Raw genomic sequence first — 57238 nt, 5'->3', positions numbered from 1 at the left:
TTTGCGCCGCATCGCTTTGCGTGGATAACGAGGTTTGACGTTCCGGCGAGCTGAAGGCGGCACAATGTTGCGTTTAACCGTCGTTATGGTTTTTGGGGGCTGCGGGGCGGGGCGCGTAATGGGCGGCGGGGCCGCAGGTCTGGGGCCGCCCGCTAGCTGCGTATCCGGAACAGTCACAGGAATAGGGCTTTTTAAATCCTTAAGCTTACGGCTTGGAATGTTCGCGCTATCTTCCATTTGCATCAGGTCTTTGCGAAGGGCGCTGATGTCATCATCACGTCCCCCTAAAAGTGCACCGCCCCATTTGGCCTCAAAATTATCTAAAGCGGTTATTTTTTCATCTTGGGAGATGCGGGGCGCAAAGACGATATCATTAACCTCCTGCCAACGCTGCGTTTCATGCAAGTTAATGACGTCGAGCTGTGCTTCGACAGCCCGCTTATAATGACTCTCTGGATATGTTGTTAAAAAATCCTGTAATCGCGCACGGCGCATAGGCGCGGCCAATTCAGAAACGGCTCTGCGGTAAGTTGTTTGTTCAGCGCGTAAAAAGCTATCATCCTCAGTTTTGGTCTCAGGGCCAGAATTCGTCCAATATATCAGCGCGCCAATAAGTGCTAAGCAGGTGACCGCTACGGCCCAAATAACCATACGCTTATCGCCGCGCTCCAGCGCGTCTAGCTCATCTTGTGGATCGTCAATTGACTGATACACTTGTGGTTAGCCCTCCCGAATGTTGGATATATCTATTTTAAAGACTTTAAAGAGAGATTTATACGGCAAAATTAGGGCCGCCTATTGAATAAAGGCAGCCACAGGGTCAAAAAGGCGAAACACTGAGGATTCTTCATGTCTGTTACGGCTCCTGTCGATAAAAATTCCCACGTCGTCTTGGTTGACGGCTCCGGCTATATTTTTCGTGCTTATCATGCTCTGCCGCCATTGACGCGCAAAAGTGATGGCCTGCCAATTGGCGCAGTGGCCGGGTTTTCCAATATGCTCTTCAAATTACTGCGCGGCCAAACGGATGCGGCGCGCCCAACACATTTTGCAGTGATATTCGATAAGGGCAGCTATACCTTCCGCAATGATATTTATGACCTTTACAAAGCCAATCGCAGCGAGACACCCGAAGACTTAATCCCGCAATTCCCGCTGACCCGTGACGCCACAAGAGCTTTTGGCGCGGCGGCCATTGAGATGGAAGGTTTCGAAGCTGATGACTTGATTGCGACCTATGCCAAAGAAGCCGAAGCCAAGGGCGCAAGAGTGACAATTATCAGTTCGGATAAAGACCTTATGCAGCTTGTCTCTGATAAGGTGACCATGCTTGATACAATGAAGAATAAGTCCATCGGTATTCCGCAAGTGATTGAGAAATTTGGGATGGGGCCGGAGCGGGTGATTGAAATCCAAGCGCTGGCAGGAGACTCTGTTGATAATATTCCAGGCGTTCCAGGAATTGGCGTTAAGACGGCTGTGGTTCTGCTTGAACAATTTGGCGATCTTGAAACGCTGCTGCAGCGTTGTGATGAAATCCCGCAAAAGGGCCGCCGCGAAAAGATGATGGCCAATATCGACAATGCGCGGGTGTCCTTAGAGCTCGTGACTCTGAAAACGGATGTCGACCTTGAAACGCCCCTTGAGGATTTGGCAGTCTCTGATCCCGATATTGAGGTGCTGTTTGACTTCCTTGAAGAGATGCAGTTTCGTACACTCACCAACCGTGTCCGCGCGGCCTTGGGTGAGGGCGAAACTGACGGCATTCGAAAGGATGATACTAAGCCCGATTTTGAGCCGCCTGCAGAAAAGACTCTGCCTGATAATGTGACATTTGATAAATCTAAATATGAATGCGTGCAGACCACAGACCGTTTGGAGCATTGGATAAAACGCGGCTTTGAAGTTCCGGCGATTGCTGTGGATTTGGAAACGGATAGCCTCGACAGCGCCGCGGCGAATTTGGTCGGCGTCTGTTTGGCCGTAGCGGATAATGAAGCCTGCTACATTCCGTTGGGCCATGTCGGCGGCGGAGATATGTTTGGGGATGATAGACCTGAGCAAATTGATATGGACACAGCGCTTGAGATGTTAAGGCCGCTTTTGGAATCCGAAGCTGTGATGAAAGTGGGGCAGAATTTTAAGTATGATTTGGGCGTGTTTCAGCGCTACAGCTTAAACCCTACTCCTTATGATGATACGATGTTGATTTCCTATGCCCTTGCGGGCGGGCTTCATGGGCACGGCATGGATTTTCTGGCCGAGACGCATTTCGGGCATATGCCGATTGCCTTTAAAGAGATTGCAGGAACGGGGAAAAAGCAAAAGACATTTGATCAGATCAGCCTTGAAGAGGCGACACCCTATGCTGCCGAAGATGCTGATGTCACATTACGGCTCTGGAAATTTCTCAAGCCTAAACTCGTGGCTGAAAAAGTCACAACCGTTTACGAAACTCTGGAGCGTCCATTGCCGTCTGTGATCGCAAAAATGGAAAATCATGGTATTAAAGTTGACCGCGCAGAACTGGCGCGGCTGTCAGGCATGTTCGCACAAAAGATGGCTGGGCTTGAGGCCGAAGCCTATGAGCTGGCCGATACGCAATTTAATCTCGGCTCGCCGAAACAGCTTGGCGAAATTCTCTTCGACCAAATGGGATTAGAGGGCGGCAAGAAAACCAAAACGGGCGCATGGCAGACAGGCGCGGGTGTTCTGGAAGATTTAGCAGCGAAGGGCGAAAAACTCCCGCAAGTCATTTTGGATTGGCGCGGCTATTCGAAATTAAAGTCAACCTATACGGATGCGCTGGTGCAGCAAATTAATGAGCGCACAGGACGCGTCCATACGAGCTTCTCTCTGGCGGCGACCACAACGGGGCGGCTCTCTTCTTCTGATCCGAACCTACAGAATATCCCGATACGGACAGAAGAAGGCCGTAAAATTCGTGATGCTTTTATTGCTGAGGCGGGGCATGTATTGGTCGCAGCGGACTATTCACAAATTGAATTGCGCTTGCTCGCCCATGTTGCGGACTTGCCGACGATGAAACAGGCCTTTGCGGATGGTGTTGATATTCACGCACTCACGGCGTCAGAGATGTTTGGCGTGCCCCTCGCCGAGATGACACCCAAAGTGCGCCGCCAAGCCAAGGCGATTAATTTTGGGATTATTTACGGCATCTCCGCTTTTGGTCTCGCTAATAATCTTGGCATTTCCCGCACGGAAGCCAGCGAATATATCAAAAGCTATTTCGAGAAATTCCCCGGCATCAAAGCTTATATGGACGCGGCCAAATCCGAAGCTCATGAATATGGCTATGTCAAAACGCTCTTTGGCCGTAAGTGCCATATCAAAGGGATTAAAGATCGCAATCAAGCGGTGCGCGGTTTCGCCGAACGCCAAGCTATCAACGCGCCCATCCAAGGCGCGGCTGCCGACATTATGCGCCGCGCCATGATAAGAATGCCGGAGGCGATTAAAGCGGTCGAGGGCGCGCGGATGCTCCTTCAGGTTCACGATGAATTGGTCTTTGAAGTGCCGGAAGATAAGGCGGATGACTTAATGGCGGTCGTGATACCCACAATGGAAAATGCGGCGATGCCTGCGGTGAATATCAGTGTGCCGCTCGTCGTTGAAGCGCTGGCGGCTAAGAACTGGAATGATGCGCATTAATTATAAATTATCATATGTGATATGTGTTTACACATATCACATTGAAAACCGCTTGTAAATTAAAAAATATTTTGCAAACTATTGATTTATAATGTTTTTAAAATATTAAAATAACATTGTTGTTAAGATAATATATTTACAACGTGTATATTGAATTATCTTCATTAGTTTGCGAATTCTGGCTCATGAAAACCTTAAACCAATATTTTAGAAGCGCCGTTAAAGAGAAGGAAGAGTTCTTAAAGCAGCAGACAGCAGAACTTACTGAGTTGAAAAAGCTAACCCGCATAAGCTCAAAGCTTTCAGTCGGTTGGAACAGCACTATTAATTATAAAAATGCTTCCAAAGCTGTGAAGGTAGCGGAAATTTTAGTCGCCTTTCGAGAAAGAGTAGGGTCGATTAAATCTTATAACGAGATTACAGATGTTAGGTTGACTACAAAACAACTATGGAGGCTTACTCATCACCCAAACATAACTGGAACCTTAGGGCCAAGTACAAAGTTTCGTAGTTACCTTACTTGGATGAAGTCGCAAGATTTGTTGATGTTTGATGAATCAGGCAGGACTTGGATTCTAACGCCTAAAGCTATTATTAGGTTGGGTCATGTTTGAAGAATCGAAGAAGCCTAACCCTCATCTTTACGTTCAAAGGCTAGATAATGAGTCCAGACTTAATATTGAGCTAGAAGAAATGGCATTTCATCAGAACAAGGATATTCTTAAGGATATTAGAGCTCTAAAAGCCAAACTTACCGCGTTAGAAGATAAGGTCTTAGATTTGGTATCGTAGTAATTTATTTTGCATGAAATCTTTCATCATGTAGAGACTAGAAAAATTTAGAAGGAACTCAAATAAATGACCTCTCTCGTTCTCGTCCGGCATGGACAATCACAATGGAATCTTGAAAACCGCTTTACGGGCTGGGTTGATGTTGGCTTAACGGCTGAAGGTGTGCGTGAGGCTAAAAAGGCCGGTAAACTTGTTGCTAAAGCGGGTATTGAATTTGACGCGGCTTTCACAAGTTATCAGCGCCGCGCGATTAAAACGCTTTGGCTCTCTCTCGAGGCCGCCGAGCAATTTCATATTCCTGTGACTAAGGACTGGCGTCTCAATGAGCGTCACTATGGCGGTCTGACAGGCCTTAATAAACAAGAGACGCGCGATAAGCACGGCGATGAGCAAGTCCATATCTGGCGCCGCAGCTTTGATACACCGCCGCCGCAAATTGACATGGAGAATGAATTTCATCCGAGTAAAGATTCTAAATATGCCCAGATAGACCCGACAGAGCTTCCTACGGGGGAGAGCTTGAAAATCACATGCGAGCGTGTATTGCCCTATTTTAAAGGCCAAATAGTCCCCTTCATCCGTGCCAATAATAACATTATTATTTCTGCCCATGGAAATAGTCTTCGCGCGATTTTGAAAGAGCTTTTTGACGTCGCCGATAAAGACATTCCAGGCTTTGAATTTCCAACAGGAAACCCGCTTTTGATTGAGTTTGAAGACGGAACACTCGACATAAAGTCAGCGAAATATCTCGATAAAAAACGCGCCAAAGATCTGCCGGAGATAGGCACTGTTTAAGTCCCATGAATATTGGATGAGGAAGGCTCTAGCGCTCTCTTGGGAGCAAAAAGGGCGCACGGGTGAGAACCCCGCTGTAGGCTGCGTGATTGTAAAAGATGGAAAAATTGTCGGGCAAGGCGTGACCTCTGATGGCGGGCGGCCTCATGGCGAAACCAATGCCCTCCAAGTAGCTGGGCGGCAAGCAAAGGGCGCAAGCGTCTATGTGGCATTAGAGCCTTGTTCCCATTACGGCCAGACCGCGCCTTGCGCCAATGCGCTTATAGAGGCGGGTATCGCGCAATGCGTCATCGCCGTCATAGATCCTGACCCGCGCGTGCATTGGCGCGGCGCGGCTCTTCTTCAAGAGGCCGGCATAGATACCATCATCGGTGTCTGTGAGGACGACGCGTTTCAGGTCAATGCCGACTTCTTCGCGAGGCATTCCAAATGATGGGCATTTTGTCTTTCAAACCGAGGACTATGTTAATTTTCACTTAAGCTTTTGGTATTTTTAAATATTCAATTGGCGGCCAAATTATCTTTCATTTCCGATGCCATGATAGCGTTTGATTAACCTTTTAGGAAAAATGGCCCAAATCACTTTCAAATGCCTGTCACCCTTAATACTTCATAAACCATAAATCTCTAAAGCAGAGCTATGACGACAAAAGCCATAGAAATGCTGATTGAACCCGGTGCAGAGAAACTCATCACGCAGATGGGGCGGCGTATGAAGACTAAGGCGCGGTCCAAAGTCATTGACCGTGCGGTCACCCATATACGCAGTGATTTTCACGCCTCCGATGTGACGGGTTGGTTTTCAGAAGTCCGCTTTGCACCGCAGCGCCGCACAACCGTTAGGCTCAGCCCTGATAATGCAGATTATCTCAATTCCATCGCGCAAACCGTCGGTCAAGGACGCCCTGCCGTCTTGCTAGACCTCGTCTATTTCGCCGCCGCAAATTTGTCCGGCGAGGACTTGGAAAGCCTGGCTTAGAGGTGGAGCTGCTTTCGAGATCTATTGTCGCGATTTTTGGGCTCTGGATGATGGGCGTGAGTGTTTTAATCTTAGTCAAGCCCAAAATGATGTTGGGCGCGCTTCGAAGGATGGCGAGCACTAACCTTATAAATTATACAGAGCTAAGCCTTAGGTTAGTGGTTGGACTGGGCGTTGTCGGACTTGCGCCTTTGACGCCCAATGTAAAACTGACGCAGATATGCGGCGGCTTTCTTATCATCACAGCGATTATACTCATGCTCATCCCGCGCCATTGGCATCACGCCTATGCGGTTTGGTGGGCGGATAAGCTCAAACCTTGGCATGTTCAAATCGCCGCGCCAATATCTTTTGTGGTGGGGGCAGCCGCGATGTGGATAGCCATTTTCAGCTAAAGACAGGTTTGACAATCGAGACTGTTTAAAACAGGGTCAGCTATTCTGACAGTTGAGGGGAGACGTGGTGTTGCGCAAATGGGGATTATTACTGAGCTCAATTTTACTTGCGCTTATCTTTGCGTCTATGGCGATCATCCCGCCTGCACCACAATCTGGAACGATAGCGGCAGACAGGTTTTCATCTGCGCGGGCTATGACAGATTTACGCATTATAGCGGCTAAGCCGCATCCGACGGGGTCTGATGAAAATGCGAAAGTCCGCGAGTATTTATCCATGCGGCTCGACTCTTTAGGTCTGAAAGTCAACCTTGGTGAGGGGGAATTGGGGGAGCGGGCGCTGAAACGCCTGAATAAATGGAGCGGTGAGAACAAAAGTGAACAAGCCATTTTTAACGTGATAGGAATCTTGCCCGGAACTGATGTCTCTAAACCCGCAGTGCTCCTAATGGCGCATCATGATACGGTCTGGGACTCGCCCGGCGCGGCTGATGATACGGTTGGAATTGTCAGCATATTGGAGATTGTCAGAGCCTTAAAAGAAAGCGGGCCCCATGAGCGCGGCCTAATCGTATTATTTACGGATGGTGAAGAAGTTGGGTTGTCAGGGGCGCGGCATTTTTTCAGCTCAAACCCGCTGCGAGATAAAGTGGGCGCGGTTATAAATTTTGAAGCCCGGGGCGGCGGCGGGACCGCTAATTTGTTCCAAACGTCCAAACAAAACGGCGCGGCGATGCGTGTTTTTGCAAAGGCCGTGAAACAGCCTAGCGCGTCCTCGCTTTCGACATTCGTCTATAATGTTTTGCCAAATGACACTGACTTAACGCCAGCTTTGGAGGGGGATTATACTGCATATAATATCGCTAATATTGGCGGCGCGGAATATTACCATTCGCCTAAGATAGAGGTTGAGGCGCTTGATGAGCGCACCTTGCAGCACATGGGTTCGCAAGGGTTGGATTTAACCCGGGCCTTATTAGCTGCAGACACTCTGCCGGATAAGAAACCAGATGCGACATTCTTTGATGTGTTTGGGCTCGCTACAATTATCTATGCGCCCTTTTGGGGGTGGATTTTTTTAGGCCTGGCAGGGCTATGTTATGGTCTGTCTTTGAAAGGTGAAATCCGCACCAAAGAGATATTATCGGGAGCTGTTAAGATGTTGATTTTCTTTGGGCTTGGCGGGGGTCTGCTTTACGGGCTGAATGTAATGTCGGGTTCTGGCGCGGGCGCAAATTATTATGACCGCTTAGCGGCTATTAGAAAATTAGAAGGGCTAGCGGTATTCTTTTGCGCCGCAGCTTTCTTTGCCGTTTTCGGACCGAAAGCCTTGACAGTAAATGCCCGTTTGGGCGCAGCTTTGCCGCTCTTTTTATTAGGTATTGTCGGGCAAGCCTTCGCGCCAACGGCGACATATTTTATCAGCTTGCCGCTTATGCTATGCGGATTTAAATCTTTAATGATGCAGCGCTGGCCGAGCCATATTGGGACAAAATTAGCGGTGGTCATTTTGACCGCCGGAGTCGCTGGATATATGATAGCTCTTGGACATTTGCTTATGCTCGGCATAGGACCTGATTTATTATCAGTGTCCATATTGCCCGCGGCCCTCGCGGCTTTAGTTATCTTGCCTCTCTATGAGGGGGTTAAGAAAAAGACCGCTTATTTTCTTGCCATGACTGCTTTGCTAGTATCAGCCGCGATAGCTCTCTGGGTAAGACTAGATCCGATTGCGGCCACCATTCCGCTATATTGAAGCGACTGCTGCAAAAATAGGTATGATCTATGCGAGAGCTAATCTTCTCATGACTCTAAGCGTCACTAGACTACACTTGTTGCTGATGTGAGGAAGATGATGACATTAAATTCAAAGATTGGACAAAGCGGTTGGCATGATTTGATGAGAGCTTTTGGTTTTTCAGAGAATAATGAAACCTATGATAAGCTCATAAAAGCATATACTGAAAAGCATCGTGCTTATCATACGCTCGAGCATATAAATGCGTGTTTTAGGCATTTAACTCGTGTTACTGAGCAAGCTATAAACCCTCATGAAATAGAATTGGCGCTCTGGTTTCATGACGCCGTTTATAAACCTTTCTCAAAAACAAATGAAGAAGACAGTGCTGATATGGCCGCTTCATTCCTTGTGAAAAATCAGGCTACCCAGGATGTCATCTCCAGAATATCTGATCTCATTCTGATAACAAAAGAGCATTTAGCGCCAGAAACGCAGGACGGTAAACTGATGCTTGATATAGATTTGAGCGTTTTAGGAACGGCCCCTGCTATTTACGAGAAATTCGAAAAGGATGTGCGCAAGGAATATAAGCGCGTACCGTCTTTTATTTTCAAAAAAAAGCGTAAGGAAATTCTGGAGGGCTTTTTTGAGCGCAAAATGATATATCGAACAGATTATTTCAATGAGCAGCTAGAAGATCAAGCTAAGAAGAATCTCGCTCGGGCTGTTCGTCAGCTTTAATCCGGCATGCTCTCCCGAAGGGGGCCTTCTTGCGGCATCCCTATCGCGTGGAAGCCGCCATCGACGTGATGGGTTTCGCCTGTGCAGGAGAGGCCAAGGTCTGAGAGCAGATAAAGCGCCGCGCCCGCGACGCCCATCGGGTCGGTATTATCTTGCATCGCGCTGGCGGCTTTGTTGAAGCGGAACATATGGCGGCCTGAGCCAATACCCGCGGCCGCGAGTGTTTTAATCGGACCTGCTGAGATTGCATTGACGCGGATTTGGCGCGGGCCAAGATCAGCGGCCATGTAGCGCATGCTAGCCTCAAGCGCGGCTTTGGCGACGCCCATCACGTTGTAATTAGGGATGACGCGTTCTGAGCCTAGATAGGTGAGTGTGACCATTGCGCCGCCATCATTCATGATCTCGCTGGCGCGGCGACCTGCATCGACAAAACTATAGGCGGAGATATCAAGCGCGGATTTAAAGCCCTCGCGCGTTGTATTATCGATAAAACTTCCCGCGAGTTGGTCTTTACCCGCAAAGGCAATGGCGTGAACGAGGAAATCAATTGTGCCCCATTTTTCCTTCAGAGTCGCAAAGGTGCTGTCCATCGTTGCGTCATTGGTCACGTCACATTCGCAAAGAATGTCAGAGCCAACAGATTCCGCGAGAGGCTTCACGCGGCGGAGCAGGGCATCACCTTGATAGGTAAAGGCTAGCTCTGCGCCTTGGGCGGCAAGTTGACGGGCAATGGCCCAAGCGATGGAATTCTTATTTGCAACACCCATGATAAGGCCGCGTTTCCCGGCCATCAATTGACCGGTTGGAAAGTTTTGCTCTGCCATGACTTTATCCTTATTTAGACTGTTTGTGTTTTACACTTTAGTGAAAATGACACTGCCATTCGTTCCGCCAAAACCGAAACTATTTGACATGATTGACGTCAATTCAGTCTCGACCATTTCGCGGGCAATGTTTACCGTCGGAAGCTCTGGGTCGAGTTCTGTAATATTGATAGAGGGGGCGACGAAACCGCGATCCATCATGATAAGGCTGTAAATCGCTTCTTGCACACCCGCCGCGCCGAGGCTGTGACCTGTCAGGCATTTGGTGGCAGAGATATAAGGCCCGTCCTCGCCAAAGACGCGGTGAATGGCGCTGGTTTCGGCCACATCGCCGACAGGTGTGGAGGTCGCATGTGGGTTGATATAATCGACCTTGGTAACGCCGCGTGTAGCCGCATCTTCGAGGGCCATGCGCATGGCACGTTCAGCACCTTCGCCTGAAGGGGCCACCATATCATAGCCATCTGATGTCGCGGCATAGCCTGTAATCTCGGCATAGATTTTAGCGCCGCGCGCAACGGCGTGCTCATACTCTTCGAGGACCACCATGCCTGCGCCGCCTGCAATGACAAAACCGTCGCGCGTTGCGTCAAAGGCGCGAGAGGCTGTTTCAGGCGTGTCATTATACTTGCTGCTCATGGCGCCCATGGCGTCAAAAAGCGAGCTCATCGCCCATTCAACTTCTTCGCCGCCGCCAGCAAACATAACATCTTGCTTTCCCCATTGGATTTGCTCACAGGCCGCGCCAATACAATGGAGCGATGTGGTGCAAGCTGAGGTGATTGAATAGTTCACGCCTTTAATTTTGAAATGGGTCGCCAGAGTTGCAGAGACAGTCGACGACATGGCTTTGGGCACCGCGAAAGGCCCGATACGTTTTGGCGAATTATTCTTACGCGTAATATCTGCTGCACGCACAATCTCTATCGCAGAGGGGCCACCAGAACCTGCAATGATACCTGTGCGATCACTTGAGACTTGCTCTTCAGTTAGCTTTGCATCCTCAATGGCGTCATGCATCGCGAGGGCTGACCACTGAGCGGCATCTGCCATAAAGCGTAAGGAGCGCTTGCCGATGGCCTCTTTCGCGCGATCAGCTGTATCAGCGGGACGGCCTGAGACCTGACTGCGAAAGCCTAGTTCCGCCATTTTTTCGTCTTTGGTGATACCCGATTTACCGGCTTTTAAGTTTGCGGCAACTTCATCTTGGCTATTGCCAATGCACGAAACAATTCCGATTCCGGTGACAACAACGCGGCGCATTAGGCAACTCCCTCAGTCGTATTTTCTGGTATGAATAGCCCGACGCGCAGGTCTTTGGCTTTGTAAATTAACTCATCATCGGCATACATGCGGCCATCAGCAATGCCGAGGACAAGACGGCGGCGAATGACGCGCTTTAACTCAATCTCGTAACGGACTTTTTTAATATCCGGCGTTACTTGGCCTGTAAATTTCACCTCGCCTACACCGAGTGCCCGGCCCCGTCCTGGTGAACCTGACCAGCCGAGCCAAAATCCGACGAGTTGCCACATGGCGTCTAATCCCAAACAGCCCGGCATGACAGGGTCACCTTTGAAATGACACTCAAAAAACCAGAGATCAGGGTTCACATCCAATTCAGCGATGAGCTGCCCTTTACCATGTTCTCCGCCATCATCATCCATATGCGTAATCCGGTCGAGCATCAGCATGGGCGGCAAGGGCAGTTTGGCGTTACCTGGCCCAAACAGGCTCTTCTCACCGCTGACGATCAGGTCGTCATAATCATAGGAGGATTGTATTTTTTTCATGCTCAAAGGGCCCATAATGTTTTGAGCCTATGTGATAGAGGATAGAACTATAACTTCAAGCCAGAATAGCGGGGTAAGGCCATTTAAGCCTTATGATTTTGCGGGGCTTGCGACTTGATAACTTGAAATCAAATCCAATGCAGGAGCCCAATCGGGACGCAAGACCAAGGCTTGTTTTAAATCCTTGTAAGCGCCCTTATAATTCTTGAGCCGGTCATGCGCTATGGCACGGTTATAAAGGGCTTCCGGCATCTTGTCCGTGCCGAGCTCTATGGCCATATTAATCGCATTCAAAGCCTCTTGATAATTGGATGAATAAATTAAACTCGCGGCATGATTGATATAGGCCTCGGCCAATTTGGGACGCATTTCAATAGCCTGCGCATAGTGGGCTTGGGCTTCTGAGTAATCGCCCTTGCGCATGAGCAGCACGCCGAGATTTACATGGGTCGCGGCCAAGTCTTTATTCGAGAGCGGTTCGGTTAGGGCCATGCGGCAAGTCTTTATCGTGCCGATACGTCCCGGATTTCCGGCTTTTGTGCTCATATAACAATCCCGCGCCGCGCCGCCGCCTTGAACAACGATCTGCGCAGAGGCTGAAGCTGTCATAGTGATCGAAAAGACTGAGGCGAGGAGGAATTTAGAAATATTGGTCATGTAAAATGTATAGCACGAAATATCAAAAACACCTAATGCACGATCATCACCTTATCTTTATGGCCATTTCACTATAGGTGGCATGGAGCTTAATATCGTCTTGATATTCCCGCCCGTCTTAAGCCCGAATGTCGTGCCGCGATCCCATAATAGATTAAACTCGACATAGCGTCCCCGCTGTATGAGTTGCTCTTCGCGGTCGAGCTCTGTCCACGGCTCATCCATGCGGCGGCGGGCGATGGCCGCATAGGTCTTTTTGAAATGTCGTCCGACATCCTGGGTAAAGGCAAAGTCGGCCTCCCAATCGCCACTATTGAAGCGGTCATAGAAAATGCCGCCTACGCCTCGCGCTTCATCGCGGTGATGCAGGTGGAAATAATCGTCACAGCCTTGTTTAAATGCGTCGTAATCCGCCACCGCATGTTTATCACAAGCCGCTTTCATGCCGGCGTGAAAGGCAATGGCGTCGGGCGAAGTTTGCATGCGGTCTTTGGCCTGGGTCGGGGTCAGATCGCCGCCGCCGCCAAACCAATCTTTGGTGGTCACGATATAGCGGGTGTTAAAATGCACGCAGGGCACATGGGGGTTGTGCATATGCGCAATGAGCGAAATGCCTGCCGCCCAGAATCGCGGATCGTCTTTTGCGCCGGGGACACGCTCACGAATCTCGCCCTCAAACTCACCTTTAACGACAGAAATATGCACGCCGCATTTTTCAAAGAACCGCCCGCGTAGCATGCCGCCCGTGCCTCCGCCGCCGTTCTCAACTTTGCGCTCCCAAGGCTCAAATATGAATGTGCCTGGTTCGCCAGGGTAAAGCTCGGCCGGAGCCTCACGCTCCAAAGCCTCAAACTCCATGCAAATATCGTCACGAAGGGATTTAAACCAAGCGGCGGTAGCTTCTTTGCGAGTATCAAACATGGACGTCGGTCTTTATGTTTAGTTTCTCTTCTCCCCATTTATGGGGGGAAGTGGCCGGAGCGCAGCGGAGGTCGATGGGGGGGAACTTGCGTTTTAGAACTCGAATTTCGATATTATCGTTACAGCCCCCCACCCCCTTCGCTAACGCTAGGGGACTTCCCCCCGCGTGCGGGGAGAAGAGGGCGCGTGTCTTATTTTTTACCCGCATCTTTCATCCTTTTCATTTCCATTGCTTTTCGTCAAACCGCTTCAAGCATTTCATCAATATCTTCAAAGACATCACTATTTGTAAAGCGAATGACAGTCCAACCTTTTGACGATAGGAAAGCTGTCCTCGCAGTATCATAAGCTTTTTCGGCGTCAGTGCTATGCGTTGCGCCATCTATCTCTATGGCGAGTTTGAGCGTTCGTTCCGCGAAGTCGAGAATATAAGGCGGGACAGGATGTTGACGTCTGAATTTCAAGCCATCTTCGCGGCGTCCGCGTAATTCGCGCCATATCAGGCTCTCAGGATCTGTTTCGGATTTTCGTAACGCCCGCGCTCTGGATATGGCTAATTTGCGTTTCCCGCTCATGGCAAACCCTCCGTCTGCCGCAAGGCTTCAAAGGCGGCTATCGCGACAGACGTTGCGAGGTTAAAACTTCTTGCCCCTTTTGCTATCGGAATAATGACTCTTTCATCTGCCGCTTGATGCACCGTTTCTGGCACACCGGCGCTTTCGCGTCCAAAGAGCAAGCGATCATGAGGTTCAAACTTAAATTCGGTAAGTGGTGTTGCGCCTCGCGTTGTAAACAATACTAATCGCCCCGATTCGCTGCCGGATTCGAAGTTTTCCCAACTGTTGTGGCGCTTTAATGTCTCCGGCGCGCCGTAATCCATGGCGGTACGGCGGAGCGCCTTGGCCGTTAGCGGAAAGCCGCAAGGTTCTATCACCTCAAGATCAATGCCAAAACAAGCACAAGAGCGCATAGCTGCGCCCAGGTTTCCGGCCATATCGGGCTGATAGAGAATAATTTTCATAATATTTATCAATCTGCGGCAACTCTCACATTGCGGCGTTTTAACGCGAATAAACGGTGGAAATTGCCACTACATATATATAGAACGCACGGCAGAACAACTATGTCTTTTGAGAACACAAAAGACGCGATCCGAAGAGGAGAGGACAGATTATGTCCGACACGCAAGTCACAGACGCCCATGGCGAAGCTATCGATGACGATAAGCGCGATTTTATTTTTATTGCGACAGGCGCGGCTGCGGCTGCGGGAGCTGTCTCATTAGGATGGCCACTTGTCGCTCAAATGGGCAAAGCTGCTGATACTTTGGCTGCGGGTTCAATTGAAATTAATCTCGCAAATGTTGCCGAAGGGCAGCAGCTAAAAATGCTTTGGCGCGGTGTCCCTGTCTTTGTGCGTCACCGTACACCTGCTGAAATAGCTGAGGCAGAGAATACAGACATTTCAAAATGCCCAGACCCGCAAACAGATAATGAGCGATTGGTCGCCAAGCCAGACGGCACGATTGACCCGCGTTTCCTTGTAATGGTTGGTGTTTGTACGCATTTCGGCTGTATTCCGGTTGGCGAAGCGGGTGATTATGATGGCTGGTATTGTCCGTGCCATGGCTCGCATTATGATACATCTGGTCGCATCCGTAAGGGGCCTGCACCTAAGAATATGACGATTCCCGATTACGAATATATTTCAGACACAGTGATTAAGGTAGGTTAGTAATGAGCGGACATCCTTCTACATACGAACCCAAATACGCCGCGACGAAGTGGCTTGACCATCGTCTGCCAATCATTCGCATGGGTGCGGATTTTATGACGTTTCCGTCACCGCGTAATTTGAACTATTGGTATACTTTTGGCGGCATTCTAACGCTCTGCCTCGTCTCACAAATTATCACAGGCATCATTTTAGCAATGCATTATGTGCCGCATACGGAACTGGCGTTCGAGTCTGTTCAGCGTATTCGTCGTGATGTGCCTTTCGGATGGTTGCTACAGCCTATGCATGCGGTCGGTGCATCCATGTTCTTCTTCGCCGTTTATGTGCACATGTTCCGGGGGCTTTATTATGGGTCTTATAAGGCTCCGCGAGAGGTCCTGTGGATTATCGGCTGTTTGATTTACCTCGTCATGATGGCCACAGGCTTCTTAGGTTACACACTTCCATGGGGGCAAATGTCTTTCTGGGGCGCAACCGTTATTACGGGCTTCTTTGGCGCTGTTCCTGTTGTGGGGGAGAGCTTACAGCAGTGGTTATTGGGGGGCTATGCTGTTGATAATGCGACGCTAAACCGTTTCTTTGCACTGCATTACTTGTTGCCATTCGTGATTGCCGCTCTTGTTGGCGTCCATGTCTGGGCATTACATCATGTCGGACAAAATAACCCAATTGGCATTACGCCTAAAACCAAGAAAGACACGCTAAGTTTCCACCCTTATTACACAGTTAAAGACGCTTTTGCGGTTGTTGTCTTCCTTCTAATATTTGCGTTCTTCCTCTTCTATCAGCCAGATGCATTGGGTCACGCGGATAACTATATCGAAGCTGACGCACTTAAAACACCACCGCATATTGTGCCTGAATGGTATTTCTTGCCCTTCTATGCGATTTTGCGGGCTGTGCCGGATAAGCTTGCAGGTATTCTATTAATGCTCGGCGCGATTGCCGTGCTCTTCGTATTGCCATGGCTTGATACTTCTAAAGTGCGCTCTATGCGCTTCCGTCCTGTAGCGCGCGGCTTCTTCTGGATTTTCCTATTCTTCTGCTTCATTCTCGGATGGTGCGGCGCGGAGACACCTGACAACATGGTGCCCTTCCTGAGTGTTGGCGATAAAGGTTTGAACTTTACATGGTTATCACGGATCGCGACCTTCTATTACTTTGCTTATTTCGTCATAATCCTGCCGATACTTGGACTGGTTGAAAAACCAAAAGACAGACCGGAGTCCATTACAAAAGCTATCCTTGGGGATAGCTCGCATGGCGCTGCGGTTCCGGCAGAATAGGAGAGGGATCATGGCATTAAAAATGAAAACAGCTATCCTGACCGGAGCAGTGACGCTTGTTGCTGCGATTTCCGGGCTCGCTTATGCCGCTGGCGGCGGCGGAACCGGCGACTATAAAATGGAGCATAAGCACTGGCACTTTAAAGGCGCTTTTGGAACTTATGACAAAGCGGCCGCACAACGTGGATATCAAGTATACCGCGAAGTCTGTGCCTCTTGTCACGCCCTAAAGCACCTTTCCTTTCGTCATCTTGGTGATAAAGGCGCGCCTTTCTACAATGAAGATTTTCCTAATCCCAATGACAACCCACTCGTAAAGAATTTTGCGGCAGATTGGACGATAGAGGATATCGATACCGAAACAGGTGATGTTATTGAACGCTCCGGTATTCCCGCTGATAAATTCCCCCCAATTTACCCAAATGAAGCGGCAGCGCGTGCCGGTAATGGCGGCGGCCTACCACCAGATCTTTCTGTAATTGTTGCAGCGCGCGGCGGCGGAGCAGATTACCTTTATAACCTGATGCTGGCTTATGACTCGCCGAAGCCCGATGATGTCGAATTAACCCCAGGTCTTTATTATAACCCCGTTATGGATGGCGGTAAGATTTCAATGGCCGCCCCTTTATCGGACGGGCTTGTCGAATATGCCCCGATGATGGTTAAAAATGATGCGGGTGAAATGGTCGAAGTGGCTGCGCCGGAAGCGACCGTTGAGCAAATGGCGGCTGACGTTACGGAATTTCTAGCTTGGTCATCTGATCCGAAATTAGAACAGCGCAAAAGCGCCGGATTTATGACGATGTTATATCTATTGATCCTGGCTGTGCTCTTATGGTTCTCTTATAAACGCGTCTGGAAAGATGTAGAGCATTAGGTGCTCAATACACGAAAAAGTTAAAACCGCCCGCTTTTAAACGGGCGGTTTTTTTGTAGGATGTTATCAAAATAATCTGCGGAGGTTTAAATGTCAGACTGGGTATTAGGGATTATTGGCGGCTCTGGCCTTTACGAAATTGAACGCCTTGAAAACCCTGAATGGATTTCAATTGAAACGCCTTGGGGCATGCCCTCTGATGATATCCTCTTTGCTGAGCTAGACGGGATAAAGCTCCGCTTCCTTCCGCGTCATGGCCGGGGACACCCTTTGACGCCAAGCGATGTCAATTACCGTGCCAATATTGACGCTATGAAACGGGCGGGCTGCACGGACCTTCTTTCTCTCTCCGCTGTGGGCTCCCTGAAAGAAGATTACCCGCCAGGTGATTTTGTTATTGTCGATCAATTCATTGACCGCACATTTAAGCGCGAAAAAAGCTTCTTCGGCAAAGGCATGGTCGCCCATGTTTCTGTCGCTGACCCTGTTTGCGCGCGTCTCGCAAGCTTTGCCGCTAAAGCCGCCAATGCCGCAGGCACCACCGTCCATCAAGGCGGAACATATCTCGCTATGGAAGGCCCGCAATTCTCAACCAAAGCCGAGAGCCATATGTATCGTAGCTGGGGCTGTGACGTGATCGGCATGACCAATATGCCAGAAGCCAAACTCGCCCGCGAAGCCGAACTGCCCTATGCCACCGTCGCTATGGTCACAGACTTTGACTGCTGGCACGAAGGCCACGGCAATGTAGATGTCGCCGCCGTGATTGCGGTATTAATGGAGAACGCGAATAAAGCGTCAAACACTGTGCGCGAAATGGTCAAAATTTTAAAAGCCCAAGGCCCGCGTGAAAACGGGCCCCAAGGCATAGAAACCAATCTCGATGTCGCCATGATTACAGCTCCTGAAGTGCGCGATCCGAGGGTCCTAGCTAAATTGGACGCTGTCGCGGGGCGGGTTTTAAAGCAACAGCAGGCCAAATAGAGCGCATACAAAATCAGGCATTGGCAGGATTAAAAACATCGCCGCGTGACATGCCGGATTTCATAAGTTCTATTGTGCCTACTTGGCCAACTCACGTACGTTCAGGTCGACCTAAGCTTAATTGGATTATTTCGCCATCGATATGTTTCACGCGCAGATAATTGTCTTCTACCACAACGCATTCAGGTGTGCAGCGGTCTCGGAACCCATGAATAGTAGTGCCGGCGCGCTTATAATAATTAAGTCGGGTATTGCCGATATGAAAAGAGCCTTTACCTTCATACATAGATATATTGCTTACAAGACCAGAGACTTCTTCCACGGATCCATCTTGATAAGCATTTGTAATCTCATGATGGTAAGCATTGATATTCAGGAGTATTAGGAAAGATGCAAATAATGAAAAAGCTAAAAATAATATACCTTCTTTTTTAAGCGCAAACTTTCTACCAATGTAAGGCTTAAAGAGCCAAGCTGTATATTTTGTCTTGAAGGTATGAATTAGTAAGATAGCTCCGAGGGCAATGACTAACACAAAAAGCGTTGAACGATATATTGTTAAGATATCAAGCCGATTATATATTGTGTCGAATATCACCCTAACTCCGCCACTTCAAAACCTTCACCTTCACAGGGTTCTTAAAGTCCCGCCCTTCATCTCTACTCTTCGTCCATTCGCGCTTTATCGCGTGATACCATTTGGCTTGGGTGTCTGAGTCTTCGATGAGCAGGAGTGTCGGGTCGTGTTTTAGGCCCATTTGTTGGAGGTCCACCATGTCGGCGTCTTGGCGCAGGAATTTTTGCGCGAAGGGTTTTAGGAGTGGCGCGAGGAACTTAATCAGCCACATATCGGTGAAAAATATCTGCCGAATATGGGTGTGATTTTCATTTATGGGCGTGACGGCGGTGAAAGAAAGCAGTGTCTTTTTCCCGACTTTTATCTCTTCTGTCCGAATGCCGGGGAGCTGAAAGGTGATTTCCGTGATGGGTTTTCCGCCGAGGAGCTTATAGGCAAAACTGTTTGATGATGGCGTATGGGCGGCCATGGCAAAGCCCCGCTCGCGCGGTTCAAAGCGCTTCGCTTTTTCATGCATGGATTTTTGCGACCGCCACCACCACTGCCGGTGCACATAAGGCCCGTGAGCAGGGTCCATCAGGCCTATCACAGCATGGTCCACATGACAGTTCAGAATGAGGTCATCATCCATGGTGGCTTTGCTAGTCGCAAAAGGAAAAGACGGCGGGTCAATGGGCGGGGGGCCTACAAAGCGTTTATCGCTGGCGATATAGACCCAAATCAGCTGATCCTCTTCACGTACGGGAAAAGTTCGGACTTTAATTTTTTCCGTTTCCATGGCTTGGTCAGAGGTGAGGGCAGGAATCTCTTTGCAGGCCCCATCCTCTATCCCGAAGCGCCAGCCATGATAGGGACATTCAACGGTTCCGCCTTTGATACAGCCCTCTGAGAAAGGCGCGGCGCGGTGGGGACAAATATCGCGTATAGCGAAAAGAGTGCCGTTTTCTTGGCGGCCCAGCGTGATAGGCTCGCCCGCAATTTCGCGGCGCACCATTTTGCCGCGCTTCACGTCAGGTGATAGTCCTGCAAAATACCAAATATCGAAAACAAAATCGGCGGAAGGTTTCATAATTTCCCGCCTTGTTTTTTAAAATCACTGCGGGGTAGGTTGAGCTTAAATTTCAGACTCAGCCCTCGCACGGTGAAGGCGGCTATTGCGCCTATAGTAAGGGACGCACCTTCTGAAAGGCCGGAAGATATCGCGATATAAAAACCGGCTGCGCCGATTATGGCTGCGGTGGCATAGATTTCCTCGCGCAGTAATAGCGGCGCTTCATTACAGACCACGTCGCGCAACAACCCGCCCGCTGTGGCGGTCATGGCTCCCATAAGGGTACAAATCATAAAACCATGGCCAAGGCTCGCGGCTTTAGACCCGCCGACCACAGCAAAGAGAGCAAGCCCCATGGCATCGACCCAAACGAGCGCTTTGATACGCGCCCAAAAATGCGGCCCAAAAAACGCGGCTAATCCGGCTAAGGTGGCGAGGGAGAGCGATATAGGGTCATCGAGCCAAAAGACGGGCTGCCCCAATAATAAATCGCGTAAGGTGCCGCCGCCAATGGCGGGCAGCCAGGCAATGATGATAATACCAAGAATATCAAATTTCTGCCGCACAGCCATTAACCCGCCCGAAAGCGCAAAGACAAAAACGCCCGTCCAATCAAATAGATTTAATATGAGCTCACCCGTCATGGGCTTGCCATAGCTAAAACTTGCGCCGCTGTCAGGCCATTTTCGCGAAGTGAGTGAAGACTTGTATCAAGGCCCCGTTTAGAGAGTTTCTCGCCATCCTCACGGGTGAGGAGTTCATGGTGATGATATATGGGTGTTGGCCACCCCATGAGGTGCTGGATGAGAACATGAAGCGGGGTCTCTTCGAATAAATCCATGCCGCGCACGACATGGGTAATACCTTGGAGGTGATCATCATGAGTCACGGCGATATGGTAGCTCACGCCTATATCTTTGCGCGCAATGATGGGGTCGGGACGACCCGATGCAGCCCATAGATTTAACGCAAATTTTGCATCAATGGCCTTATTTTTTTTCTCAAGGCCTGTTTCATCAAATACAAGTGAGTGATCTCTCATCAACTCTAGAGATTTCGAGAGATTTAAACGCATAGCATAAGGCAGAGAGGGTTTTGGATGGGGTGTGTTGTCGCCGACTGTAAACTGCGCAAGATAATCTGACGGCCGCAGTGTATTTTCAAGCTCTGAGCGCTGACCCGCTTTTAACTTGCTCCTTGTGAGCGTGCAGGGATAGGCCAAGCACCGCTCCAAGAGCGAGGCAACGACCTTTGCATAATCCATGTAATGACGACTTTGCACGCGCACGGGAATAGGCCAATCAAAGCCAAGCCAGTTCAAGTCTTGATATATGCCTAGCTTGAAATCCTGTTTGCAGCGCGTATGGTCGATATCTTCAATACGAAGAAGGCATTGACCATTTTCCGTGGCTGCAAAGCCAAAGGCCTCTTTTGCGGCGAGCGCATGCCCTAAATGCAGCCGTCCCGTCGGCGAAGGCGCGAAACGGGTACGCATGTCTATTACCTGCGCATCATGCCGCCGAGGATACCGCGTATAATTTTGCGGCCTTGGCTGCGTAGGAGTTGACGCCCGACAAGTTTAACCTCGTGCATGATGTGATCTGTTGCTGTTTTTTGGCGGCGCCCCGAACTGCGGCGCGAGGATGTTGAGGCTTTCTTTTTCCGCGGAGCCGTTTTTTTCTTAACGGTTTTGGCATCAGCTTCTTTTGATTTCTTCGCCTCTTCTTTTATCTTTTCGGTTTTCTCGAATAACATCTCATAGGCGGATTCACGGTCAATCATGGTGTCGTAAATATCGCCTACAGGGCTATGGCTCATTACCGCTTTGCGTTCCGTTTTTGTGGCGGGACCAAGGCGGGAAGCTGGCGGGCGGATTAGCGTGCGACCCACAATGCCCGGCACGCCTTTTTCATCCAAGAGCGAGACAAGCGCTTCACCCACTCCCAAATCGGTAATGACTTCTTCTGTGTCTAGATTTGGATTTTCGCGGAAAGAACTTGCCGCTGCGCGAATGGCTTTTTGTTCTTTGGGCGTATAGGCGCGCAAGGCGTGTTGAATACGGTTGCCAAGCTGTCCTAAAACACTGTCGGGTATATCCATTGGGTTTTGCGTGACGAAATAGATGCCGACGCCTTTTGAGCGGATAAGCCGTGCGACCTGTTCAATCTTTTCCACCAGAGCTTTGGGCGCATCATCAAAGAGCAAATGCGCTTCGTCAAAAAAGAAGACCATTTTTGGCTTATCAGGATTTCCAACTTCTGGCAGCTCCTCGAAAAGTTCTGAGAGCAGCCAAAGCAAAAATGTCGAATAGAGGTCAGGTGAGTTTATGAGCTCATCCGCCGCAAGGATAGAAACCATGCCTTTACCCGTCTTTTTATCAACCCGCATCAGGTCAGATAGCTTAAGGGCGGGTTCGCCGAAAAACTCTTCTGCACCGGCGCGTTTTAGCTTCAGCAGGCTTCGGCGAATAGCCGCGACGGATTGAGATGTCACATTGCCGTATTCGCGGCTGACCTCCTCTTTATTTTCCGACATGTGGTTGAGCACTGCATTTAAGTCTTTCATATCGAGCAGCAGCATCTCTTCATCTTCGGCAAGCTCGAAAGCAATGGTCAGGATGCCTTCTTGTGTCTCGTTCAAATCCATCAGCCTCGCTAATAAGGTCGGGCCCATTTCCATAATCGTTGTACGAACGGGGTGGCCTTGTTTGCCGTAAAGATCCCAGAATATGGCGGGCATAGCCTCATACTCATATCCGCTGCCGAGCATACCTGCATAATCATTGCCGATAAGCCCGATTTTTTGCGCCCGCGCGACGAGCTTGTCATGGAGCTTATGATCCTCTGAGCCCGCTTGGCTAAGACCCGAGAGATCGCCCTTCACGTCAGCGGCAAAAACAGGAATGCCGGCCTTGGAAAACCCTTCCGTCAAGATTTGAAGCGTGACGGTTTTACCAGTTCCGGTCGCGCCGGCGATAAGGCCGTGCCGGTTGGCGAGCTTGAATAAAAGCTCTTGCTGCTTTCCGTCAGTGTCCGTGCCGACAAAGATTGAGTTGCTCATGAGGTCTCCGAAAGTTCATGCATCCTATTCGGCTTTGTTATGAGCTATCGACCCTGAATGCAATATTGACGCGCTGCGCGAAACGGGGCCATATACGCCTATGGATACAACAATTCGCTCTTGTCTTTTAGTGCTCACATTTATCGCGGTTACCGCCTCGTTTTATTATATGCGGGATTTGATTACGCCCTTTGCGCTTGCCATATTTATCTGGCTCATCATTGATACATTTGCGCGGTGGATGGACGGGTTGTCGTCCAAATTCCCTTACTGGTTGGCCCTGACGGTGGCAATTTTAACCGTGGTGGCCTCTATCGTCGGGATTATATTAATCATTGCGGATACTGCGGAAAGCGTGGTTGGCCAAGCGCCGCGATATGGCAAACGCCTTGATGAAATATTCCATTGGGTTGGCGGGTTGATTGGTAATGAGGATCTCAGCATTGATAGCTTTATTGCCTCGCTAGAGCTTGAGGACAAAATGCGGTCGGGCCTTGCAGGTTTTGCGGGATCTGTGCAGGGCGTATTGTCCAATCTGGCAACCATCGCAATTTACGTGGCGTTTCTTTTTGCTGCGCAATCGTCATTTCCCAAAAAGATGGATGATCTATTCCCTGATAAATCAGGCCGTTCACAAGCCGCGAAAGTCTTTGCGCGTATTCGCACCTCTATCGAAAAATATATCGGCGTTCAGACGATTATCAGTCTTATGCAGACCGTGATTTCCTATGCGATTATGGCGGCCCTCGGCTTAGAGAATGCTCTGTTTTGGGCGCTTGTTATATTTATACTAAATTATATTCCGATTGTCGGCGGGTTAGCCGCCGTCGCCTTGCCTGTGGCTTTCGGGCTTGTGCAGTTCGAAACGCTAACACCGATCATTATTTTAGCCGGAGGATTATTCGGCGCGCAATTTATCATTGGTAATACGATACAGCCCAAAATGATGGGCGATAGTATGAACCTGTCGGCGCTTGTGGTCGTGTTGTCTCTCACGCTTTGGTATGCCCTTTGGGGCGGCGTAGGCGCTTTTCTCTCTGCACCACTCACGGTGATTATTATGATTATTCTGGCGCAATTCCCGACAACACGCTGGATTGCTGTTTTGCTCTCAGCCGATGGTCAACCTGACATGGATGATACGGGTAAGAAGAAAAAAGCCGCTACGCCGTCTATGTAGGCTCTTGAACTTTGAACAGTTTGTCCTGCCACATCAAAGCTCGGCCTGAGACAAACCAAATTATCAGCGCGATGAGAATACCTAAATAGGCATCAACCGCATAGTGCCACGCCAAATGTACAGAGCCGATCATAATACAGATTAAGAAAGCCATCATCACATGGCCAAAACCTTTATTGATGCGGTAAGCCGCGAGCATGAATAGGGTGCTAGTCGCGTTATGCAAGCTTGGCATGGCGGATATGCCTGACAGGCCGCCATTGGACGGGTTGAGGTAACCTGCACGTAGCATATCTTGCGCGCCCAAGGCTAAGACTTCATGACTTTCATTGATGCTGCCTAGAAATGCCATTTGCGAGGCATAAGGATTTGTAGGGGCATTGACGAGATCGTAAAAAGCGGGTCCCATTGACGAGAAAAGCGTTGCTAAAACGGTGCCGCCAATAATCCAGCACCAGATGAAACTGAGTAGAAATTGACGCTCCCACCCCTGATCTGATTTCGTCCAGCCCGAGCATAGCCAAAACCCAAACATGACAAAGAACCACAGATTATAAATAAAATTGAGCATAAGAGTTGGCGCGTTTGAGCCAAATAAAGGTTGTAAAAGCCGCCAAGGGTCCTGTCCGAAATGCAAGAGGCGGTCCATTTCCATAAAGGCGATGTCCCATCCATAAGGGTTGAGAAGCGGAATAACGGATTTCATTTCAGTAAAGGCCATAAAACCCAGCATCATGACTCCGATAGCCGGAATCGCTTTGGCCCAGCGCGGAGGGCTTAGGATCAAAGGTCTATAAAATTCGATAAAGGCGCGGGTCAAATGTTTTGGCTTTTTTACGATCGCCATATAAAAAAAGACGGCAATAAGTGAGGCCATGAAGGTAAGCGGCACCATGAAGACAAATATCATTTCAAGATACGGCCAAGCGGAAAACCCAAAGTCTTTACCCAAAGACGTCGTTATAATTACGGCTATGATAAAATAAATAATGCAGCTCATGATCAAAAAGGCATGTGTGCGAAGCTGTTGTCTTAAGAGCCTTGCAAAGCTGTGCGGCTTACTCTCAAGCGGCAGAAAAGAAGACGAAATGTGGTCGGCCATGAAACCTCAATGATAATCGAAGTGGCGACATAGCAAATCACCGTTAAAATTCACTTTATGCCTAACCTCACGACACTTTAGAGCCTCACGTCACTGTGATGCATGTGTTTATAGCCTATTCAGCTTTGGTGTCATAAAGAGGCGTCATGAAAAAATTACTCCTGATACCTTTTGCCTTGTTTCTGACAACGTCCGCTTTTGCAGGGGACAGCACACAGCCCAATTCTGTTGTTGAGCTCTTTACGTCGCAAGGATGCTCTTCATGTCCACCGGCCAATAAATTTGTTGGTAAGCTTGCTGATGAGGGTGATAAGTTAGTTCTGAGTTACGGCGTAACTTATTGGGATTATTTGGGCTGGAAAGACACGTTTGGTGATCCGAAGTTTACGCAGCGTCAACGCGAATATGGCAAAGCTCTAGGCGCGGCTAATGTGTACACGCCACAAATCGTCTTAAACGGGTCCGCGCATAGTCCGCGGTACTCCCGCAAAGATGTAAATACGATGCCCCTTCCGGATACAAAACCAACAGCGTTCATAACATCCGGCGATAAAGGCCTTATCGTGACAGCGGATGCAGAGGCGAACGCCAAGCTCGTGATCGTGTCCTACATGCCGGGCGAGCAGGCTGTCCCGGTTAAAAGAGGAGAAAATGGCGGGCGGACTCTAAAAATATCAAATGTTGTAACTGATGTGACCCCCGTAAATTGGAATGGCGGTGTCTCAAGAACCAAGATTATGCCGCAAAAGGGCCAAGCCTATGCCGCCCTGTTCCATGATTATGAAACAGCCAAGATTATAACAGCGGCAGTTTACCTCCCTTAAGGCCTTATTCCTAAGTCATTTAGAAGAAAAACTGCCATTGCCCCTATAGGGGCAAGGGCGTAAACGCATCTATATGAGCGGAATTTTATATGTAGCCTTAGGCGGCGCGTTGGGGGCAAGTGCACGGCATGTGCTGGGTGTAGGCACGCTAAAAGCCTTTGGCCCCGGCTATCCCCATGGAACGATGGCAGCAAATGTAATTGGCGGGTTTTTGATGGGTATTTTGGCCGGATGGTTAGCCTTAAAAGTCAGCGGCCATACAAATCTAAGACTATTTTTAGGTGTTGGACTATTGGGCGGATTTACCACTTTCAGCGCTTTTTCTTTAGATGCTGTGTTGATGTATGAGAAGAAAGCCTATGGCGCGTTACTAGGCTATGTGGGCGGTTCTGTTATTCTTTCTATTGGCGCTTTGATGATGGGCCTCATCTTAGCTCGTAAAGTTTTTGGCTCTTCGGCAGGTGTGATGTGAGCGGTGTACAGAAAATCACGGTCGAAGATACTGATGCGGGGTCCCGGCTTGATCGTTGGTTTAAGCGGCAGTTTCCGCATATTGCCCATGGTAAGGTTGAAAAATTGTTGCGCACAGGACAGCTCCGTGTGGATGGGAAACGGGCCAAAGGCAATGTTCGTATAGAGGGCGGCCAAATTATACGTATTCCGCCTCTTCCCGAGCCGACAGAGATCAAAAAAACAGCCCCCGTGAATGAGCGTGATGCAGCCTATATGCGCTCTATGATCATTTATGAGGACGCGGATATTGTTGCGCTCAATAAACCTCACGGTATTGCTGTCCAAGGCGGCACAGGTACAACGCGCCACATTGATGGTTTGCTACCAGCCTTGGGAGAGGGGTGCCGATTGGTCCACCGCTTGGATAGAGACACCTCAGGCGTTTTAGTAATTGCAAAAAATGTTCGCTCAGCCAAATGGGCGGGCCGCGCATTCCAAAGTCGCCGCGCCGAGAAAGTTTATTGGGGCGTGAGTAATGGCGTTCCCAAGCCTTCGGGCGGCGAGATTAAAGGTTATATGGCCAAAGGGCGGCTTGATAACCGCTTTGGTAATAAGCACGAAGGCAAAGAAGTTATGGAAGCGGTGCGTCACGGCGCTCCAGGTGCTAAGCATGCCAAAACTCTCTATCAATGCGTGGCGAAAGCGGGACAACGTGCCGCTTGGGTTGTGATGCAGCCACTGACAGGTCGGACGCACCAATTGCGTCTTCATATGCAGCTCCTCGGGGCGCCAATAGCGGGTGATCCGAAATATATGACGGACAGACCGTTACCGGGCGGGCTTGAGAATATGTTGCATCTCCATGCCCGGTCTTTGACCTTGCCGCGTGAGGGTCAACACCCGCTTTATATTGAAGCGCCTGTCCCCCCGCATATGGCACAAGCATTTGAGGTCATGGGCTTTCATGAGGCCGTCCCAGTAGTGGACTGGGATGAGCTCGGCTGATGGATTTACGGAGAATAAAATACATTTATGAGCTTTATGAAAATAAGGCGTATGTTGATGCTGAAATTGGCATCAGAAATTTGTTGAAAGAAGCGCCAAACAACACCGATGTTTTAAGATTAGGGGCCCTTACAGCCCTGAGTTTGAACCAAGTAGTTACAGCTCATGCCCGTTTAATGGAAGCAATGAAAATTTGCCCGATAACGGCAGAAATGGCCAATACGTTAGGTAATATTTTAAAAGCGGCTGGAGAGTGGTCTCAAGCTGAGGAGGCTTACAGGCAAGCGATAGATTTAGATCAGACATATGAACCTGTTAGGGCTAACTTAATTGATTTATTGATTGCATCGGGTCAGGCAAAGCGTGCCTACATGGAAATAAACCAACAGTTAAATGCCTACGGTGCCTCTGATTTTTTGAATTTGGCGAGTGCCAATGCGCTAATCTTATTGGGACGCTACAATGAAGCTTTAGCATGCGCCAATAAGCTAAGCAAAGTTTTTAGCGCTGAAAAATTAGCGAAGTTAAAAGTGCAATTATATTTCCATCTGGAAAGATATGAAGACATGCGAAAGTCGCTTGATATGCTTCCTGCTGATAGCCCATATGCTGAAGAGAGTGTTGCTCTGGCGGTAAATGCTTATGCAATGCAAGATGATTGGAAAACGGCTCAAGACATTATCAATTCCGTTTGCATGAAACCAAACGTCTTACCAAGTGTTTTAGTTAAATCTACTCACTTATTAAGTCGCGGAGGACATATTGCTGAAGCTGAAAAGATCCAACATTTAGGGCAGTCTCGTTTCTCGGAACACGTCGATATTCTCGCTGCAAAAGCTAAACAGCTTATGGAGAGAGGGCAACCTCAGGAGAGTTGTGAAGGTTACAAGGAGGCCTTAGCGCTGCGCCCAGGCGATTATAAAATCATGATACAATATGCGCAGGCCTGTCTTTTGGCAGATAGATTAGATGAGTGTGCAAGCCTAATTCAAGGGGCTTTGCAGCAGGCCCCAAATAGCCAGTTACTTTTTGCTCTGGCAGCAACATTGCAGCGCAAGAGAGGCGTAAGCTACCAAACGCTATATAATTATGATCAATTTATTCAGATTTATGATCTAACGCCGCCTAAGGGGTATAAAAACATTAGTAGTTTTAATGACGCTCTCAAAGATTGCTTGGAACAATATCACGGTTTTAAATCCGAGCCATTAAATCAATCGCTGAGAATAGGCATTCAAACTGATACTGATTTAGCGATTATTGATGACCCTGTACTAAAGTCTTTTTTTGAAGTGATTGATGCGCCGATAGTCAATTACATAAAAAAAATAGGATATGAGCCTAATCACCCTTTAAAACGCCGTAACACTCATCAGTACCGCATAAATGGAGCTTGGTCTGTCAAGCTTTCCGAAAAAGGCCATCACGTAAACCATGTTCATCCAATGGGGTGGATAAGTTCATCCTATTATGTTGATGTTCCGGATGTTGTGCAGGACTCTCAGGATAAAGAAGGTTGGATAAAATTCGGCGAGCCTGATATTCCCGGATTAAATCTGAGGGCTGAGAGATATGTCGAACCAAAAGGCGGTCGCCTCGTGCTCTTTCCTTCTTATATGTGGCACGGTACTGTCCCTTTCACAGGCAGCCAAACGCGCTTAACTTTGCCTTTTGATGTACTGCCGGCTTGATGGCTAAAAAGGCGGCGAAACGATTTTATAAAAATGTCTCAACGGCAGAAGGTGAGGGCGGATGGTTGATTCAATTGGATGGCCGTACGCTAAAGAGCCCCGGAAAACTCACGCTTCTAGTTCCCACAGAAAAATGCGCCAAGCTGATTGCCGCTGAATGGGACGCGCAAGACGAGTATATCAAGCCTGAAACCATGCCGGTGACGCGGCTGTTAAATGTGGCCGTTGAACAGACGCCTGACAACCGCGAGGCTTTAATAGCGGAAGCGAGGAAATATGCAGGGACCGACGCGCTCTGTTACCGCGAAGGCGAGGTGCGGCTTTACAAAGAACATCAAGCCGTGAAATGGGATCCCGTATTGGCGTGGGCCGCAGAGCAGGGCGTGGCCCTTAAAACGACAGAAAGCCTGATTGCGATTGAACAAGATAAGCAGGCTCTGAACTCTATTGCAGATTTTGCGCGGAGCTTGCCTGACATGCAGCTCACGCTGTTTGTGCATTTGGTGGCAGTTTATGGCTCGGCTATTTTGGCTATGGCTGTTTTGAAATCCTACCTCAAAGGAGAGGAGGCTTTCGAGCTTTCCCGCTTGGCTGAGATTTGGCAGATCAAATATTGGGGTGAGGATGAAGAGGCGAAAGAGCGCACAGATGGCATTCGTCATGAAATCAACGCCTTATGCGAATTATTGGAGGATTAGATGACAGACCCTGTGATTGTGAAAGAAAGAGACGGCGGAAAATATACGCAAGACGTCAACACGCCACGTCATCATTTTTATGCAGACGAACCTGCCTCATACGGTAGCGCTGATTTAGGGCCTGCACCCTATGAGCTGCTCTGCGCCTCTCTCGGCGCTTGCACATCAATTACGCTACGCATGTATGTAGAGCGCAAAGACTGGAACGTGGAGAACATCTCCGTGAAAGTAACACATGAAAAATTACACCTTAGCGACTTACCGCCGAAAGATATTTTCAAAAGAGAGATCACGATAAAAGGCAATGTCGATGAAAAACAGCGTGCCAGAATTATAGAGATCGCAAATAAGTGCCCTGTTCATAGAACGCTGGAAGCCAGTAGCGAGATTGAAACACGGGAAGTATAAATTATGGACGGCTCACTCTTACAATCCGTTTTTGTGTTTCTGGCCGCGGCCTGTCTGCTGGTACCGATTTCCAAACTGTCAGGCCTGGGGTCCGTTATTGGCTATCTTATTGCCGGCGTTATTATCGGCCCATTTGTCCTCGGATTTATTTCTGAACCGGAAACAATTTTGCATTTCTCGGAATTTGGCGTCGTCATGATGCTGTTCCTCATAGGTCTTGAATTGCAACCCAAACATCTCTGGGAGATGCGGGGTAAACTTTTGGGTCTCGGCGGTCTGCAAGTCGGATTAACAACAGTTTTGGTCACCTTTGCAGCACTGGCATTGGGCCGCCCAACGGGTGAAGCCATCGTCATTGGTATGGCCTTGGCGCTGTCTTCCACAGCGATTGCCCTGCAAATTATGCAGGACCGGAAGATCATGAAAGACACGGTGGGGCGTTCCGGGTTTTCCGTGCTATTATTTCAAGATGTTATCGTCATTGCGATGATTGCGGCCCTGCCTTTTCTCGCAACCATGAGCGGATTTGAAGTCGTTGATGACGGTCACGGCAAAGATCATCACGGGCCACAGGGGCTCTGGCTCGCTGCGAGCATGTTTGCTGTTTTTGCCGGGATGATATTGGCAGGACGGTTTGTCTTAAGACCGCTTTTTAAACTCATCGCCAAAAGCCAAGTCCGAGAAACCTTTACAGCCATGGCGCTCTTATTGGTGATTGGGGCAGCCTTACTGATGGAGTGGCTCGGGCTTTCCGCCGCTTTGGGCGCTTTCATCGCCGGCGTAGTCTTGGCGGATTCTGATTACCGCCATCAGCTTGAGCGGGATATTGAACCTTTTAAAGCATTGTTGCTGGGCTTGTTTTTTATCTCTGTCGGTATGTCGCTTGATTTTAACGCCTTGGGGCAAAACCCGCTTGGAATTATGGGATTGGTCATTGGTCTTATGGCGCTGAAATTCGCTGTGTTGTTCATTATAGGAACGATTTTTAAGCTTGAAATGTCGGGCCGCCTGCTCTTTTCTACCTTACTCTGTCAGGCGGGGGAATTTGGCTTTGTGCTCTTTTCCTTTGCTTTGGTGCAAGGCGCCGTTAGGCCCGAAACAGCAACGGTTTTAAATGCGGTTATTGCTATCTCTATGGCGCTGACGCCGCTCTTGATCCTCGGCTATGATAAATTTGTGTTGCCGCGTTTTGGAACCGCCAAGAAAACTGGGGAGACCCCTGAAAACAACCATCATAAGGTTCTGGTCTTGGGCTTCGGCCGTGTGGGGCAAGTGGCTGCGCGACTCCTGCACACCCAAAAAATCGAGACGACGATTATCGACCTGGATGGTGAGCATATTGAGTTTGTCAGAAAATTTGGCCACCGTGTTTTTTATGGGGATGCCTCGGATATAGACTTGCTTCGAAAGGCCGGCGCACATGAGGCGGATGTTATCATCATCGCGATTGACGATACTGAAAAAGCGACCGAAGCGGCGCATGAAATTATGCAGCATTTCCCTCAGGCCAAAGTTATTGCGCGGGCCCGTAATCGGGGTCACCTCTTTGACCTGCTTGCCGAGGAGGTTGATTTTGCAGAACGCGAAACCATTCGCGGCGCACTTGCCATGGGGCAAAAGGCTTTGGAATATTTGGATTATGCGCCCGAAAAAGCGAAACGCTTAGCAGATGACTTTCTCGCATTTGATTTTAAAATGGCTCAAGAGGCTTTCGAGATGCGCGGCGATTTGGATGCCTTGGCAAGTCATGTACAAACGGGACATCAGCGGCTGATGGATACGCTTAATGCGGATGCCGCGCAATATGGCACTCAGGACTATTCGGAAGAGGACGAGGATGACGGCGTAGCCGCGCATCGTGAAGATTAAGCCGAGATAGAGACTGCGGCATTGCGCGTCTTGCACAGCGCTATGTGAGAGGCTTTAACGCCCACATGATCATATCGCCTTATAAAATGCTACTCTCCCCCGCAGGGCGGATGGGCCGTAAAGATTTTTGGATCGCTATGATCCTTTTCACCGCGCTTGTTATTTTGTTTAATTTCGGTTTGCAGCGCCTGGGGACAGATTCCACTCTAGCGTTTTTAATCTCATTACCATTTCCCTTTTTAGTCCTGCACATGACTTATTGTATTTATGGAAAACGCCTTCACGATATGGGCCGCAGCTTCTGGCCTTTGACCAGTATGATAGTAAGCCTAATACTCGTGGCTATCGTTGTTATGTTAGCTTTTGGAGGATCTGAATATGTTTCTGAATTTGCGCAATATGACCGTAAAGAAGATATAGATCCCGCTGTGCAGAATGAAATTATTGAGCGTTATCAAGCTGAAATGTCAAAGAGCCCTGCGACGGTCAGCAATGTAATGATGGGCATTATTGCTACCTTTACGTTATGGTGCGGGCTCTCAAAATCTGAGGCCAAGGATAATAAATATGGCCCGTTAATCGCGTAGCTTTATAGACGCTTTCTACAAAATTGACCGATTTCACTTGATTTTTATGTAAAACCCGTCACTCTCTTATCGTAAAACAACAAGAGGGAGAGCCACATGGGCAATTTACTATTTTCACCAAATGGACGGATCGGGCCGTCAGAGTTCACAAAAGGCATTATGATTATTGCAGTCATATCAGCCGTTATCAGTCTTTTACCCTTGGTCAGTATGAGCTTGGCTATGATCGGCGGATTGGTTTCGCTCATTTTGCTTATTCCATTTTTCATGCTCAATATTAAGCGGGCCCATGATGCCGGTAAATCAGGATGGATGTCTTTATTACATCTTCTGATTTACATCATACTCGCTGTAATCTTGAGTTTTGTCGTAGGTGCGGTTTTCGCAGGGTCTGTTGATCCCGAAGCTGTGCAAGCTGCAGCGGAAGAAGCCGCAGCAGCAGGTGATATCGCCGGCGTTATGAATGCAGCTGCGGGCGCAGCGAAAGCTCAGGCTATTCCAAGTGCGATTGGCGGTTTAGTTATAAGTTATATTTTTGCCATGGTCGTCAACATGATTAACAAAGCAGACGATCATGATAACCAATATGGTCCAGTTTAGAGCTAATTAAATTTATCTTTGAAAACCTGCTCTTGAAGCGGGTTTTTTTATGCGCTTATTTCCGTAGGGGCGAAGATTTTTTCGAAATTGGATTTAAGCGCTTTATCCAAATCATCCATCGAAACGGTCTTTCCCAAATCCTGCAAGCTTGTTACCCCGTGCTCTTGAATGCCGCAGGGTATTATGCCACCAAAATGAGAGAGGTCAGGATTAAGATTGATGCTTATGCCGTGAAAGCTCACCCATTTTTTCAAGCGTACACCAATGGCAGCAATCTTGGCTTCGCGGCCATCGGGCAGGACAACCCAGACGCCAACGCGTCCGCAGCGCCGTTCAGCTGTGACATCAAATTCCGCGAGCGTATCTATAATCCATTGCTCTAGTCCGCGGACAAAGGCGGCGACATCGCGTCCTCGTGTGCGCAGGTCGAGCATAACATAGCCCACGCGCTGCCCAGGGCCATGATAAGTATATTGTCCGCCGCGCCCGCTTTCAAAAACATCAAAGCGATCAGGCTCAACAAGATCGGTCTTTTTCGCGCTAGTGCCCGCAGAGTAAAGCGGGGGGTGCTCTAAAAGCCAAATCTGTTCTGCGGCGTCCTGCGCCGCAATTGCCTTAGCCCGGTTTTCCATATAGGCCGCCGCTTCGGGATAAGCTTCGAGAGCGTCAGAGATCCGCCACTCAACCCTATCAGACGCATATATTTTAGATGTCTTTGACATAGGTGTTATCTGCGCATTCATGGTGTTAAAATCAAGCTTATCAAAAATGCAAATTCACGCTTCACAAAGTCAGTTTTGATAGCTATAGACCGCGAACCTCAAGTGCGGCTGTGGCGGAATTGGTAGACGCGCAGCGTTGAGGTCGCTGTCCGGTAACACGGGTGGAAGTTCGAGTCTTCTCAGCCGCACCATTAGCTTATATTGATGACGGTGATCCGTCTCTAAGCGGTTGATACTATTAAGTTTAATGTTTCTCTTGAAATTTGGCATTGGGCCAAGTGGGTACAATTGTGAGTACAGTTTTCGGGTACAAACCGTAAGCCAAACTCGCATTGCTGAGAGGATCAAGCGCAATGCATGGCCGTCATATTAAAAAGCGTGGTCAAAGGTGGCATTATTATAGAAACCGCCCCAAGCAATATGAAGATGTGGAATCGCGTTCTGTCATCACGTTTTCGCTCAGAACGAATAATGTTTCAGAGGCAAAACTTAAAGCCGCCCAAATCTCCCAAGATTTGGAGAAACAATGGGAGGCAGCAAAGTCGAGAGGTGTATCACTCAAAAGCCAATCTGATGTTAAACAATACGCTGGCGTTATTGCTACTAACCAAGCGCACGGCTTTCGTACCGCTCAGGTAAATCAGTTATCAGAAGCTGATTTATTGAACCGCTTAAGGTTTTTAATATCCAGCCAAGTCACTCAAAATGAAGAAAAAGCTGTCTTAGGTTTGATTGAAAAACCTAAACTCTCAATGGGGCAGGCGTTCGAAAAGTTTTGGCAACATGTTGAAGATGAGTGGACAGGTCTTAGTCCAGATCAAAAACGCTGCAAAAGAAATGTCTATTTAAAATCGGTTCGACACTTTGAAGAGGCTGTTGGTTCTGTAGCACTTTACGAAATCACGAGAACTCATGCGATTGAATTTCGGGCTTGGTGGATGAAACGTAAAAAGGAAAATAGTTTGAAAAGTTGCACTGCCAATCGTGAGATAGACTCAATCAGGCGGTTAATTCGGGTGATTTATGACATTGATGGATATGAAGGAAAAAATCCATTTGATCGCGTCCGATTGAAGAAAGACGTGAAGGTACGTCGGTCTCCAATTTCAAGTGAAACTATAGAGCAAAAAATTCTAGCAGAGGGGAAACTTGACGGGCTACATACTGATTTCCAATTGTTGGTAAAACTTCTAATCAACACAGGTATGAGGCCCATTGAGGCCATTGGTCTTGAGCTTGCAGATTTTGTACTCGACCATGAAATTTCATATGTTCATGTTCGCCAAAACAGCGTTCGTGTTCTTAAAACTCCTCACTCGGAAAGACGTATTCCCCTGCTTGGGGTTTCTCTCGATGCCGCTAAAGAACTGAAACAACAAGGCGGTTGGGGCAAACGTTTGGGAAAGAACATGTATGCGACGACTATTATCAATAGACACTTTAGAGCGAACAATACTTTCAAAAAAGAGAAACAATCCTTTTATTCTTTGCGACACTGGTTCCAAGATCAATTGACCCAAAGAAATGTGATTGATCGCATCCAGTGCCAGCTTATGGGGCATAAGTTCAACCGCCCAACTTATGGCGACGGAGCCCCGTTAGAGATGCTGAGAGACATAATTGCAGAGTTCGCCTTATAGAACTTAAGTGGCCAAGCTTATAAGGCGATCTCTTGTGGATTGATTTGTCGTTTGCGCGGCTATGATCTTAATTAATCGCTGATGTATATGCAGCAAGAGCTGAGTTTCTCTAGCGTTAGCGCCTTGTAAAAGACGCCCCAAAAGCATTTCCATATCTTCAAACTCTTGGGGCGTCACATAGCTTACACTATGGCTAATGTTGGATGTGAGCGGCATTATAGCCCAAGATGAATATCTAGGTTAGCCAACCGAATTAACACACCATCTTTTTGGTACTCATAAGGCTTTAGCCAAACGTCCTTCAAATTATACCACTGACCATCACGATAAAGAGCGGACGGATGTTGCCCCAGGTGTCGCAGATAGAGTTTCTGGTTCATCCGTGACACGGATAAATGACGGTTCGATACTGATGCTGCACCCCGTCCTAAATTATTTCGTCCAAGATAAATGGACTGCCCGTCCTTTAAGCCAAAGCTATATTTCGTTCCGAGACTCGGAATACGAATTTTGAATATCATTGTTTCATTAGACGATGCCTGATTAGGTATTTGGATGTAGTCCTGACAGAAGGGACATCGAGTTTGCTTGTTCCCGCTGATAAATGCCTGTCCACAATTATGGATGTAGATCGTCTGTAGGCTTTGTCTAAACCCATGACGCCATTGCTGAGCGGTAGGACGGTTGATGGGATCAATATCAAAGGCTGCATCAAACAAAGCAGGTAGAATATCTCCCATTGCCTCTACTGGCGTCTCACCAGTTTGTATGGGCCGCACACGCTCAGGCCATTGTCCTGTCGTCATGACCTTGGCGAGCTCTTTCGGGTTTGCTGCCAAGCCGTCGCTAGGGTGACGGCGCAATAAGATCATGTTGAAGAGTACCGCATAGGCAAAACGATCACTCTCAATTGTGGGTGGATGACTGCGCAGCCTAATCTCTGGTGCCGTCATCATGGATTGCCCTGCCATAGTTGCTTTAGGAACTTTAGCTTCCAATGAAGCAAAGTTATCAAAATCAATTAGGCTGGCCGAACCATCATCCGAAACAATAACGTTGGAGGGAGCAATATCGCCATGAGCAATCCCCTGTTCCTCTAATATAGCCCATTGGCAGGTTATGTGATGGCAGAGTTCAACCAGTTCAGGAAAGCTGCGCGGTCGATCTGACTCAACGTCCTGACCTTTTGCGAACGGAGCAATATTCACTATCTGGCCGCTCTTCTCAGCCGTAGCAATTGGCCCCGCTAGATAGGGACTATGAGATGCCAGATTTAACTCGACTAGCTTACGGGCTCGAATATCGTTCTTACCCGCTTTAGCTTGCGACTTTATCACCAGCTCTATAGCAGAATTGCTATAGAGTTTCGCTTTCTGAGCAAAGCCTTGTCCGCCTTGCCCAAGTTTTGGATCAGTGATGACGGCACGTATCCCGTCAATAGTGACTTGCTTACCCATGACGCACCTCCATGGATGAAACAGGCATTGTGCCTACAGCCGTAGTTTCAGGTTCTAAGACTTCATGAAAATGAGCCAATATTAGTGTCATATTGTCGTGATGAAGATATGCGTTGGTGTCAGGGTCACGCGCCACTTCGATTTGCTCCAACAGTTTATCGGCAACAGGGACATCTGTCTTCGTTTTCAATATTTGGGCATAATCTGCACGGTGCGCAGCGAACTCTTCATAAGGCAGTAAATCGCTGGCTACATCACTCATAAGCATAAGCGTTGTGCCTTTTTCCAAGCGTATCGATCCTGTGCGCGCAGGAACAGCGCAACCTTGGCCGATATAGGCCGCAATAATATTACTAGGCTGTCCCTGAATATTATGTGGGGTCTGGATATGATTGACCATACCGTCAGGCCATACCGCCGAAAGTGTACCGTCGCCCAAAGTGGCATAGTGAAGCTTGTCGCCTTTCACATGGGCAATGATGGCTGTAGTAATGCCAGCAAGCTCATGTTCCTTTGCGAAGACTCTGGCGTCTTCAATAGCAATTTCGAGAGCGTCTGTCGGATCACCGCCTTCAGGATATATAGCCTGTAATATCGTTATGATATTTTGAACGGCGGTTTCAGCGGCTTCTTTCCCGCCATCAACACCTCCCGCGCCGTCGCAAACTACCATAAAGACTTCATCTTCACTGACGCGCCAAAAATCATAGGCGTCTTGGTTTTCTGTACGGACTTTACCCATGCGAGATGAGCCGTTTACGCGCCATTTGAGTTTCGGTGTTGGTGTGACTTGCTCTGCATTACCTTTAGGCACTTTACGACCTATAGAGTTAAGGCGGCGGCTTTTCTTAGGTTTCGGGTATGATGGTAGGATCATTTTGAACATCCTTGCTTGAAGGTAGAGAGAGGCGAGAGAGGTGCTTAAAAGACCGCTAAGAAGAGCCAGTTCCCATGACCATGCCGCGACATCCAACAAGGCATAGAGGGGCGCAATTTTTCCCTCTGTTTCGTGAGGGGAGGTATTGGCCCAAGCTTCTGGCGGTATAGCGAGAGTTAGTGCCAGTCCTGAGGCCAGCATAAGTGCGCGGTCTTTGAATCCCCGAAACATCTCGCGGCCCTTGATTAAGAGGCGCGCTCTCGGATCAAGCGCACGGTTTTGGCTGGCGAGGATTTTATCCAGTTCGGTATTTTGGACGGGATAACGTTTATTGACATCATGGCAGTCAAAGCCTGAACGCTTTACAGCCTCAATGTGAGATTTTGAAATTTTATATTTTTTAAGAGTCATAGCGTGTGTCCTTTCGTGTTCACACGCTTCAAAATTCACAGATTATACTTCAGGTCATTGGACGGACTACCGTCGAAATACGACGGTGAACCGTTCCTAGGGAGATCACTAGATCGAGAATAAGGAAAAGATGTCATCACAAACCAATGGAGAAAATCATGACATCTATATTTAATACCACACAGGCTACGGCCCCTCTTGCACAGCCTATTTCCAATTATGGTAATGAGCACACCCAAACGGCCCCTTTAGAAACAGAAGCGCTTGGCTCTGACTTCCCTGATTTGAAAGTCAGTAAGCCTCTGAAAATAGCCACTGGGATTTCATCCAATACAAAACAACATGTTGTTTTCGTAGCGGATACTTCATCATCAATGTCAGGCCATAAAATTGGCGAATTAAATATTGGACTAAACGCTTTGTATGGAGAACTTGCCGCTCCTCAAAACAAAGATGGTTTCATGGGGAGCCTCATTCAGTTTAGCTCTGGAGCAAAGCGCCTAATTTTTGCGGAGTCTTTCCTGACACTTACCGCCCCCACTTTGACTGTTGGTGGAGGCACAAATTTCGATAAGGCCCTTACGGAGACGATTAAAACGGTACAAGAGTTTGCCAGTCTTCCTAATACGGATGGATGGCAATATATGCGTCCCCAAGTACTGTTCTTGTCAGATGGGCATTCTGCTGTATCCAGTCAGAACATTCAATTATTGCAAGAATACGCTGATGTAACGGCCATTGCTTATGGCGCAGATGCCAACTCTGGTACGCTTTCGAAAATCGCGTCGGATGGCCGTGTTCATGTTATTGGTACAAACGGGGGCGAATTGCGCAAGTTCCTCGCCGATGTTGGTCAAACATTGAGCCAACATTTAAGTTCAGCCCGATAATTATTGTTTGTATCAAAAATTTAGGGCTACCGACGGTTAACCGTCGGTAGCTTTCTAATGCCTTTCGAAATAACTTAACTTGAACACGGGAACACAGGAGCATGAAATGAGTAAGCCAGACCTGATTGATTTAATGAAAATTGAAGAAATGAACGACGAGCTTAAGAGACTTAAAAACTCTTGTGACCCTCTTGATAAGAAAAAAACTGAAGAGCTGAAACTTTTGTTGAAGCCCCATGATGCATCACACAAACAGTCAATTGATTTTCGGTCTATGCTAGTCACGCTTTTCTATTCGGGCGCATATGGTCAGTCCGTTACACGAAGAGAGGATATTGCAAAGTTGATATACGTTGAACAGTCTCCAACTCCTCGCCCATACACGAATACGTTGCATACATCTAAAAGAACGGACTCAAATAAAAAAGGTAAGAATAGAATCGGGAATATATATGATAAAGAACGAAAAATTTCCGAAGTAGAAGGGCGGCATTTTCATTATTATTTTGCGAAGCTTTATGGTTCAGACTGGGGAAGGGTCATTTCTTGGAAGGATTTAGTTACCAAGAATTTCTCTGCCAATTATAATAAAGCTCTTAGAGCAGGTTTGAAAATTAGAGCCTCGATACCGAGTATTCACGCTATTCAATCTTTGTTCGAAGAACACAATCACAAACATACGACCTTAGAGGCGCAATTGGTTGCTAAGAGCACAAAAAGAGCCGCATATGATTCCGCAGAACCCATGCCTGAATATTTCTACCCCGCTGATATGTGGCCGACACTTAAGCCTGATAATTTATTCGTATTGGATTACGTTAGGATAAATTCCGAAAAGAAAAATGTTTTCTTATTTGAAAGCTATGATCAAAAAGTAGCGGAAATTTCAAAAAATTCGGAAGATCATTATGCACTGTATCCTTTCAACAATATTGTCACTGATGAGGTCGAGATCGAGTTAACTCCAAGGAAAGGGCCGACATTTAAAATTTCTACGCTTCGCGGACGATTTCATTTTCATGTTATCGAATATCCATTAGGCTGGGACTTCCAAGATAAATTTGGAGTCGATCCAAATAAAAAGAAATGGTCAATGGAAGAATCAAATGAATTTTTAAACTCATTTGGTAATGTGATTTTGACTGAGCTTGATAAAATTACGTTATCAACATTTTCTTACAGAGTTGATTTCTGAAAATGAAGGTTGTCAAAACTTATAAATTCGACAGCCTCTCAAATTCTGCTGAAAGATTGTTTTGATGGCATTAGGCAAAGTTATTGTCTCCAAACTTGCTTTCAAGGTTTTCAAATGTCGGTAGAGCGGTTGATTTCGTATTCAGGTAAGCCCCGACTTCTCCAACGCGCGTCATATTTAGATGACCGTTTTGTAGCAATCCGAGTTTTCCCCAACTTAGGTCACCGCGCCCAGTATTGTCATTTGTCTTAGCATCTCCATCAATGTGTGTAGCCTGTAGACGCCATTTAAAGCTCTGTAGATCACTTTCGCTTGGGAACTCGGATGAAAGTACCGTTCCAACCCCCATAAAGGCTCCATAGAGTTGTTCAGCTCTGGCGGCTTGCTCTGCATCCAATCGGATTTCACTATACCCCTGAGCGGCTAAATCAGACTTTCCAAATATCTCACGAGTTGCGCCTTGAAAATCCCGTTCGGCAAGAACGCCTCCAACCATCGCGGCTTTAATTAGGCGGTTGAGGAAAGCGGGATCATCATCGAGGCTATAGGGAACACTAAGCGTTCTGCCGCCAACTTCAGCCTTTGCAACAAACTCTTTAGGATGTTTCAGATCAGGGTAAACCGTGTAATCACCAAGCGGCATTCCATTCTTTTCAGTGAAATGTTCAACCCTATTGGTTTTCGGATTTACGAATTGACCTGTTTCTCGCGCCATTTCAGAGGCGGCAATTAAGTCTGTGCTGTTTCTTATTACGCCAAGCCCTTGCACATGAAGTTTAGTCTTAGTGGCTTCAGAGAGATTATCAGACGCATCAACTTTGATTAAAAGGTCAGCGAAGGTTGTCGCATTGTCACCACCATTAAAATTCAGATCAATCGTCGCAACTAAGCTCTGAAAGACTTTGGCTTCCTTAGGGTCTTCGACTAAACCCTCCATGCGATCCAAAGATAGTGATACACCTTCTAGCCAAGAGATTTGTTCAGCCTTAACATCTGCAGACAAATCAGTTTCGGACAGTTTTTCTTTGAGTAAGCTTTGAGCAAAAGCCAGTTGATCGCGCCCCGTTTTACCTTGAGACGCAAGCTCTATTTCATGCCTTAAACCTTTAATCACTGTGTCAAGCTGCTCTCCTTCAGATTCTTTCTGTTCGATGGTTTCAGCGTTTGCAGTCCGTCGATCTGATTTAGCGGTAATTTCAGCTTGGTTAAGACAATCATCCAGCTCGAATTCTGCTTCAAACTCATCTTCTAAAAGTGACGGGTTTTCTTTTAAGGCTTTGCTCAGAATGCTAAGCGCAATCGGTAAATGCTCAGGGCTTTTACAATTGACCGCTAAATACTCAACGGATGTTTGAGGAATATCAGAAAATTGGGCAGTAACGTCATTGTTCAGGCTAACTCGCTCCTGCGTTGTTACAAGAGACAACCCATCCATTTGTTCTTTGGCAGAAACATCTGAAGTAACTATAGGTTCGTGAGCGCTTTCAGAAAAACTCATGATTTCTGCTTATTATACCAGAGATCACACTATTTTGCCAATTTATGCTAACCTACCGAATAGGGTCTTCACTAAAGGCTTCATCACGAACTTCACTTAACACCTTAACTATTGTGCGCTTGTTCTCATTATCAGCCTCTTTCTGATCAATGGTTTCAGAATCTTGCTCCAGACCTCTGTCTAACGCCGTGATTTCAGCTTGGCGCATAGCTTTAAGCTCGGTGTAGCAAGCCCGCTTCACATCCTTTTGCACCTCTGTTTCGCTAGAGAGTGCTCGACATCGAGCTTTCACTTGGTCAGCCGTTTCAACAACAGCCGCTACTTTTTGAATTTCAGCTTTCGAATTATCTTCGGCATTTGCTTCATTGCATCCAGCCAGAGCTAGACCTGCCGCAACCGCGATGACGCCTTGTCGAAGTTTTCCCATGATTAAAGGGTTAAGTACCATTGACGCTACCTATTTTGGAGTTTCTGTCAAATTTGAGATTAAGTGGCTCAAAGTATTGAACCCGTTCCGCACAGTCTCTCGCCGTATCTTGAGCTAAGTCCACATAGTGAATGGTGCTCTGTAGATTGGAGTGTCCAAGAAGCTTCTGAACAACGGCGTAGTCGTAATTTGCCATTTCCAAAATGGCTCTTACCCGCGTCTTGCGGAGTGTTTTGCTTGAATAACGCTTGGGGTCTAATCCAATCGCTTCGACCCAGCCTTTGATCAATAGCCTAAGCATTATATCACTGATAGGAGCATTGTGACTTCCTCGGCGGCGCAACCTAGTGAATAGATAATCAGATTCCAATTTTTCTGAAGTATCGATCCAGTGCTGTACGGCTTGTTGCGTTGGGCGCGTCAGATAGATTTCTACTGATCGCTTTGTTTTAGTTTGCGTAAGATGGAATTGAGCTTGGACGCGACCATTGGGGTCAGCAACGTCGCGCACCCGGAGTTTGAGCAAGTCGCTCACTCGTAATAGGCTGTCTATACCAAGCATGAAAAGCGCGAGATCGCGCCAACGGCTTTGCCGCATCAGCATTTTTTGAATTTCTACGGTTTCATCTTTGGACAGCGCAAGTTTTTTTCCAGCATTAACCGGATGCTCGGATTTCAGAGACAACTCACTGTCACTTTTAACAGAAGCAGAAGCTATAAGGCCCTTAGAATACGGCTTTTCGGTGTTTATGGCTGTGATGTTAGGGAGAAATTAGTGTCGCTAGATTGCATTGACACAACGGAGTCTACTTCGGTTTTTGTTAAAAGCAATACTATCACTTTGCTGTAAAGCGCTAGCAGAGATATGAACAGTAACCGCTTTGTTATAGACTTTAACCCCGCATGTCTGATGATTGGCGGGATCGAAAAGTAACAGTAAAAGTAGCCCGTCAAATTTTAGGAATTTCAGGGAAGCCATATTCTGACAAACAGCTAAAAAAGATTATTCATAGCTTATATCAAATGGCTGAATTTTTCATTCGCAGCTGATTGAAGAAAATTGAAAACACTTGAACCTATTCTCTGTTTAACGGTGAATTTAGTTTTTCTCCAAATCGACTTTGATACTGTGCGCGCCCTCTCTGAGTTTCAGGTTCGCCTACTGATTTACGCAACTCCGGCATTCGTTCGAGTGCTATAAGTGCCAATTCGACAGTGCGGGAAAGCGGTTTGTCAGAATTTTCCCAGGAACTTATTGTGCCCCTGGACTTTATTCCAAGTTCAATTTGTAATTTTTTCTGACTATAGCCATTACGCTCTCGCCATTCAGTGAGGTCAGAGCCAATCATCTCTTTGAAAACCTATATTTCCAGAATGTTGTCGTTTTTCGAACGATTTTTAGCCCAAACCCCTTAATGGTATTCGTTGTAACGGTTTCAACGCCAGTCACTTCATAACCTAAATCAGTCAAATGTTCTGAAATTTGAACGTCTGATTTTCGGACACTTTTACCCAGTTCACTCATAATTTGCTCCTTTACGCCAATATTCGGCGATATTAGAAGCACAATGGTTAATGTTGGTTAAATTTATCTGAATACTAAGTATAGCTTTCATTAACATGAAAATCAAGATGACTTATTCTTTGAATAGCAACTGATAAGCTGGGGGTATGACTATTTCTGTATGTATCTTGACGGTGACAACACTTTTGATTGGCTTAAAAATGCTCATTATATCAAGCACCTAATACTAGCTTAGAACTTACGCCAAATATTTCTTCACGACTTTAAAAAGCCAACCCCAACCGGAAACAATACATTTGATCTTGAAAGGAAGGAAGGCGACGAAGCACAATACAGATAAAATTATAGTAATTTGCGGCAAATAATTTGATAGATCACTCATGAAAGTGGCCCTCCAAAAGTCCGCGCGACATTACTCGCTAACGGAACGTTCACAGAAACCAGTATTCACAAGCCGAATATTAGCTAGCGCGTTTGCGCAGTCTTCGTCGATACTTGAACGTTACTCTCGAAGAACATGCTACCTTCGATAAGAGTCGTAACTTCACTGAGCTAATGACTATACAGTTTGAAACGTACTCCCCATGCTGTACAGTATCAGCGTTACACATATATACCGTGATGAGTTCATTTTCAAGAGGGCGTCAGTCTTTAGCGAGGCCGTTAAAAAACAGACCTTCAGACATAGGTTTCAATTCGATTAGGGGAGCTGCCGTTAGCCCAAGAAAATCAAACGAAGGGATTGTCGGCAAGGTTAACTATAAACTGCTGAAATTGGTTGATTGATGCCTGGTTCAAATGCTTGTTTTTCGAGAGATCATCCAAAGTGGCCTCTAAAACTTCAGGACGTAACTTATGTGACCCAGAAGAAGAGGAATGAGCATCAAGTGCGATCAGCCATGCATTCACAAATTCGTCAAGATTAGTTCGGCTTTTGAGGCTCATATGCATAGGCGCGTGATAGAGATCTATTTTTTCCGAACTGGACATTGACCATTCTGAAACAGCAAATATGTTGCCGATGCTAAATTCTCGACTGCCGTCCAATGCTGACATGCCTTCAATATCGACACGCCAAGCTGAGTTTTCGTATAAAACACCAAGGGGATATTGAGGGCCTGATTGATAATTATTCACAGCATAAGAACTCGGATCAAGTGGATCTAGAAGAACATCCCCATACTCGTCGAGATCACTGTGAAGCGCGTCAAACCACTCATCAATGCCCGGAGATCCTGCAACTGGCATGAGTAAATCACGAACGCCGATGTACAAATCACGAATGGATCTAAACCCTCGCGAAGTATCGAGTGAAAAGCGATTGTTTAGAGAATTGGTTAAACCCTCTTTGACCTCTTGAAATGGCTTTGAATCACTTATCGGTGAACGAAACCAAGGCATGAGGGCTTTGCCAATAGTGCCGCCTGTGACAGATCCAGCAGCAGCGGCCCCAAGGAGCGGAGCGCCGACAAGTCCGGATGCACCCCCAATGATACCACCCACAAGGGCTCCGGCGGCTACAGGTGCGACCGAGATGATAGCAATCGTTCCCATGACAATGGAGAGGTTTTTTATACCGACTTGAGAAAGCGTAACCCGACGATAGAATTTAGGATCTTCTGAATTAAGCGTAACGTTGTCTCGCAAGAGCTGAACCGCAGACGCGTCAATAAGATTGGGATGCTTTAGAAGAGCGTTAGATGCAGTGACAATATCGGCTGCTAGCTGACGGGTCTGACCGGGCGTTCGATTTTCTTGATCGGCGAGCGATGAAATGCGGCTTCCCAAGGGCGTACTTTGGATAAAAGGCGCGTGAAGACGTATAACCTGTTCAAGAGTTGAGGCTTCTGAAAGGCTCAGCTCTGGATACTCATTCGTAGGGTTTTCGCCCATATCGCGAGACAATCGAAAACGTGTCTCTAGATCCAGTCCAGCTACATAAGTTGGGAGTTCAGACAGATCTGTTGTATCAACGTCAACAAGCTCAGAGTAGGTCGACAATGACGCCCATAAATCCGGGAATTTATTGCGTAATGTCGCGCAAGATTGCTGAGCATTGCGAACAGATTGGCGGAGAACCGCATGAAGATCATGTGTGAGCTGCGAGAAGGTAACATGAGCTACGTCTGGTACAACACGCCCCTCATCATAACGCCAACGTGGGCCGAGGTCTTGATCCGGAGGGCTTAATGTCGTTTTGCTGGGACTCAGGTCTAAAAAATCATCAGGCGGCTCCTCCTCGCCATAGTCGCCGGGGCGCTCAACCGAATCCCATTCATAAATGCCGTCTTCTTGGACACGATCAACAGCACGTTCAATAAGTTCTGCAGAATAGAGATCACCAAATTCATCCCAGATTTGTTCACTGGCATCATATGGACCACCGAAGGTATATAAGTAACCTCCTTCTCGGGTATTATAAGTGAGCCGATTTACTGGGTCTTGAAAGTTGGAGTGAAACCAGTTGGTCATCAGAGAAATCGCAACTTCGTTCGAAGTCTCTAATGCCTCTTCCGCTGAATCTATTTTTTCCGAGGTCAAGCCAGACGCAAACCTGGCCCAACATGTGACAAATGATTCTATCCAATCATCTTTATATTTCGGAACTGCATTGTCATGGATTACGCGTAAAAAAGCATCTCGGTATTCACCGGAAGGAATAGAGTTTTTGTTTCCCCAAGCCTTTACAGTATTGATATCTATGAGGCCGTATTCCTCGTATACATCAATCAACTCAACAATATTTTGATAAGTCCAGCCAGCGACCTTTCGCATGTAGCTAAATAAGCCAGATGGAGTGTAAGCTTCTATTTCATCCGGCGGACTAGCTATTATCCGGTATTCCATTGATGATTTCCTGACTTTCTGATTATTTGGATTAATAGGGGTATTAAAGTCAATTGTAATTACTAACGCTGCGAACCTGAGGTTACTTTACCCAGATCCAAATCTCTCTAATTAACAGTCCGAAAATCACATCCTAAGCCCCTCAATGATTTAAGTATCGGGTCAAATGTCAGCTATCTCAAATAGTGAGTAACCGTTAAATGTTCATCTTCAACATAGTTCCATGGCAGGAGTTTGTCGAGGTCTGAGATTTTGGTGTCTTGGATATTTGCCAGAGCATGTGTCACGCCGCCTGCCTCTACAAACAAACAGATGCCCTGAGAACGGATCCAGTTTTAACTGGCTTTCACACAAGGCCGCGAGAGAGTTAAACCCTCTAAGCATAAGAGCTGGAGAATAACTTTTAACATGCTGAATCGGGGTATTCAACTCTGCCTAGCCAATTTCGTAGAACTCATTAATCTTGCGGGTTTAATGAGTTTTCTGTTGTTATGATCTTTAGAGTTTTTGATCCCCTTGTAAGTGCTACATAAAGCTCTTTTTTAGAGAGAGCTGCGGCATCCAATACAATTGCATGATCAAATTGCTGCCCTTTCACTAGTAAAGTGGTGCTAACGCATTTTGGATGTCTAGTTGGGCGACCATAATGCCTAAACTCTCTATGAAACTCATGAGCACAATCAATCAAACTTAACTCGCTAACTTTATGCTTTTTCAAAATTGCCTGAAGGCGGTTAAGAAGGTCTCGGCGGTAGACCTTTGGCTCATCAAGAGATCTTATTTCTGTAAAAATATCATCTAGATTAGCGCTCGTTGGAGTTTCAATAAAATTGTTTAACGATGAAACCAGTTGAACATTCGGAGTATTAGCTCTTATGGTACTGTGCTCTCCTCGTTTTGCTCCTGCTGGAAGGTTACCGTTCACTGCAGTCATTACCTTTTTTAACAAAACTATAGTGCTTAGTAATTTTTCTGATGACGACTCTTTTGATTCTAATTCAGATATAAATTCAAATATTGCTTTCCCTTCCACCTGTTCAATTGAGTGAAATTTTCCACTCACGTTTTTAGCCAAAGAATGGCAACCATTTATGAAATGACCAGCATGTATTGCTACAGCTGTATCACCTCGTGGTAATGCAAAATATCGACAAGTGTTTTGCTGTATTCGGCCCAATTGATCAGGTGTAGTAGCAATTACGTCAACGCATTCAGGTGCGTTATTCAGAGGTATCGGGGTGTTTTGTAATATATTCTCTCTAACAGACTGAAGCCAAGTTGCTAACGCAGGGTTGTCATCTTTAAGCCACCTGTGTGGAGTATTGAGCACGCCAATTGCCTCTAAATTATTTTCCACATCATTTTGCCAATCAACGATCTGCTGGCCTTGAAACTCAAAAATTCCTTGTAATGGATCACCTAAAACCCGTGTGGGGAGGTATTCGGATAAGTCTAGGACTATCGAATGTTGAAGGGTTTGGCAGTCTTGATACTCATCGACTAGTAAACCAGCGTATGAGGCTGATAAAATTTTACGAATAAATGTCTTATTTAAAAGTAACCTAGTCGAATTGTATAACTCTAACCACTCAGCGTTTGTCTGAGGTTGGGGATTTGTAAACCCGGATGTGTTTGGGTACGATAAACAAAGTTTTAAAGCCCAGCCTGCAAGCGTGTTTACATAATAGTTCTTACTTGGAACTTTGAGTTTTTTAAGACTGGTTGTTATTGCATTTACGCCCGCATAAGTGTGGGTTAAAATTAGTTGTCGTCCCTCAGAATGAAGAACCGCTTCACATATAGCATGGGTTTTCCCGTAACCTGCTGGAGCAGTAACGTATCCACAGCCTTCAAAATTTGCTATGCGGCTAGCAACATCATTCATCTGATATCCAGTGACGTAATTGACTGACTTTAACACTTAAATCACTATTGACCATTTCCTCTGACTTTACATATGGAAAAATCAATATTGCCCAAGCTTCTCCTCTATCTGTACGTTTAAACCATTCTGATAATTTCGCAGCCTTTCCGATAGCATTTCTTAAGTCTTGAGCATCTTCCCAACTTTCGATATTTGTATCAATTACCCTACCAATTGCAGATCCAACATTGGCAACAATTGCATTATTACCCAAGGTCTGTGCAAGCCGTAGAGATTCCACCACTCCCTCCCAAGGAAGGTCGTTAAAGACACGTTGTTCAAGACAGAACGAATCCGCCCAAACTATGACTTTTGTTCCGCTAGTAGATAAGGTGTTTCTAGTTGCTTTTGAAAAATTACTCTCATCATCTGCATCAGCAAAAACACAAGAATTGTATTGCATCAGATTTAAATCTTTGACGATTCCTTCGATTTTAGATGCCCCTCTAGCGTCTAAAAATGTTACACCATGATAGGAGCAACTTAACTCTTTTTCTTTGACCCAAGATTGATCCAACCCTCTTAAGAAGCCAACCTCTGTGGCACCTTCACAAACTATTACTTTTGAAGCCAAGAACGCTTCAGCAGCAAGCCTAATATTTCCCTGCAGGTTATTTTTAATATGCTCTTGAGCTGCAGGAATTATTTTAGTCTCTGCAGTGCTCGCGTGAACTACAAATAAGTTTTCGACTCCGAGCTCGCGCAAGACAACGGGAGAATGGGTTGTCATTATAAATTGACCCACAGCGTCATCCGCCAGTGTTTTTAAAAGTCTCGCAATTCTATTTGGCTCCAGTCCAACTTCAATCTCATCAAACAGAGTTATATGATGCCCCTCTTTAACTTTTCCTTGCAAGCTTCCGATCAACATTCTTTTAGAACCTAGTCCGAGTTGATGAATAGGGACATTGCCATCATGGAGGCCGAGTCCTCCCTGTCGAAGCTGAATTGCTGCGAGATCTAAATGAGCTTGGTAGCCAGTATTTACTTGTATGCCCAGTTCGCGTGCTGCAGCTTCTGCAACACCTGCAGCTTCGTCTAGGTTAGCAATTTGGTCTCGCTGTCCACACAGTGCTTCCTTTGCTGCTCGTCCTGCTATTGCTAAAGGCGATGTAACAACCTGCTTCTCAGTAATTCGGTCTAAAACTGAATAACGGCTCCATGTAAGATGGATATCTCTATCATGTCCGACTAGACTTACATTAGCTTTTGTTCTGTCAGCAGTTTTGAAATCACGTCCTTCATCATGATCTTCTCGTACAACACTCCATTTAGGCTCTAAGTCCGCGCCTACAGAGAACCTCACCTTAAGTGCCAGTTCCCAACCTTCATCATCTTTAGGTTCAGTAGAGTATTCATTAGTGGCGATGTTCCATCCACTAAGGTTATCACCAAAATCAAACCTACTGATAAACTCTTCGGGTAAATTTCCTATGGTAGCGAAAATCTGAATTGGTTGAGAAGGATCACAATTGTGAAAATCGTTGTCAGTTATTTTAGGATTCCAATATGGCGAAAAAACTAAACTAATTGCTTCTAGTATTGTTGATTTGTTCGAATCTCCTGAACCGATCAAACATATCTGAGGAATATCCGGGATGGACCAATTTAGAGATTTTACACCTCGGTAGTTTGCTATTTTGAGATTTCGTAATTTCATTCGATTTTATCCCATTTTAGGAAGAAAAGTGCTTCAAGCAATCTTCCTGCGTAGCCAATCAATCCATAAGTGTATTACAGGTAGGCCAAACCTCAGTCTACCAAAGACCTAATGTGCCGAATTAGGGTTTTCGACTCTAGGGACGCCACCTCCACCATTTTCGTAGAACCCTTGCGTCTTGCTATAAAAGGCGCAATGAGTAGCGTTTTCTAAGACTACAAGTATCGATTAAAATGAAGCTTACTTTTCAAACTGAACATATTTCAATCAAGCAACTTGCTGATACTGAATTACCGACGTTAACAGTTATGACCGGGCTGAACGGTGCTGGGAAAACACATTTACTTCAAGCGATAGATAATGGCTCTATCACCGTTCAGGGTTCAACCCCTGCACAAGTAAAGTACTACAATTTGCTAAACTTCCGTATGAAGTCGCCAAAGGCGTTAAATGCGCAACAGTTAGCCGCTCAAACCCTTGCTGGTTGGCAAATTTTAACTGGTGTTAGTGGAAATCCAAAAGTGAATTGGTTGAGGACGATGCATCAATATTTCTCCAAAGTTTTTGGAGCTACAGATATTAAGACAGCTTACCCTGACGATGATGGATTTCTAGAGCATAGCTTTTGGCATAAATATGAAGGTGAGGATGAAGAGTTTCTTTCGAGAAAGAAGCAATATGAATCTTTAGTACGTCATCATTTATTTGAGAATCTAAATTTCAAGAAAAATGGCTATCATCAGTCAATCTCTAGGGCCCTCAAGAAGTGTCAGAAACCAATTCACTTAATTGTTGAAAGTGAATTTAGAGAACACTTCTCTCCGCACTCATCCGGTAATGATTACCTATCAGCGTCTCTTAGCGTTGTTTTTACAAAATACAAAGTGAAACAATTTTTATGGGCTCATAGGCAATGGGGTGCAGGCGGTGTCAGTTTGCCAATTGAAAGTTTTTATCAAAAATTTGAGGAAGAAAACCTCCAACCATGGGTCGTTATAAATGAAATAATGGAAGGAATTCATCAACAAGGTGGAGGACAGGATGTTTTCAACTTTGAAATCACGAACCCTCAAACTGATGTTTTAACTTTGGAAAGCTACCAAGGTTATATCTTTCAACCGCAGCTTTTAGACAAAGTTCATGGTCAAGCGCGAGCGTTTGAGGCGCTTTCTTCTGGAGAGCAGACATTATTAGCTTTAGCACTCTCGATCTATCAATCTGCGGATAACTTTGAATTACCAAAAGTATTGCTACTTGATGAGATTGACGCTTCGCTTCACCCATCAATGACGAAAGCACTACTGGGTACTTTAGAGTCTGTTTTTGTTGCACGTGGAATCGAGGTAATTCTCGCCACCCATTCTCCTTCTACAATAGCCTTAGCTTCTGAAGAAACCATTTACGTCGTCAATAAAGGAAATGTGGCTACTAAGATTAGCAAACACAGCCGGGCTCAAGCGATGAGTTTAATTTCAGAAGGCTACATTACTTTAGACCAAGGTATCTCATTATTTAAGGAGATGTCAGGTCATGACACATGCATTATTACTGAAGGGCATAATACAAACATAATTCAGCAAGTGCTAAACTTAAGTGGCATTTCTAACGTTCAAGTGCTTGATGGCTTAGAATCCATCACATGTTGTAATAAAATGCGTGCCTTGTTTGATTTTCTTTCAGAGTTACCTCACGAACAGAAAGTTATTTTTGTCTGGGACTGTGATTACAAAAAGTCATTTGTTAATACTGACACAACTTTTGGATTCAGAATTCCAGACAATAAATCAAATAAAATTGTCACTCGAGGTATTGAAAATGCGTTTCCCGAAAGTGTTTTTGAAGGCTTCACCGTTAAAATAACCAAAAATGTTGATGGAACGGAGACTCACTTTGAGGAGTTTAATAAAAATAAAAAGGGAGAATTTGCACAGGCTATGGCGTCAAATACTGACATAAGTAATTTTTCTTCTTTTGCAGGGCTAATTGAAATTATTACTGAAATTCAGTCTGATTAAACTTACTAAAGGCCTTAACGTGCCGAATTAGGGTGTTCGACTCTAGGGACGCCACCTCCACCAACCGTCCTTTCTTAGTCTCCGATCCGGTTAAAAACCGGAAGGGGAGCGCTAATCGGGGTGTTCGACTTTCCATTTCTGACCAAGTGGGAGGTTTTTCGAAAAGAAAGCCCCATGCTTTGACCGTAGACGCCTTTGACTGGGGGTTCATTAGCCATTTTTCAGGGTGTTCCACCGCCTCTTTGATCTTCTGAAAATAGGTCTCAATTTGCACATCATTATTCACAAATTCAGAGAGCTGTTTAACGGCTGAATTTATATTGTCTTCCAGCTCTTCGTACTCTTGCTCAAGGGCTGTTTGGACAATATCAGATGCACAGCGTGATATTTTCCCTACCAGTTGAGTTTGACGTTTTCGAAGGGCTTCAATATGCGCTTTTGTTTGCTGTTTGACGATTTCATCAGCCTTGTGATGTTTGATCCAAACATCACGAACAACTTCTTTCAATACGCCCAATAATTTCTTCTTGAACCTTATGTTTCGAACAGTCTTAGCAACCGTATCTTCGAACACCTTGGCGTTGACCCCGAAGTATTTATGATCGCGGCTGCAATGGTAATACCCAAATAGCCCCCCAGATTTTCCACGGCTTTTTGAAGCTTTAAAAGGTTTATTGCATTCAGGGCAGCAGATTACATGTCTCAATAGAAAATCACCTGTCTCGGCTGTGCTGATTTGTTTTCCAACATTCTCTTCAATCACGAGATCATTATCGACCTCAGTGATTTTTATGCGCCCACGATTGGCTCGATTGAAAACATCAATGGATACCAGACGCGGACATTCTCGTGGCAACCAGATGGCTTTTCGCTTTGTCCACTTTCCAATACGAATGCCGCAATAGACGGGGCGTCTGATATATTTCTGAAGTTGCTTAGGTGTGAGTTTAACACGCCCGCCTTCTCCAACGACTTCCCTCGTGACCTTATCATACCGCCTAAACGGACGGCTCTCATACCCCGCATTATTAAGTCTTTCACAAATTGTTGTATCTGAGAGATGCCCTTCAGCCCGAAGGGTATACATCATCTCGATGTGAACAGCTTCGGTTTCATCTTTGACCATGATGGTACGTTTGCGCCCATCAGATGTGACAGTCTTTTCATTTTGAAAGCCGTAGTCAGCGGATTTGTATTGAAAACCCTTTTGCGCGCTTTCGATTTGCCCGCCAATACAGCGTGTCAGAATTTGAGTGGCTTCTGCATTAGCCTGTTCTGCCATAATGGTTTCAGTGAGACGGCTTGGGGAGCGGGTAGACCACTCATATGAAAACCCCGTATGAGCCAGCGTGTTTACTGGCTGTTGAATGATACCGGATGCATCAACAAGTTCAACGCCAAGAGACCGGAGTTGCTTTTGCAGATAGAGGTAAACCTCTGCGCCTGCTCGTGTAAAGCGGTCAATCTGGCTAACAATGAGAGCAGAAATTTCACCCTCATTTTTAGCGAGGTACTCTATGATCTCTTCCAGCACTTCTCGGTCAGCTTTCCGACCGCTATAGTGCTCTACAAAATAACGGACGATGGCGTACTCATTGCGCTCAGCAAAATAGTCAATTGTCCGTTTTTGGACATTGATTCCTTGTCCTTCTTGATATTGCCTATCTGATGACACGCGTAATAAACTGATAGCAAGTTTCATGGTGATTTGGGATTAAAAATTTAGTCGCTTACCGGTTCAGAGCCTTGAAGTGACGTCTGACATTATTCCACAAAAGTAGTTGCGGATTTGGAAATGAAATACGAGGCACGCTCATATCACTGACGCTTAGTGAGCTACGCATATCTTCAATCTGGCTTAGGGATAAACATAAACGGCTTTGGGGTTGTTTCATGTCTAATAAGATTATTTGTGAAACTTCTTATGGTCAAACTTCGCGGTCAAAACCGCCTTGTCTGGTTTGGTTTTTCTGTTCGAGAGTCTTTTTTTGTAATTGCGCCCTTTCAAATAAAAGCGTTTCAGTACGGCCCGCTTCTTGTCTTATGTTTTGATCTTTATTCACCTGCTTCTTCAAAAGGGTGTGTTTCGTTCGGTTATAACTCAAATGATAACCTGTTAAGTAATTTTCCTGATAGCCTTGAGCTATCAGGCATAAGGCTAATTTGGGATGTGGTCGTGAACGCTTACCTTCAAGCGCGTCTTGATAACCATCTTGAACGCCCACTTTAAATCCCACTTGCTCAAACATTATACAAGCCGTTCTGGGGCATTGTTTTCCATGTCACGGCGCTCCTCTCGTCCGCTCAATAAGAGCAATCGATCTGACTTTGCTCGATCATATCCCTCTTCATAAGCGACCAAATAAATATGCAGGCATGTTTGATCTGAAATTGAAGCTGCGCGCTTCGGATTTGGGTCGAAGGCTGTCCCTTTTAAACCGTGTTTATAACCTTCATAATATCCTTCTCGTTTCGCTACGATATGTGTCATCTTGCATCTCTTCCTTATAATTGAATAAGCACCGGAGGGACTTTGGCCGCAGAGGCGGGCATTTGAATAGGGACGGATCTCCGTCGCTTCATCGTGCTTTGTTCATAAAACCGTTTGGTTTTCAGCTTGATGGGCAGATGATTGGATTGCAGCATTAAGGCTTGCTTTTGCTTCATGCGGATAATCTCATTAGCAGGCATAAGCGGCGCTTTTTTATTGCGCCCTAAACGTGCCTCTAGATTTCGGGCGGTGTCGAGCGCCATGCCAGGTAGGTAAATTTCTGTACCGATAGACTCCAGAATGGTCTTGGCATTGATCGCGCCATACCGCGCTTCAATCTGTGCCAGTGATTGCAGGAACATCGCAAAACTGACTTTGTATTTGCGCGCTGTCGCAGCATAGGTTTCAAAGTGATTGACGCGTAGATGGCCAAACTCTTCTAAGAACAGCCAGACAGGCCTTCCAGTGTTGCTATGATTGGTCAGCAAGGCTCTGAACAGGTCAGTAAAGAACAGGTTTAATATAAAAGAATAGAACGGCATTTGTGTCTGATTGACCAAGATGAAAAGGGCGGTGGGCCTATTTCGTAAATCAGAGAACTGAATGGTATTCGTCGCTGTGACCGCCGCGATTTCTGGAATGCCTAGTGGATCAAGCGCCACATCGGCACTCATCAAAACCGATTGTATGGTTTTGAGATTTCCCTGAACAAAAGCTTGGTAACTGGAAAAAGTTGCTGGATCAGATTGGGTGGCTCCCAACACAAAATTATCAATCTTACCGAGCTGCCCTTTTGGCGCGGTATGCGCGTCAAAGCTCGTGATGAGATGGCGTAGATTAGCAAGGTTGCGATATTGCGGGTCAGGTTGATTATGTAAGCACTGCGCTAAAATACGAATAAGCTTCTCTGCCGATTGTTCCCAAAAAGGGTCGCCCGATCCGCCGCCTTGTTTTGTATTGGCGGTTGAGACGAGTATCTTAGCAAGTTCGGCAATATCTTTGGGAGACTGGCAATTCGCTAGAGGGTTATAGGTTTCAGACTGCGTAAGATTGATGAGATTGAGGCATTTTATTTGGTAGCCTTGGCTTTTCAAATAGCCTGCCGTGTTTTGATAAACTTCACCTGATGTGTCGGTAATGACAAAGCTGGGTTTATGCTTTGGGAGATTCAAGAGGTTTGGAATCATGAAGGTCGAGGTCTTGCCGCGCCCCATTCCACCTTGGATCAAAAGACTCTCATAGGTGGCTTTTTCTGAGAGACGTTGCGTGTGACCATCGACGAGAAAGCCGTCTTGATGGCCGCCGAGTAAACGCCATTGTTTCCAGCCGCTCATAAAGCCGCTAACTTGCGCGCCTTGGCCTGTCAGCCATGTGACTAACCCAAACAGACTTTTACAAAGCCCAGAGACAAGGTTCATGAGCCCCGTGAGAACAACACCCGCAAAACTCGTGGCGAGTTTGCAACTGCCTTGCTTCAAGGATTTCAAAGAGCCCACTCCAAACAGGAAAATCATTAAAACCAAAAGCGGCGATCCTGCCATGAGGGCAGGCAAAAGCGGCACGAGAACTAAAAGCGCCAGTCCGCCTATAAAAATTGTTTTGAGAGGTTTCATCGATCACGCCCCTCATCAAGGCCGCGATCAAAGTCAGACAACTCTCGCGCCGCACTGCGCTCCAATTGCTCTCTGGCTTTAAGCAAGGCTTGGGCACGGCTATCGGCTGGTGTATGTGTTTCTGGTTTTTCTTTGGGCGTGAGGTCGGGCTTAGGTCTAGATTTGGAAGACGCGATTTGATTTTCTTTTGGTCTCACTAGCGGTTCTGATTGTTGTGCCTGTGACCGTTGTACGATGTGAGCAAAGGTCTGATCCAATCCCAATGTTTTCAAACGATAGCGTTTGCGGGTCTCGATGTTCTCAACGCCCCATTGCTTACCGCGTTGGTAGAGACGAAATCCTGCTCGGTTTAAATCTGCTTTCAACGCGTCAACATGCGCGCGGTACTTAAATAGAGTTTTGAGCGTAGTCCCTACGGATTGTTTTTGAGAGAGTTGTCCTGTGCGGCGAACCATCTCTCCTTCGCTGGCTTTAGTTTTAACATGGTTTGACGAAGGTTTGTTGTAGACGCGGTGTTCAACCAATTCTGGAAAATGAACTTCCTTGTAAGACTCTAACTCTCTTTGGATGCGAGCATAGCTCTTACGATCCAGACGTTTGCGTGTTTGTGATCCAAACTCATTTGCTGAGATCATTAAATGAATATGCGGGTTTGTCGTGTCAAAATGGACACGTCCCCATGTGAGTTGATGGGGCGCACGCTTTTCGCAATACTCATGCGCGAGCGCCTGCAAGATTTGC

Annotated in this window: 57 protein-coding genes and 1 tRNA gene (2 of these 58 cut by a window edge); 27 read left to right on the top strand and 31 right to left on the bottom strand. The window is 46.8% G+C overall.

Annotated features, from left to right (window positions below; genetic code table 11):
• Window positions 1–714, bottom strand: the 5' portion of a protein-coding gene (locus F569_RS18790; RefSeq protein WP_026941403.1) for a TonB family protein. The gene continues 219 nt to the left of window position 1, outside the view; 714 of the gene's 933 nt are visible here — the first part of the coding sequence; the start codon lies at window positions 712–714; its stop codon lies beyond the left edge, outside the window.
• 135 nt (window positions 715–849) lie between these two features.
• Between F569_RS18790 and polA the strand changes: the two genes are divergently transcribed.
• The 8 genes from polA to F569_RS0105565 all read left to right on the top strand — a co-directional run bounded on the left by polA (window position 850) and on the right by F569_RS0105565 (window position 9118).
• Entirely contained in the window at window positions 850–3672 is a 2823-nt protein-coding gene (gene polA / locus F569_RS0105605; RefSeq protein WP_026941402.1) for a DNA polymerase I, read from the top strand.
• Window positions 3673–3857: 185 nt separating this feature from the next.
• The gene (locus F569_RS0105600) at window positions 3858–4286 is read left to right on the top strand and encodes a hypothetical protein (RefSeq protein WP_026941401.1); all 429 of its coding nucleotides are present in this window, start codon (window positions 3858–3860) and stop codon (window positions 4284–4286) included.
• Between the two features lie 244 nt (window positions 4287–4530).
• Complete coding sequence (gene gpmA / locus F569_RS0105590) at window positions 4531–5262, top strand: 2,3-diphosphoglycerate-dependent phosphoglycerate mutase (RefSeq protein WP_026941399.1); 732 nt, start codon at window positions 4531–4533, stop codon at window positions 5260–5262.
• The gene (ribD, locus tag F569_RS16665) at window positions 5255–5695 is read left to right on the top strand and encodes a bifunctional diaminohydroxyphosphoribosylaminopyrimidine deaminase/5-amino-6-(5-phosphoribosylamino)uracil reductase RibD (protein WP_267879444.1); all 441 of its coding nucleotides are present in this window, start codon (window positions 5255–5257) and stop codon (window positions 5693–5695) included. The genes gpmA and ribD overlap by 8 nt, the downstream gene beginning before the upstream one ends.
• A 207-nt stretch (window positions 5696–5902) precedes the next feature.
• Window positions 5903–6241 (top strand): hypothetical protein, encoded by a 339-nt coding sequence (locus F569_RS0105580; protein ID WP_026941398.1) that lies wholly within the window; start codon window positions 5903–5905, stop codon window positions 6239–6241.
• A 110-nt stretch (window positions 6242–6351) separates the two neighbouring features.
• On the top strand, window positions 6352–6636 hold the full coding sequence (locus tag F569_RS0105575) for a hypothetical protein (protein ID WP_162143745.1): 285 nt from the start codon (window positions 6352–6354) through the stop codon (window positions 6634–6636).
• Between the two features lie 67 nt (window positions 6637–6703).
• Window positions 6704–8392, top strand: a complete 1689-nt coding sequence (locus F569_RS16660; RefSeq protein WP_051279362.1) for a M20/M25/M40 family metallo-hydrolase — start codon at window positions 6704–6706, stop codon at window positions 8390–8392.
• A 96-nt stretch (window positions 8393–8488) separates the two neighbouring features.
• Window positions 8489–9118, top strand: a complete 630-nt coding sequence (locus F569_RS0105565) for an HD domain-containing protein (RefSeq protein ID WP_084168807.1) — start codon at window positions 8489–8491, stop codon at window positions 9116–9118.
• Here the strand turns inward: F569_RS0105565 and F569_RS0105560 are convergent.
• From F569_RS0105560 to F569_RS0105525, 7 genes are all read right to left on the bottom strand, one after another.
• Window positions 9115–9945, bottom strand: a complete 831-nt coding sequence (locus tag F569_RS0105560; protein WP_026941395.1) for an enoyl-ACP reductase FabI — start codon at window positions 9943–9945, stop codon at window positions 9115–9117. The two genes, F569_RS0105565 and F569_RS0105560, sit on opposite strands and share 4 nt — an antisense overlap.
• A gap of 30 nt (window positions 9946–9975) precedes the next feature.
• Window positions 9976–11208 (bottom strand): beta-ketoacyl-ACP synthase I, encoded by a 1233-nt coding sequence (gene fabB, locus F569_RS0105555; protein WP_026941394.1) that lies wholly within the window; start codon window positions 11206–11208, stop codon window positions 9976–9978.
• The gene (gene fabA / locus F569_RS0105550) at window positions 11208–11738 is read right to left on the bottom strand and encodes a bifunctional 3-hydroxydecanoyl-ACP dehydratase/trans-2-decenoyl-ACP isomerase (RefSeq protein WP_026941393.1); all 531 of its coding nucleotides are present in this window, start codon (window positions 11736–11738) and stop codon (window positions 11208–11210) included. The genes fabB and fabA overlap by 1 nt, the downstream gene beginning before the upstream one ends.
• Before the next feature lie 90 nt (window positions 11739–11828).
• Window positions 11829–12395, bottom strand: coding sequence for a tetratricopeptide repeat protein (locus tag F569_RS16655; RefSeq protein WP_051279360.1), 567 nt, complete (start codon window positions 12393–12395; stop codon window positions 11829–11831).
• 57 nt (window positions 12396–12452) lie between these two features.
• The gene (gene hemF / locus F569_RS0105540) at window positions 12453–13316 is read right to left on the bottom strand and encodes an oxygen-dependent coproporphyrinogen oxidase (RefSeq protein ID WP_026941392.1); all 864 of its coding nucleotides are present in this window, start codon (window positions 13314–13316) and stop codon (window positions 12453–12455) included.
• Between the two features lie 239 nt (window positions 13317–13555).
• Entirely contained in the window at window positions 13556–13891 is a 336-nt protein-coding gene (locus tag F569_RS0105530; RefSeq protein WP_026941390.1) for an endonuclease domain-containing protein, read from the bottom strand.
• Window positions 13888–14337, bottom strand: a complete 450-nt coding sequence (locus F569_RS0105525; protein WP_026941389.1) for a tRNA (cytidine(34)-2'-O)-methyltransferase — start codon at window positions 14335–14337, stop codon at window positions 13888–13890. The genes F569_RS0105530 and F569_RS0105525 overlap by 4 nt, the downstream gene beginning before the upstream one ends.
• A gap of 152 nt (window positions 14338–14489) precedes the next feature.
• On the opposite strand from F569_RS0105525, the gene petA reads away from it, so the two are divergent.
• The 4 genes from petA to F569_RS0105505 all read left to right on the top strand — a co-directional run bounded on the left by petA (window position 14490) and on the right by F569_RS0105505 (window position 18200).
• A complete protein-coding gene (petA, locus tag F569_RS0105520; RefSeq protein ID WP_026941388.1) occupies window positions 14490–15050 on the top strand; it encodes a ubiquinol-cytochrome c reductase iron-sulfur subunit in 561 nt (186 codons plus the stop codon).
• A gap of 2 nt (window positions 15051–15052) precedes the next feature.
• Window positions 15053–16339, top strand: coding sequence for a cytochrome b (locus tag F569_RS0105515; protein WP_026941387.1), 1287 nt, complete (start codon window positions 15053–15055; stop codon window positions 16337–16339).
• Between the two features lie 10 nt (window positions 16340–16349).
• Window positions 16350–17216, top strand: coding sequence for a cytochrome c1 (locus F569_RS0105510; RefSeq protein ID WP_051279358.1), 867 nt, complete (start codon window positions 16350–16352; stop codon window positions 17214–17216).
• A 90-nt stretch (window positions 17217–17306) separates the two neighbouring features.
• Window positions 17307–18200, top strand: coding sequence for an S-methyl-5'-thioadenosine phosphorylase (locus F569_RS0105505; protein WP_026941385.1), 894 nt, complete (start codon window positions 17307–17309; stop codon window positions 18198–18200).
• A 91-nt stretch (window positions 18201–18291) separates the two neighbouring features.
• On the opposite strand, the gene F569_RS0105500 is transcribed toward F569_RS0105505, so the two are convergent.
• From F569_RS0105500 to F569_RS0105480, 5 genes are read right to left on the bottom strand one after another with little or no spacing between them, the layout of a single operon-like run.
• Window positions 18292–18798 (bottom strand): hypothetical protein, encoded by a 507-nt coding sequence (locus tag F569_RS0105500; RefSeq protein WP_026941384.1) that lies wholly within the window; start codon window positions 18796–18798, stop codon window positions 18292–18294.
• 1 nt (window position 18799) lies between these two features.
• A complete protein-coding gene (locus F569_RS0105495; protein ID WP_051279356.1) occupies window positions 18800–19846 on the bottom strand; it encodes an aromatic ring-hydroxylating oxygenase subunit alpha in 1047 nt (348 codons plus the stop codon).
• Window positions 19843–20472, bottom strand: coding sequence for a trimeric intracellular cation channel family protein (locus F569_RS16650; protein WP_034387242.1), 630 nt, complete (start codon window positions 20470–20472; stop codon window positions 19843–19845). Before F569_RS16650 ends, F569_RS0105495 begins: the two co-directional genes overlap by 4 nt.
• On the bottom strand, window positions 20469–21323 hold the full coding sequence (gene gluQRS, locus F569_RS16645; protein ID WP_034387240.1) for a tRNA glutamyl-Q(34) synthetase GluQRS: 855 nt from the start codon (window positions 21321–21323) through the stop codon (window positions 20469–20471). The genes F569_RS16650 and gluQRS overlap by 4 nt, the downstream gene beginning before the upstream one ends.
• Before the next feature lie 5 nt (window positions 21324–21328).
• Window positions 21329–22888 carry a helicase HerA-like domain-containing protein gene (locus F569_RS0105480; protein WP_026941382.1) on the bottom strand — a complete coding sequence of 520 codons (1560 nt, stop codon included), beginning with the start codon at window positions 22886–22888 and terminating at the stop codon, window positions 21329–21331.
• Between the two features lie 100 nt (window positions 22889–22988).
• Between F569_RS0105480 and F569_RS16640 the strand changes: the two genes are divergently transcribed.
• Window positions 22989–24068, top strand: coding sequence for an AI-2E family transporter (locus F569_RS16640; RefSeq protein ID WP_051279354.1), 1080 nt, complete (start codon window positions 22989–22991; stop codon window positions 24066–24068).
• On the opposite strand, the gene F569_RS18785 is transcribed toward F569_RS16640, so the two are convergent.
• On the bottom strand, window positions 24061–25170 hold the full coding sequence (locus F569_RS18785) for a phosphatase PAP2 family protein (RefSeq protein WP_051279352.1): 1110 nt from the start codon (window positions 25168–25170) through the stop codon (window positions 24061–24063). The genes F569_RS16640 and F569_RS18785 overlap by 8 nt on opposite strands.
• Before the next feature lie 146 nt (window positions 25171–25316).
• Between F569_RS18785 and F569_RS16630 the strand changes: the two genes are divergently transcribed.
• The 9 genes from F569_RS16630 to F569_RS16615 all read left to right on the top strand — a co-directional run bounded on the left by F569_RS16630 (window position 25317) and on the right by F569_RS16615 (window position 33305).
• The gene (locus F569_RS16630; protein ID WP_051279349.1) at window positions 25317–25994 is read left to right on the top strand and encodes a DUF1223 domain-containing protein; all 678 of its coding nucleotides are present in this window, start codon (window positions 25317–25319) and stop codon (window positions 25992–25994) included.
• 73 nt (window positions 25995–26067) lie between these two features.
• Window positions 26068–26466 (top strand): fluoride efflux transporter CrcB, encoded by a 399-nt coding sequence (gene crcB, locus F569_RS0105460; protein ID WP_026941381.1) that lies wholly within the window; start codon window positions 26068–26070, stop codon window positions 26464–26466.
• A complete protein-coding gene (locus tag F569_RS0105455) occupies window positions 26463–27452 on the top strand; it encodes an RluA family pseudouridine synthase (protein WP_026941380.1) in 990 nt (329 codons plus the stop codon). The genes crcB and F569_RS0105455 overlap by 4 nt, the downstream gene beginning before the upstream one ends.
• Window positions 27452–29143, top strand: a complete 1692-nt coding sequence (locus tag F569_RS0105450) for a putative 2OG-Fe(II) oxygenase (RefSeq protein ID WP_026941379.1) — start codon at window positions 27452–27454, stop codon at window positions 29141–29143. Before F569_RS0105455 ends, F569_RS0105450 begins: the two co-directional genes overlap by 1 nt.
• The gene (locus F569_RS0105445) at window positions 29143–29841 is read left to right on the top strand and encodes an ATP12 family chaperone protein (protein WP_026941378.1); all 699 of its coding nucleotides are present in this window, start codon (window positions 29143–29145) and stop codon (window positions 29839–29841) included. Before F569_RS0105450 ends, F569_RS0105445 begins: the two co-directional genes overlap by 1 nt.
• The gene (locus F569_RS0105440) at window positions 29842–30249 is read left to right on the top strand and encodes an OsmC family protein (protein WP_026941377.1); all 408 of its coding nucleotides are present in this window, start codon (window positions 29842–29844) and stop codon (window positions 30247–30249) included.
• Between the two features lie 3 nt (window positions 30250–30252).
• Complete coding sequence (locus F569_RS16625; protein WP_051279348.1) at window positions 30253–32118, top strand: monovalent cation:proton antiporter-2 (CPA2) family protein; 1866 nt, start codon at window positions 30253–30255, stop codon at window positions 32116–32118.
• Between the two features lie 65 nt (window positions 32119–32183).
• A complete protein-coding gene (locus tag F569_RS16620; RefSeq protein WP_034387237.1) occupies window positions 32184–32705 on the top strand; it encodes a DUF805 domain-containing protein in 522 nt (173 codons plus the stop codon).
• 96 nt (window positions 32706–32801) lie between these two features.
• Window positions 32802–33305, top strand: coding sequence for a DUF805 domain-containing protein (locus F569_RS16615; RefSeq protein WP_034387235.1), 504 nt, complete (start codon window positions 32802–32804; stop codon window positions 33303–33305).
• Window positions 33306–33352: 47 nt separating this feature from the next.
• Here the strand turns inward: F569_RS16615 and lipB are convergent, their stop codons facing one another.
• Window positions 33353–34027 carry a lipoyl(octanoyl) transferase LipB gene (lipB, locus tag F569_RS0105415; RefSeq protein ID WP_034387792.1) on the bottom strand — a complete coding sequence of 225 codons (675 nt, stop codon included), beginning with the start codon at window positions 34025–34027 and terminating at the stop codon, window positions 33353–33355.
• Between the two features lie 104 nt (window positions 34028–34131).
• Here lipB and F569_RS0105410 point away from each other — a divergent pair.
• A tRNA-Leu gene (locus tag F569_RS0105410) sits at window positions 34132–34218 on the top strand.
• A 162-nt stretch (window positions 34219–34380) separates the two neighbouring features.
• On the top strand, window positions 34381–35667 hold the full coding sequence (locus F569_RS0105405; protein WP_026941375.1) for a site-specific integrase: 1287 nt from the start codon (window positions 34381–34383) through the stop codon (window positions 35665–35667).
• A 215-nt stretch (window positions 35668–35882) separates the two neighbouring features.
• On the opposite strand, the gene F569_RS0105395 is transcribed toward F569_RS0105405, so the two are convergent.
• Complete coding sequence (locus tag F569_RS0105395) at window positions 35883–37124, bottom strand: protein kinase domain-containing protein (RefSeq protein WP_026941373.1); 1242 nt, start codon at window positions 37122–37124, stop codon at window positions 35883–35885.
• Window positions 37117–38412 (bottom strand): PP2C family protein-serine/threonine phosphatase, encoded by a 1296-nt coding sequence (locus F569_RS0105390; RefSeq protein ID WP_026941372.1) that lies wholly within the window; start codon window positions 38410–38412, stop codon window positions 37117–37119. The genes F569_RS0105395 and F569_RS0105390 overlap by 8 nt, the downstream gene beginning before the upstream one ends.
• Before the next feature lie 158 nt (window positions 38413–38570).
• Here F569_RS0105390 and F569_RS0105385 point away from each other — a divergent pair, with 158 nt between their 5' ends.
• On the top strand, window positions 38571–39302 hold the full coding sequence (locus F569_RS0105385) for a vWA domain-containing protein (protein WP_162143744.1): 732 nt from the start codon (window positions 38571–38573) through the stop codon (window positions 39300–39302).
• Between the two features lie 106 nt (window positions 39303–39408).
• Window positions 39409–40497, top strand: a complete 1089-nt coding sequence (locus tag F569_RS0105380) for a hypothetical protein (protein ID WP_026941370.1) — start codon at window positions 39409–39411, stop codon at window positions 40495–40497.
• A gap of 70 nt (window positions 40498–40567) precedes the next feature.
• Here F569_RS0105380 and F569_RS0105375 read toward each other — a convergent pair whose 3' ends face one another.
• From F569_RS0105375 to F569_RS0105330, 9 genes are all read right to left on the bottom strand, one after another.
• The gene (locus F569_RS0105375; RefSeq protein ID WP_026941369.1) at window positions 40568–41995 is read right to left on the bottom strand and encodes a hypothetical protein; all 1428 of its coding nucleotides are present in this window, start codon (window positions 41993–41995) and stop codon (window positions 40568–40570) included.
• Between the two features lie 52 nt (window positions 41996–42047).
• Window positions 42048–42443 (bottom strand): hypothetical protein, encoded by a 396-nt coding sequence (locus F569_RS0105370; protein ID WP_026941368.1) that lies wholly within the window; start codon window positions 42441–42443, stop codon window positions 42048–42050.
• Window positions 42433–43107, bottom strand: coding sequence for a tyrosine-type recombinase/integrase (locus F569_RS16610; RefSeq protein ID WP_051279347.1), 675 nt, complete (start codon window positions 43105–43107; stop codon window positions 42433–42435). The genes F569_RS0105370 and F569_RS16610 overlap by 11 nt, the downstream gene beginning before the upstream one ends.
• A 391-nt stretch (window positions 43108–43498) precedes the next feature.
• Window positions 43499–43771: a helix-turn-helix domain-containing protein gene (locus tag F569_RS20050; protein WP_026941367.1), complete on the bottom strand. Its 273-nt coding sequence runs from the start codon at window positions 43769–43771 to the stop codon at window positions 43499–43501.
• Entirely contained in the window at window positions 43768–43947 is a 180-nt protein-coding gene (locus F569_RS0105350) for a hypothetical protein (RefSeq protein WP_026941366.1), read from the bottom strand. Before F569_RS0105350 ends, F569_RS20050 begins: the two co-directional genes overlap by 4 nt.
• 729 nt (window positions 43948–44676) lie before the next feature.
• Window positions 44677–46794, bottom strand: a complete 2118-nt coding sequence (locus tag F569_RS0105340; protein ID WP_154813643.1) for a hypothetical protein — start codon at window positions 46792–46794, stop codon at window positions 44677–44679.
• A gap of 210 nt (window positions 46795–47004) precedes the next feature.
• Window positions 47005–47178 carry an IS66 family insertion sequence element accessory protein TnpB gene (gene tnpB, locus F569_RS20045; protein ID WP_154813657.1) on the bottom strand — a complete coding sequence of 58 codons (174 nt, stop codon included), beginning with the start codon at window positions 47176–47178 and terminating at the stop codon, window positions 47005–47007.
• Between the two features lie 73 nt (window positions 47179–47251).
• Complete coding sequence (locus F569_RS0105335) at window positions 47252–48679, bottom strand: UvrD-helicase domain-containing protein (RefSeq protein ID WP_026941364.1); 1428 nt, start codon at window positions 48677–48679, stop codon at window positions 47252–47254.
• The gene (locus tag F569_RS0105330; RefSeq protein ID WP_026941363.1) at window positions 48672–50378 is read right to left on the bottom strand and encodes an ATP-dependent nuclease; all 1707 of its coding nucleotides are present in this window, start codon (window positions 50376–50378) and stop codon (window positions 48672–48674) included. Before F569_RS0105330 ends, F569_RS0105335 begins: the two co-directional genes overlap by 8 nt.
• 233 nt (window positions 50379–50611) lie before the next feature.
• Between F569_RS0105330 and F569_RS0105325 the strand changes: the two genes are divergently transcribed.
• Entirely contained in the window at window positions 50612–52393 is a 1782-nt protein-coding gene (locus tag F569_RS0105325) for an ATP-binding protein (RefSeq protein WP_026941362.1), read from the top strand.
• Here F569_RS0105325 and F569_RS0105320 read toward each other — a convergent pair.
• From F569_RS0105320 to F569_RS0105300, 5 genes are all read right to left on the bottom strand, one after another.
• Window positions 52371–54095, bottom strand: a complete 1725-nt coding sequence (locus tag F569_RS0105320) for a recombinase family protein (RefSeq protein ID WP_026941361.1) — start codon at window positions 54093–54095, stop codon at window positions 52371–52373. The genes F569_RS0105325 and F569_RS0105320 overlap by 23 nt on opposite strands.
• A gap of 226 nt (window positions 54096–54321) precedes the next feature.
• Entirely contained in the window at window positions 54322–54642 is a 321-nt protein-coding gene (locus F569_RS0105315) for a hypothetical protein (RefSeq protein WP_026941360.1), read from the bottom strand.
• Window positions 54642–54884, bottom strand: a complete 243-nt coding sequence (locus tag F569_RS0105310; protein ID WP_026941359.1) for a hypothetical protein — start codon at window positions 54882–54884, stop codon at window positions 54642–54644. Before F569_RS0105310 ends, F569_RS0105315 begins: the two co-directional genes overlap by 1 nt.
• 14 nt (window positions 54885–54898) lie before the next feature.
• Window positions 54899–56497, bottom strand: a complete 1599-nt coding sequence (locus F569_RS0105305) for a type IV secretory system conjugative DNA transfer family protein (RefSeq protein WP_026941358.1) — start codon at window positions 56495–56497, stop codon at window positions 54899–54901.
• Window positions 56494–57238: the 3' portion of a relaxase/mobilization nuclease domain-containing protein gene (locus tag F569_RS0105300; protein ID WP_026941357.1), read on the bottom strand. Its footprint extends 254 nt past the window's final position; only the last 745 of its 999 coding nucleotides appear in the window; the start codon falls outside the window, past its right edge — the gene reads right to left on this strand; it ends in the stop codon at window positions 56494–56496. The genes F569_RS0105305 and F569_RS0105300 overlap by 4 nt, the downstream gene beginning before the upstream one ends.

Origin of the sequence: Hellea balneolensis DSM 19091, from assembly GCF_000428525.1 — a bacterium.
Classification (GTDB): Bacteria; Pseudomonadota; Alphaproteobacteria; order Caulobacterales; family Maricaulaceae; genus Hellea; species Hellea balneolensis.
Note: the sequence above shows the minus strand (reverse complement) of the source record. Positions and strands in the feature narration are given on the sequence as shown.

What these genes read in the sequence shown, in the direction of transcription:
- F569_RS16650 (WP_034387242.1), bottom strand. Translation starts at nt 20,472, where the DNA reads ATGACGGGTGAGCTCATATTAAATCTATTTGATTGGACGGGCGTTTTT.
- F569_RS16625 (WP_051279348.1), top strand. Translation starts at nt 30,253, where the DNA reads ATGGACGGCTCACTCTTACAATCCGTTTTTGTGTTTCTGGCCGCGGCC.
- F569_RS0105350 (WP_026941366.1), bottom strand. Translation starts at nt 43,947, where the DNA reads ATGAGTGAACTGGGTAAAAGTGTCCGAAAATCAGACGTTCAAATTTCA.
- F569_RS0105525 (WP_026941389.1), bottom strand. Translation starts at nt 14,337, where the DNA reads ATGAAAATTATTCTCTATCAGCCCGATATGGCCGGAAACCTGGGCGCA.
- F569_RS0105390 (WP_026941372.1), bottom strand. Translation starts at nt 38,412, where the DNA reads ATGACTCTTAAAAAATATAAAATTTCAAAATCTCACATTGAGGCTGTA.
- F569_RS0105530 (WP_026941390.1), bottom strand. Translation starts at nt 13,891, where the DNA reads ATGAGCGGGAAACGCAAATTAGCCATATCCAGAGCGCGGGCGTTACGA.
- F569_RS16640 (WP_051279354.1), top strand. Translation starts at nt 22,989, where the DNA reads ATGGATACAACAATTCGCTCTTGTCTTTTAGTGCTCACATTTATCGCG.
- crcB (WP_026941381.1), top strand. Translation starts at nt 26,068, where the DNA reads ATGAGCGGAATTTTATATGTAGCCTTAGGCGGCGCGTTGGGGGCAAGT.
- F569_RS0105575 (WP_162143745.1), top strand. Translation starts at nt 6,352, where the DNA reads ATGGCGAGCACTAACCTTATAAATTATACAGAGCTAAGCCTTAGGTTA.
- F569_RS0105395 (WP_026941373.1), bottom strand. Translation starts at nt 37,124, where the DNA reads ATGGGTAAGCAAGTCACTATTGACGGGATACGTGCCGTCATCACTGAT.
- F569_RS0105445 (WP_026941378.1), top strand. Translation starts at nt 29,143, where the DNA reads ATGGCTAAAAAGGCGGCGAAACGATTTTATAAAAATGTCTCAACGGCA.
- F569_RS0105340 (WP_154813643.1), bottom strand. Translation starts at nt 46,794, where the DNA reads ATGGAATACCGGATAATAGCTAGTCCGCCGGATGAAATAGAAGCTTAC.
- petA (WP_026941388.1), top strand. Translation starts at nt 14,490, where the DNA reads ATGTCCGACACGCAAGTCACAGACGCCCATGGCGAAGCTATCGATGAC.
- F569_RS0105510 (WP_051279358.1), top strand. Translation starts at nt 16,350, where the DNA reads ATGGCATTAAAAATGAAAACAGCTATCCTGACCGGAGCAGTGACGCTT.
- F569_RS16655 (WP_051279360.1), bottom strand. Translation starts at nt 12,395, where the DNA reads ATGACCAATATTTCTAAATTCCTCCTCGCCTCAGTCTTTTCGATCACT.
- F569_RS0105495 (WP_051279356.1), bottom strand. Translation starts at nt 19,846, where the DNA reads ATGAAACCTTCCGCCGATTTTGTTTTCGATATTTGGTATTTTGCAGGA.
- F569_RS0105310 (WP_026941359.1), bottom strand. Translation starts at nt 54,884, where the DNA reads ATGACACATATCGTAGCGAAACGAGAAGGATATTATGAAGGTTATAAA.
- fabA (WP_026941393.1), bottom strand. Translation starts at nt 11,738, where the DNA reads ATGAAAAAAATACAATCCTCCTATGATTATGACGACCTGATCGTCAGC.
- F569_RS0105315 (WP_026941360.1), bottom strand. Translation starts at nt 54,642, where the DNA reads ATGTTTGAGCAAGTGGGATTTAAAGTGGGCGTTCAAGATGGTTATCAA.
- F569_RS0105380 (WP_026941370.1), top strand. Translation starts at nt 39,409, where the DNA reads ATGAGTAAGCCAGACCTGATTGATTTAATGAAAATTGAAGAAATGAAC.
- polA (WP_026941402.1), top strand. Translation starts at nt 850, where the DNA reads ATGTCTGTTACGGCTCCTGTCGATAAAAATTCCCACGTCGTCTTGGTT.
- tnpB (WP_154813657.1), bottom strand. Translation starts at nt 47,178, where the DNA reads ATGCTTAGAGGGTTTAACTCTCTCGCGGCCTTGTGTGAAAGCCAGTTA.
- F569_RS16630 (WP_051279349.1), top strand. Translation starts at nt 25,317, where the DNA reads ATGAAAAAATTACTCCTGATACCTTTTGCCTTGTTTCTGACAACGTCC.
- F569_RS0105515 (WP_026941387.1), top strand. Translation starts at nt 15,053, where the DNA reads ATGAGCGGACATCCTTCTACATACGAACCCAAATACGCCGCGACGAAG.
- fabB (WP_026941394.1), bottom strand. Translation starts at nt 11,208, where the DNA reads ATGCGCCGCGTTGTTGTCACCGGAATCGGAATTGTTTCGTGCATTGGC.
- F569_RS0105370 (WP_026941368.1), bottom strand. Translation starts at nt 42,443, where the DNA reads ATGGTACTTAACCCTTTAATCATGGGAAAACTTCGACAAGGCGTCATC.
- hemF (WP_026941392.1), bottom strand. Translation starts at nt 13,316, where the DNA reads ATGTTTGATACTCGCAAAGAAGCTACCGCCGCTTGGTTTAAATCCCTT.
- F569_RS0105480 (WP_026941382.1), bottom strand. Translation starts at nt 22,888, where the DNA reads ATGAGCAACTCAATCTTTGTCGGCACGGACACTGACGGAAAGCAGCAA.
- lipB (WP_034387792.1), bottom strand. Translation starts at nt 34,027, where the DNA reads ATGTCAAAGACATCTAAAATATATGCGTCTGATAGGGTTGAGTGGCGG.
- F569_RS0105600 (WP_026941401.1), top strand. Translation starts at nt 3,858, where the DNA reads ATGAAAACCTTAAACCAATATTTTAGAAGCGCCGTTAAAGAGAAGGAA.
- F569_RS0105440 (WP_026941377.1), top strand. Translation starts at nt 29,842, where the DNA reads ATGACAGACCCTGTGATTGTGAAAGAAAGAGACGGCGGAAAATATACG.
- F569_RS0105305 (WP_026941358.1), bottom strand. Translation starts at nt 56,497, where the DNA reads ATGAAACCTCTCAAAACAATTTTTATAGGCGGACTGGCGCTTTTAGTT.
- F569_RS0105560 (WP_026941395.1), bottom strand. Translation starts at nt 9,945, where the DNA reads ATGGCAGAGCAAAACTTTCCAACCGGTCAATTGATGGCCGGGAAACGC.
- F569_RS16620 (WP_034387237.1), top strand. Translation starts at nt 32,184, where the DNA reads ATGATCATATCGCCTTATAAAATGCTACTCTCCCCCGCAGGGCGGATG.
- F569_RS0105580 (WP_026941398.1), top strand. Translation starts at nt 5,903, where the DNA reads ATGACGACAAAAGCCATAGAAATGCTGATTGAACCCGGTGCAGAGAAA.
- F569_RS0105320 (WP_026941361.1), bottom strand. Translation starts at nt 54,095, where the DNA reads ATGAAACTTGCTATCAGTTTATTACGCGTGTCATCAGATAGGCAATAT.
- F569_RS0105405 (WP_026941375.1), top strand. Translation starts at nt 34,381, where the DNA reads ATGCATGGCCGTCATATTAAAAAGCGTGGTCAAAGGTGGCATTATTAT.
- F569_RS18785 (WP_051279352.1), bottom strand. Translation starts at nt 25,170, where the DNA reads ATGGCCGACCACATTTCGTCTTCTTTTCTGCCGCTTGAGAGTAAGCCG.
- F569_RS0105385 (WP_162143744.1), top strand. Translation starts at nt 38,571, where the DNA reads ATGACATCTATATTTAATACCACACAGGCTACGGCCCCTCTTGCACAG.
- gluQRS (WP_034387240.1), bottom strand. Translation starts at nt 21,323, where the DNA reads ATGCGTACCCGTTTCGCGCCTTCGCCGACGGGACGGCTGCATTTAGGG.
- F569_RS0105335 (WP_026941364.1), bottom strand. Translation starts at nt 48,679, where the DNA reads ATGAATGATGTTGCTAGCCGCATAGCAAATTTTGAAGGCTGTGGATAC.
- F569_RS0105375 (WP_026941369.1), bottom strand. Translation starts at nt 41,995, where the DNA reads ATGAGTTTTTCTGAAAGCGCTCACGAACCTATAGTTACTTCAGATGTT.
- F569_RS20050 (WP_026941367.1), bottom strand. Translation starts at nt 43,771, where the DNA reads ATGATTGGCTCTGACCTCACTGAATGGCGAGAGCGTAATGGCTATAGT.
- F569_RS0105330 (WP_026941363.1), bottom strand. Translation starts at nt 50,378, where the DNA reads ATGAAATTACGAAATCTCAAAATAGCAAACTACCGAGGTGTAAAATCT.
- F569_RS0105505 (WP_026941385.1), top strand. Translation starts at nt 17,307, where the DNA reads ATGTCAGACTGGGTATTAGGGATTATTGGCGGCTCTGGCCTTTACGAA.
- F569_RS16615 (WP_034387235.1), top strand. Translation starts at nt 32,802, where the DNA reads ATGGGCAATTTACTATTTTCACCAAATGGACGGATCGGGCCGTCAGAG.
- F569_RS0105565 (WP_084168807.1), top strand. Translation starts at nt 8,489, where the DNA reads ATGATGACATTAAATTCAAAGATTGGACAAAGCGGTTGGCATGATTTG.
- gpmA (WP_026941399.1), top strand. Translation starts at nt 4,531, where the DNA reads ATGACCTCTCTCGTTCTCGTCCGGCATGGACAATCACAATGGAATCTT.
- F569_RS0105325 (WP_026941362.1), top strand. Translation starts at nt 50,612, where the DNA reads ATGAAGCTTACTTTTCAAACTGAACATATTTCAATCAAGCAACTTGCT.
- F569_RS0105450 (WP_026941379.1), top strand. Translation starts at nt 27,452, where the DNA reads ATGGATTTACGGAGAATAAAATACATTTATGAGCTTTATGAAAATAAG.